The organism is Rhizobium sp. RM (assembly GCF_013390595.1).
Lineage (GTDB): Bacteria > Pseudomonadota > Alphaproteobacteria > Rhizobiales > Rhizobiaceae > Agrobacterium.
Window position 1 is genome coordinate 959476 of sequence record NZ_JACAWV010000022.1, and the last position, 57671, is coordinate 1017146.

The following is a 57671-nucleotide window of genomic DNA, read 5'->3' on the forward strand; positions in this document are numbered from 1 at the left end:
CGCGACCAACAATGCCGATGCAATGAGCGTGATCGTCTCGCGGCTCAAAGCCTCATCGCCGGAGCGTCTGGTTGTCAATGCACAGGACAGCCAGGGCCGTATTCTCGCGAACGGCGTTGCAGATTTCGCCGTAGGAAATGCCGAGACAACGGCAACCGTAGAAGCGCCCTTCGAACTGCGCAATGACTTTGCGCGCCTCTCCCTTGAGGGCGTCTCGACCGCCGGTTCAGCGCATCTTCTCGATGACGGCTTCCGTCGCCGCCGTGTTGCGCTGCTTGCTGGAGAAACCGGCAACGACTTCCAACCGCTCCTGCAGCCACTCTATTATATCAGCCGCGCCCTCCAGCCCTATGCGGATTTGATCCCGCAAAGGCAAGCTGATCTCTCGCAGGCAATTCCGGAAATTCTGCAGTCAAATCCGTCAGTGATCGTTATGGCGGACATCGGTCGTTTACCGCAGGAAACCTACGAGCCGATGCAGAGCTGGCTTGCAGGTGGTGGCACGCTGATCCGGTTCGCGGGACCGCGTCTTGCCGCTGCCCCGGCAGACGATCCTTTGGTTCCCGTTACGCTTCGTCAGGGTGAACGCGCGCTCGGCGGTGCACTTTCCTGGGCCGAGCCGCAGCCGCTGGCCGATTTCCCCAATTTCGGCGCCTTTGCAGGCATGCCGAAAGCCGACGGCATCCTTGTCAAACGGCAGGTTCTTGCAGAGCCGACGCCTGACCTTGCCGAACGCACATGGGCAAGCCTCGCCGACGGCACGCCGCTCGTGACAACGCGCAATATCGAAGCCGGGCGCATCGTTTTGTTCCATGTCAGCGCTGAAGCAAGCTGGTCGGACCTGCCGATCTCCGGTCATTTCGTCGAGATGCTTCGCCGCATCGTCCAGCTATCACAGGCAGGCGGCGCATCGGCCTCCGCCAATGCGCCTGCAGCAGCTTTGCCGCCCTATCGCCTGCTGACGGCAGAGGGCGCATTGTCGGCGGAAATCGGCTCTGCCCGCCCGCTTGAAATCCGCGCTGGACAGCAACCGCGTACAGGTTTCGACAACCCACCTGGCCTTTATGGTACGGAGGACGGCTTCGTGGCGCTCAATCTTCTTCCCGCCGGAGCAACGCTTCGTCCAATGAACACGACGCCTGCGGGAGCATCGACGACTGAGGCACTGGTTGGAGAAACGGCAAAATCGCTACGCCCCGCCTTGTTCATCGCCGCCTTTCTCATGCTGGTGGCAGACAGCCTGATCGTGCTTTTCATGAACGGCGCTTTCGCGCGTTTCCCCAAGACACGTGGCTCAGCCGCCGCCGTCGTGCTTCTTGCCTTATCAGGCCTCGCCACCCTTTCGCCGCAACAGGCGCGTGCTGACGATCCCAAATCCGGTGACGAACAGATCTTCGAACGCCTGGACACGACCCATCTCGCTTATGTCCGCACCGGCGAGGATGACGTGGATCGCATCTCGGAACAGGGATTGCAGGGTCTGAGCGAGTTCCTGACCTGGCGCACGACGCTGGAACCCGGCCAACCGGTCGGCCTCGATATCTCAAAGGACGAATTGTCCTTCTATCCGATTATCTATTGGCCTGTGTCCGCGACCGCCCCCATGCCCTCCAGCGCCGCTATTTCACGGATCGACGCTTATATGCGGGCGGGCGGAACCGTCTTGTTCGACACGCGCGACCAGTTCTCGTCGCTCGACAATGGCAATTCGACGCCCAATGGTGAACGCCTGCAGGCCATTCTCGCCAATATCGATATTCCACCGCTGGAACCGGTGCCGGAAGACCATGTTCTGACGCGTTCTTTCTACCTGCTCACCAATTTCCCGGGGCGCTACAATGGCTCACCGCTCTGGGTCGAGTCCCGCCAGGGTGCTGCGAAGACAACCTCTGGCCTGTCTTCATCGGGCGATGGTGTGACGCCGATCATGATCACAGGCAATGATTTCGCCGGCGCATGGGCGATCGATCAGCAAGGTGCTCCCGTTCTGCCGACTGTGCCACCGGACGAACTGCAGCGTGAACACGCCTTCCGTTCCGGCGTCAACATCATGATGTATATGCTGACCGGCAACTACAAGGCTGACCAGGTTCACGTTCCGGCCCTACTCGAACGACTGGGGCAATGAGATGAACCTGACCTTCGCCCCCTTCTTGCCCTGGATCGTAATTGCCGTTCTTGCTGTTGCCGCGCTGGCGCTCGCCGTTATCGGCCTGTGGCGTGGTGTTCGCGGTGCATGGCTGCGCGGGCTGGCGCTCGCCGCTCTTTTGCTTGCCATCGCCAATCCGCTTCTGACCAACGAAGAACGTGAGCCGCTCTCGACCATCGTTCCCGTCATCGTCGATCGTTCGCAAAGCCAGGACGTGCAGGACAGGCCACAGATGACGGATCAGGCTCTTGCGAGCCTGCGTGATCGCCTGTCGCGTTTTCCACGCATTGAACCCCGCATCGTCGAAGTGCGTGACGATGCCGAAAGTGATGCCCCGGCGACGCAGCTCTTCTCGGCTCTTTCTTCTGCCGTCTCGGACGTATCGCCGTCTCGCATCGGCGGCGCAATTTTCCTCAGCGACGGACAGATCCACGATATTCCGAATGCCTCGCCGAACGCGGAGCAGGCACTCGGCTTCCGCGCTCCGATACATGGTCTGATTACCGGTAAGGCCGATGAATTCGATCGCCGTATCGAAATCGTCCGCGCCCCCCGCTTCGGCATCGTCAACGAAGAACAGCAACTGACCTTCCGCGTTTTCGACGACGGCCGTTCGCAAGGCGGCTCCGCCGAGGTGACGGTGAAGATGAACGGTGAGGAAATCGCGACGCTACAGGCCACGCCCGGTCAGCCGACGCCGTTCAGCTTCCGGGTACCGCGCGGCGGCAACAATGTCATGGAGTTCTCGGTCGCAGGCCTTCCCGGCGAGGTGACAACCGCCAACAACCGCGCCGTTCATCTGATCGAAGGCATTCGTCAGAACCTGCGTGTGCTGCTCGTTTCAGGAGAACCTCACGCAGGCGAACGCGCCTGGCGCAATCTTCTCAAATCCGACGCCTCCGTCGATCTCGTGCATTTCACCATTCTCCGCCCACCGGAGAAACAGGATGGTACGCCGATCAACGAACTGTCGCTGATCGCCTTCCCCACTCGCGAACTGTTCGTGGAAAAGATCGAGGACTTCGATCTCATCATCTTCGATCGCTACCAGCATCGTGGCGTGCTGCCGATCCTCTATTATGACTACATCGCCCAATACGTCGAAAAGGGTGGTGCCCTGCTGATCGCGGCGGGTCCGGAACATGCCGGGCAGGATTCGATCGCCATGACGCCGCTTGCTTCCGTACTGCCAGCCCAGCCGACTGGACAAGTGCATCAGTCTGCCTTCTATCCGCGCCTTTCAGAAGCCGGCAAGAAACACCCCGTCACCCGTGGTCTGGATGGTTCCGGTGAAGAGCCACCGCATTGGGGCCGCTGGTTCCGCACCATCAGCGTCGACCCGCCGCAGGGCCAGACCGTGATGCTCGGCGACGGACAAGATCCGCTTCTCGTCCTCAACCGTCAGGGTGAAGGCCGCGTCGCGATGCTGTTGTCAGACCAGGGTTGGCTCTGGGCGCGCGGTTTCGAAGGCGGCGGCCCGCACGTTGCACTGTACCGGCGCATCGCGCACTGGCTCATGAAGGAACCGGAACTCGAGGAAGAGGCGCTGACAGCGCGCGCCAATGGCCGCACGCTGGAAATCACCCGTCAGACGATCGGTGACGATCCAGGCCAGGCCTCGGTTACCTTCCCGTCCGGCAAGACGGAAAACATGACCTTCACCAGCACCGAACCCGGTCTTTACAAGATCGAGCGGCGGATGGACGAAACGGGCCTGTTCGAAATCAAGAACGGTGATTTTACCACCCTCGTCCATGTCGGTGCAGTCGACGCGCCGGAGTTCAAGGCGATGATCTCCACCACCGAAACCCTGCGGCCGCTGGTGGATGCCACCAAGGGCAGCATTCATCGTGTCGCCGATAATTCAGGTCGCGTTGCACTTCCCGATATCCTGCCGGTGCGCGGGGATATCAGGGTCGCTGATGACGATCGCATGCTGATCCGCATGACCGATGAGACGGTCCTGAAGGGCGTGAATACGTTGCCACTCTTTGCAGGGTTTGCGGGCCTTGCTGCCCTCCTCCTTGCCTTCTCGGCGCTCTGGTGGCGCGAAGGCCGGTAAAACCGGCTTTCGCAAACAGCACATGACTCCCTATTCGCAATTGCGCGAGACGCAGGGATGGTTCATTTCCTCTTCCGTGAAGACAATTCCACGGAAGGCCGAAAATGGATTTTATCTTGAGCGACGTCGCGGATGCGGAAGCCGAAAAGGCGATTCGTGACCCGCTGGTGGCATATAATGTCGCCCGTTTTGGCGAGAGTGATCGGCGTGAGCTCCTCATCACCATCCGCAACGATGACGGCACCGTAACCGGCGGCCTCGTTGGGTACACCGGTCGCGGCTGGCTTTATGTGCAGTTGCTGTTCGTGCCCGAAGATATGCGCGGACAGGGAACAGCTCCCAAACTTCTCGCCATGGCCGAGGAAGAGGCAAAAAACCGTGGTTGTATAGGTGCTTACATCGACACGATGAATCCCGACGCTCTCAGGCTCTACGAGCGCTCGGGTTTCACCAGGATCGGTGCGCTCTCACCGCTTTCCAGTGGCCAGTCGATTACCTGGCTTGAAAAGCGGTTCTAGGCGATCTCGCGTAGCGGAGCTTATGCGAGCGCTGTGCGTCGCGTTTCGGCATTGATCCTTGTTGCCGCGATTGCTGCCAAGACCAGAAGCCCCGCAAAAATCCCCACAGCAAAACCGAAGCCCTGTGCAATGGCATAGCCAAGGATCGAAGGCGCCATAAGCCCGCCGAGACGCGCCATGGCTCCAGCAGCCCCCATGCCGGTGGCGCGGGATTCGGTCGGATAGAGCTCCGGCGTATAAGCGTAGAGTGCTCCCCACGTGCCAAGCAGGGCAAAACTCATGATAAGCAGTGAAGCACCGACCATCAGGCTGCTGGGTGCTACCGTAAACAACAGGCAGCCGAGTGCGGAAAGCAGGCAGAAGCCGATGAGAGTCGGCTTGCGTCCCCATTTTTCGACACCGTACGCGGCAAGCGCGTAACCGGGGATCTGCGCCAGAGCCACCAGCACGAGGAACCCATACCCGCGCACGAAACCGAAGCCATCGCCAGCAAGACGTGCCGGCATCCATGTAAAGATGCCGTAATATGAGACGGAGACAAGAAACCAGATCGCCAGGATCATGATGCTGCGTTGCCTCAGCGCGGGCGAAAAGACACCTTGGCCCTTTACCGCCTCCGGTTGGACAAGACGCGTTCCAAAGTCCAGAAGCGGCTTGCCGTTTGCCTCGAGCATCCGGTTCACCACCTCTTTCGCCTCATCCAGGCGGCCGCTTCGCAACAGGTAAAGCGGTGATTCGGGAACCAGAAATCGCAAACCAAAACCCAAAATCGCCGGAACGGCCGTCACCACGAAAATGTAACGCCAGGCATCAAGGACGCCAGCCAGGCTCGCAGCCCAAGCAGCCAGGGCAACGATCAGCGTGCCGATGGCCCAGAACCCTTCGAGCAGAACAAGCCAGCGGCCGCGATTTTTCGCTGGCAGGAATTCGGCCATCATCGCGTAATCCACCGGCAAGGTGCCGCCAACGGCAGCGCCGGTCAAAAAGCGTAGCACCAGCAGAATGGTGAAATCCGGTGAGAAGGCAGACAATAGACCGAACACGGCATCGCATGCCACCGTGACGATCAGAACCCGGCGACGGCCGTAACGATCGGCCAGGCGCCCGAAAACGGCCGCGCCAATCAGCATGCCAAGAAAAAACGCTGTACCGGTCTGCAACGCCTGCGGAACAGTCAAACCAAAAGTTGCTGCAATGGAGGCCGCAGTAAACCCGACCGCCAGAACCTGCATGGCATCCGCCGTCCAGACGAGGCCAAAGATGCCCATCAACCGCCGCTGATACGAACCTGCTCCCGCCCGCTCCAGCGCCTCATTCATTGTGATCGCCGTCATCCTGCTCCCCTCGCCGAAATCGACATCAGATTGCTAGGTTGCGGTTGGTGAACGGTCAAGTACAGGGACTGAGATTTACGTTCAGGCGTAAGCCCGCAGCGGCTCTTCGAAGGCTTCGCTGTCCGTCTCGGACTCTGCCATGACGGCATCACATTTGCGCCAGCCAATCTTGCCCTTCAGCCGCTGATGCACATCCGTGCCAAGCGGCACGACCAGCACCCTGTTGGGATCGACAGGTCCGGGGAAATCCAAGGCGGCGTAAGCGACCTTTTCGAAACCGAGCGGCATGTAATACGGCGGGTCACCAATCAGGATAACCGCTTCAGAACCCTTGCGTTTCGCCGCAGCAATGGCAATCCGCACCAGCTCCCGTCCAATACCCATGTTCTTGTGCGACGGCCGTACGGCAAGAGGCCCAAGCATGTGGCCTTTCACGTCGCCGGCAAGAACAGGTGTCATCCGCACTGAAGCGATCGTTTCACCATCATCGGCGCAGATGAAAGACAGCAGCCGGTCATGTGGACCCTGCTCACGAATACGCGCAGCAGCCCGTGTGTGACGGCCCGGGCCAAAGGCTTCTTCGTTGATGATTTCGATGATGGCGTCGTGCGACGCGTCCTCTGTGAGGTAGACCAGTTCGTGTTTGGACATGAAGAGACCGAAACTTCCAGAATGCTGATATGACAATAGATGACGGCTGCGCCGGTTAAGGCGTTCAGGAGCGTCAGCGTCGTCGGAGCATCCGTGTTTCGATCATGGTCGATAATTTCCTCAGAATTATGAAAATCGCAATTATCAGGAAAATTTCCGATCGTCCAGAACAAATATGACAAGTGATCCATTCTCCGACAATGATGCGGAAACGCATTGTTCACCGTGGCACGGATGCACATTCTGGTTGAAACGGCTAAGATTGGCGTGAGGAAACGTACAAGGAGACAATCATGGGCATGTTGGTGGAAGGCGTATGGCAGGACGTCTGGTACGACACCAAGGAAACCAAGGGGCACTTCAAGCGCAGCGCTTCGCAGTTCCGCAACTGGATCACGGCGAACGGTGCTCCAGGTCCCTCCGGCCACGGCGGCTTCAAGGCTGAGGCCGGCCGCTATCACCTCTACGTTTCTTTCGCATGCCCGTGGGCACACCGTACCCTGATCTTCCGCAAATTGAAGTCGCTTGAAGATCTCATTTCTGTTTCAGTCGTCGACCCGCTGATGCTGGAAAAAGGTTGGGAATTCAAACCCGAGAGCACTCGCACACCCGGCGCCACGCCAGACCATCTCTTTGGTTTTTCAGCGCTCTCGCAACTCTACACCAAGGCCGATCCCAAATATTCCGGTCGCGTCACCGTTCCCGTACTGTGGGATAAACAGACTGAAACGATCGTTTCCAATGAATCCGCAGAGATCATCCGCATGTTCAACAGTGCCTTCGACGGGCTGACGGGCAATACTGCGGATTTTTACCCCGAGGCACAGCGCGAAGACATCGATGCGCTGAACGCCCTGATCTACGACACCGTCAATAACGGCGTCTACAAGGCCGGCTTCGCCACTACGCAGGAGGCTTATCAGGAAAGCGTTGTGAAGGTGTTCGAGACACTCGATCTGCTGGAGGAGCGCCTGAGAGACCGTCGCTTCCTGTTCGGCTCAAGCCAGACCGAAGCGGACTGGCGGCTGTTCACTACACTCGTCCGTTTCGATCCTGTCTATGTCGGCCACTTCAAGTGCAACATACACCGCATCCACGACTATCCGAACCTGACGGGCTATCTGCGTGACCTCTACCGCACGCCGGGCGTGCCAGAGACGGTTGAGATGCGCCACATCAAGGAGCATTATTACCGCAGCCACCGCACCATCAATCCGACAGGGATCGTTCCCGTCGGACCGGAACTGGATCTGAATACGCCGCGTGAGCGGCACAGTCTTGGCTGATTACCAGTAATCGCTGAACGCCGCCTCGCCTGCGAGCTCCGCAAGGCGACGGCGAGTGGCGGGCGTTACACCGTCAGGCAATTCCGACAGTGCGAAAAAACCGCTTTCGACGATCTCGTGATCCGGTTTCTTCGGCGCGGTCTGCTCGACCTGCAAACGATAGAGAACCACATGGTCGCGGTTACTCCCTTCCGTGTTGAGGTAGAGATGCACCAGCTCGGGGCTTGAGACAGCCTTGAGATTTCCCTCTTCACGGATTTCCTTGTGAAGCGCCATCGCCACTGTCTCACCGCGTTCAACGCCGCCGCCCGGCAGGTACCAACCAGGCAGATAAGAGTGCCTGACGAGAAAAATCCGCCCCTCCTCATCGTAGCACGCGGCCCTGACACCAACGGTTGCACCGCGGGTGAACAGAAAAATGAAATGAAGCAGGCGTATCAACACCCGTGAATGGAACGGCCGCGTATCACGGGGCATTGTTTCTTGGTTCACTCGCGCTCTTCTCCGGCGTCAGGCTTTCATTGGACGCGCTGCATATCATAGGGTATCTCTGCCGCCATGTTCAAACTCGCGCATATTTCAGACATACATCTCGGCCCGTTGCCGAAGCTTACTTTCCGGGAACTGGCATCAAAACGCATCACCGGTTTTGTCAACTGGCATCGCAATCGCCGCAAGCATCTTTTCACCGATACGTTGGAAAAACTGCTTGATGATCTCGAGACGAAAGCGCCTGATCATTTGGCGATTACCGGTGATCTCGTCAATCTCGCCACCGGCATCGAAATCCGCGCCGCCGCCGACTGGCTCGAAGAGGTTGGCACGCCAGAAACAACCTCGGTCGTTCCCGGCAACCACGACGCCTATGTCTCAGGTGCACACGACAAGGCCATGCATGCCTGGTACCCCTATGTGCGCGGTGATGGCGATCCCGACGAATGGGACGAGGATCGCAAGATTTTCCCCTATATGCGCGTCCGCGGACCTGTCGCACTCATCGGCTGCTCTACCTCGATTGCAACACCACCATTTTCCGCGACGGGATATTTCGGCAACAGGCAGGCCCGTGCCACGGCAGACCTTCTGAAAAAGGCCGGCGAGATGGGCTTGTTTCGCGTCGTGATGATCCATCATCCACCGATCCGCGGAGCTGCGGCAACCCACAAGCGCATGATCGGCATTCGCCGGTTTGCAGGCGCGCTCGGTGTCGGCGGCGCAGAACTCGTGCTTCACGGTCATACCCATCTCAACACGGTCTACTGGCTGAACACCCACCATGGCCGCGACCATATTCCCGTTGTCGGGATCGCGTCTGCAAGCCAGGGCCCAGGTGGCGAAAAACCGCGTGCAGCCTACAATCTCTTTAACATTACGGGTGAAGCCGGGGCGTGGAACGTAACCTGTGAGCGCCACAGTCTCAACGAAGCCGCAACCGGAGTTGAGCTGGAAGATGTTCGCGTTTTTTACGAAAACGGTCGTCCACTGGGCTTTACCCGGCTGGATCGCGACTGACATCAGCCAGGGCCGCCACGCGGCTCTGACAGTGCCACATTTGTCATCCTCGCCTCAGCGGCGAGGATGAAGTTTAAGCCGCGTAAAAGGACTGGATCGGCTGTTACTTCGCCCGCTCTTCCAGAACGCGGTTGGCAGCGGATACGATGGCCTCCAGCGAAGCGCCAACGATGTTGGTGTTAACACCAGCACCGAACAGTTTTCCGCCAGGGTGCTCCATTTCGACATAGGCGATTGCCGACGCGTTGGAACCGTGCTGCAGGGAATGTTCGGAGTAGTCATTTACCGACAGATCGATGCCGAGGTAGACCGACAGCGCGTTGATGAAGCCATCAATCGGACCAGTACCCTTGCCCTCGATACGCTTGACCTCGCCATTGTCGGTAATTTCTGCTGCGACGACGCGTACACCCTTGAAATCACCTGCCGGGTAAGTGTGGTGATCCACGAATTTCAGACGTGCATTGGGCTGCGTGACGTAACGTTCCATGAAACGCTCATGGATACGCTTGGCGGGCAGCTCCACACCTTCTTCGTCGGTAATGCGCTGGATGTCTTCGCGGAACTCGACCTGCAGGTTGCGCGGCAGGTTCAAGCCGTAGTCCTGCTGGAGAATATAGGCGATGCCACCCTTGCCGGACTGCGAGTTGATGCGGATGATCGCCTCGTAGGAACGACCGACATCCTTGGGGTCGATCGGCAGGTAGGGCACTTCCCATACCGGATGATTGGCAACCTTGATGGCCTTCATGCCCTTGTTGATCGCGTCCTGGTGCGAACCGGAAAACGCCGTATAGACCAACTCGCCGACGTAAGGGTGACGTTCCGGGATCGTCATTTCGTTGGAATATTCATAGACGGACTTGATACGCTCGATATCGCGGCAATCCAGACCCGGATCGATGCCCTGCGTGTACATGTTCAATGCCAGTGTCACCACATCCACATTGCCGGTACGCTCGCCGTTGCCGAACAGCGTGCCTTCCACACGGTCAGCACCCGCCATCAGAGCCAATTCTGTTGCAGCGATGCCCGTGCCGCGGTCGTTGTGCGGATGCAGGGAGATGATGACATTTTCGCGGTTGTCGATGTTGCGGCACATCCACTCGATCTGGTCGGCATAGATGTTCGGTGTCGCCATCTCCACGGTGGACGGCAGGTTCAGGATGAGTTTGTTGTCGGCCGTCGGCTTTATCTCGGCGATCACGGCGTTGCAGATCTCCAGAGCCACGTCCAGCTCCGTGCCGGTGAAGCTTTCCGGCGAATATTCGAAGCGATAACCACCGCCGGCCTTGGCCGCCATATCGGTAATCATCTTGGCGGCATCGACGGCGATCTGCTTGATACCGGCAACATCCTTGCCGAACACGACACGGCGCTGCAACTCACTGGTGGAGTTGTAGAAGTGGATGATCGGGTTTTTCGCGCCTTCCAGCGCCTCGAAGGTGCGGGTGATCAGTTCAGGACGGCACTGCACCAGAACCTGCAGGGACACGTCATCCGGAACATTGCCTTCTTCCACGCACCAGCGGGCAAAATCGAAGTCAGTCTGCGAGGCAGACGGAAATCCGATCTCGATTTCTTTAAAGCCCATATCCAGCAGCAGCTTGAACATGCGCGCCTTGCGATCATGTCCCATTGGATTGACGAGTGACTGGTTGCCGTCGCGCAAGTCAACCGAACACCAGACAGGCGCCTTGGTGATGGTGTTGGAAGGCCAGGTACGGTCGGGAATGTTGATGGTCGGATAAGGGCGATACTTTACGTTCGCGTCCGGCATACCCTTGGAAACGGTGTTGGTCTTGGCGTCCATTGTCTTTGCTCCTTCCGCGTCCACGATGCTCGTCGGCTATCGGCGGATGCGTACCCCTTACGGGCCTAAATCATATCAAATGAGATTTCGAGTTGAGGAGCGTTCGCACCAGCGGGCTTTCGGCCGCCGGGCGCTCCTCACTGGACCCGGCAACCGCGTGTAAGGTCGAGGCTAAGAAGCGAGAGTGCACCGCACGGCGAAGCGTTCGCAGAAATCTGCGCCTTCATGCCGAAAAAGGTTGCGATGCAATTGGTCATTCCTGAGCTTATAAGCGGCGAAATATTCTGTTGCAAGAACAAGTTTAATTTTTCATTCGTTTCACGAAGCCGGTCAGAGCCATCATCAGCCCGCCCCCGAGAAGGCCCCAGAAAGCACCAGAGATCCCCGCGAAAGACAGGCCGGAAGCGGTAATCAGGAAGGTGATGGCAGCCGCCTCACGCGTCTCGGCATCCTTGAAAGCGGCAACCGCCGAACCGGAAAAAGCACCAACCAGCGCAAGGCCGGCAACGGCTTGAATGAGAATAGGCGGCGCAAGCGCCACGAATGCCGTCACCACACCAGCCAAGAGGCCAAGGATGATGTAACCGATGCCCGCGATAATCGCCGCCCAGTACCGTCGCTTCGGATCGGCATGGGCATCCTCGCCCGCGCACATGGCGGCGGTAATGGCCGCAAGATTGACAGCGTGGCCACCGAAAGGCGCCGATAGCAGAGAAAACAGGCCGGTGGTCGCAAACAACGGTCCAGGTTGCGGATCATAGTGATTGACTTTCAGGACGGCGATACCGGGAATGTTCTGCGATGCCATAGTGACGATGAACAACGGCAGCGCAATCGAAATGACCGCCTGCAGATTGAAGGTCGGCGTCACCCACTCTATCGGCGGCGCCAGCGACTGTGCCAGGCTGTCGAGTGCGCCTGCCGGGATCTCCACACCGAAAACCATCACCAGAACGAATGCGGCGAGTGCAGCCGGGACGGCATAAAGCCGCTTGAAAGCCCCAACCACGATCCAGGCAAGAATGATCGGCAGACCGAGCGCCGGGTTGAAACCAATGGCTTTGACAGGAGCAAAACACAGGCCGATGATCACGCCAGAAAGCATGGCGTTGGCAAGCGGCGCCGGGATCGAGGCCACCGCCCGACCAAGCGGCTTGAAAAGTCCAGCGATGATGATGAGCACTGCACAAATGATGAAAGCGCCCACGGCGGCGGGAAAGCCGCCATCGATCACACCGGTGGTGGCCAGAAGTGCGGCCCCCGGTGTCGACCACGCTATGCTGATTGGCAGTCTCGTCGAGACTGACAGAACGATGGCACAAAGACCCATGGCCACAGAAAGCGCCATCAGTGCGGATGCTGCCTCATAGTCCGTTGCACCGACACCTTTCAGCCCCTGCAGCACCACGGCGAAGGAACTGGCGAAACCGACAAAAGCGGTCAGGCAGCCCATGAACAGGCTCTGGACGGAGAGATCTTTCAGCATGGCGGGACTCGGATTTTTCGTCTGACCTGCAGATCAAAAAAAGCGGGCACTGGCAAGCCGCACTGAAAATGAAAGGGTACGCATCCTACCAGCGCAGCAAGCGGCGGCCGGCAAAAGCTCCAATCAGGCCCGTCAGTAAAATACCAAGAGAATACCAGATCAACACAAAAGGCATGCCATTTTCCGTGCAGAACCATGAATAGACCCAGGCACCCGATGCGCCGGCGGCAATACCGCCGACAAAACCGGCGAGGCAGGGACTGGCCGGGGCGGCAACCCGCCTGAGCGCCGAAAGGTTCGCGAGGAAAACAGGCAAAGCAAAAGCCACGATCAAGATCGGGCAATGCAGTGCCGACGAGCCGATAATCAGCGTCCGATAAGCATCCGGGACGGCAAACCCCAATTGCACGAGCGCGATGGCGGCCATTGCGGCAAGAACCAGCGATACCCAGACAAAAAAGTAGCCCCGGTCTCCGTCCGGGCGGGACAGGCGTATAAACGCAACAAAAGCGATGGCGGCCAGCAGGGCGTTGTAAGCAGACTTGATCCAGAACGCCAACTCGGTCCGGGCTTCAATCATATCGCTTCGAAGACCGAAAAAAACGAGCAACAGCAGCAACGAGACACATAGGGCGGGAAAGACGGCGAACACCAGCCGCCGCTCCAGGGCATGCGCCGGCACAGGCTGAAGATCGCGCGTCAGGCTCTCGATGATGTCATCCGTCTTTTTCACGTTTCTCCTCGCAGTTTCTGCGCCAACGCCTTCAGTGTTCTGTGAATACCCACCCGCGCCGCCAACTCTGTCTGACCCGATTTGATGGCAGCATCGGCAATCGATTGCCCCTCAAGTTTTACATTGCGGATCAACTCTCGTTGTTGCGGCGGCAGGCTTTCCAGCAACCTTTCCACATCCATGCGAGCCGTCACCGCATCCACAGACGAATCCGCCGCCAGCGTCTCATCGAGTTCAACTTCGGCCAACATCCGCCCGCCCCTGCCCCGATAATGATCGATAAGCTTGTAGCGGGCGATCGAGAAGAACCAGGCGGTAAATGGCCGCGTCCGATCATAGGTCTCACGACGGGCATGCAGCGACAAAAGCGTTTCCTGCACGAGATCTTCAAGATCGGCCTTGATGCCGGGGATCATGCGTCGCCCATAATAGGCCACCAGCAATGTCCGAAGGGCATGGAGCAAATGCCTGTAAGCGCCCTCGTCCCCATCAAGGGAACGCAGCATCAGCATCTTCAAGGTCTCTTCCGTAACGGTGCTTGTCATCTTTTCTGCAGGTTCATTCGAAAGCAGAACGACATTGTTACACGCAAATACAAAAATTTTTCGACCGAAAAACGATGACACCACCGTGAGGCGTTACGTCGAGACCAAAACCACGCACATGAATGATGGAAATCTTCGTGTACAGAAGCCATAGCGGCACGATGAAGTCTGTCTCGGCCGCCAGCAAAAAGAAAAGCCCGCACTGCAGTGCAGTGCGGGCTTGTATTCAACCGAAAAGCGGGTGCTTTCAGAGTTCTGACTGGTTCTCGACGATCTTGCCGACGAGGCCGTAATCCTTGGCTTCCTCAGCGGACAGCCAGTAGTCACGGTCGGTATCCTTGGCAATTTTCTCGACCGGCTGGCCGGTTGCCTTGGAGAAAATCTTGTTCAGGCGCTCGTTCATCTTGATGATTTCGCGGGCCTGAATTTCGATGTCGGACGCCATGCCGCGCGTGCCACCAGAGGGTTGGTGCAACAGGAAGCGGGTGTTCGGCAGGCAAAGGCGGCGCTCTTTCGGAACCGATACGTAAATCAGCGCACCGGCGGAAGCGACCCAACCAGTTCCGATGATGTATACCTTCGGCTTGATGAACTTGATCATATCGTGGATGGAGTCACCCGATTCGACATGGCCACCCGGCGAATTCACGTAAACGCGAATGTCTTCGTCGCTGGCTGCAGCCAAAGCCACGAGCTGCGTGCAGACTTTCTGCGCCAGTTCCTGAGTGATACCGCCATAGATGAAGATCGAACGCGATTTGAAAAGATTCGCTTCCGTTTCCTTCCCGATCGGCAGTTCCTTGCTCTTGTCGTCTTCGTCTTCGTTCATCAACGGCTCTCCAGCGTAATTCTATGCATGCCCTTCGGACATAGTGCGACTTGTTACGTAAGGCAATGAGCGAAAAAGGCAAGGTTTCGGACCACATAATAAACAACGGCACCGGCAGATGACGCATGGACAATTTCTTCACAGTTACGATATCGTTGCCAATGTTGCATTGCCTGCCGGTTCAAAGATGCCCCAAGCTCCTTGGCCGGCGATAAAGATCAAAGAGGGAACCATGCTCAAAAAACTGAGCTTTACCGCAGCCGCACTTGGCTTGACCACCCTGCCCGCTTTCGCGCACCTCAACCCGGAAGAGCATGGCTCTTTCATGGCCGGTGTGTCGCATCCGTTCTTCGGCGCTGACCATATTCTGGCAATGGTCGCGGTCGGCATCTGGGCGTCACAGATAGCGTTTGCCCAAAACGACCGCAAAGCACTCTGGATTGTTCCCTCCGCTTTCGTCGGCACAATGGCGATCGGCTTCCTGTTGGCCGTGTCCGGCCTCGATCTGCCATTCGTAGAACCTGCCATTCTGGCATCCGTCATCGGCCTTGGTCTGCTCGTTGCCATGGCAGCCAAGCTTCCTACCGCTGCAGCGGCGGCGGTCGTTGGCATTTTTGCCCTCTTTCACGGCCACGCACACGGCGGAGAACTTGGCAGCGCGGGCGCGTTGCAGTTTGGTATCGGCTTCATGATCGCAACCGCAATCCTGCATGCCGCCGGTATCGCCCTTGGTCTTGGCATTGGCCGTTTCGGTAACATCGCTGCCCGTGCCGCCGGCGCCCTGACAGCACTTGCCGGCCTTTCGCTCGTCTTCGGCGGCTAAGGTCATTCCAGAAAAGACGTCGTATTGACGATCAAAGCCTGATCCTGGGATGCTCCAGACCATTACCGAAATTTAAAGTTCCGGATGCTTTGAAAAGCCGGAATTGCAGCATACCTCCTTATCGTGGATTTTCGCTTCACGGTAAGGAGGCACAAGATGTCACCGGAAGAAACCCAACTTCTCAAGGCCCTTTTCGACAGGACCAAAGCCGCCTCGGCAACACCGCGCGACCGCGAAGCGGAAACGTGGATCGCCGATCAAGTGCGTGATCAACCAGACGCGCCCTATTATCTCGCCCAAGCCGTCATCGTGCAGGAAAAAGGGCTGGAAGCGGCAGCGGCCCATATCCGCCAACTTGAAGAACGCATTCGCGACCTGGAAACGGGAAGCGCCGACCAGCATCGGGGAACGCAAGGCGGTTTCCTGAGCTCGATCTTCGGCACCAGTCAACAGCAAACGCCGCCGCCGGCTCCACAACCGGCAGCAGCCTATCGCAACGATACGGCTGGTCAGACGGCGGGGCCGTGGGGGCGTGCCAATGAACAGCCGCAAGCGGGTGGACCATGGAGCGGACAGACGTCTGGTTTCGGACGGTCCTCCGGCGGCAGCTTCCTGCAAGGGGCGCTTGGTACCGCAGCGGGTGTTGCGGGTGGCATGTTACTCGCAAATTCGCTCAGCGGACTTTTCAGTAACCATATGTCGTCGCTTGGCCTGGGATCACCTTTCGGAGGCAATCCGGCAGGCAATGCGCCTGTCGAAGAAACCGTCATCAACAACTACTACGGTAGCGACGCTGACCAGCAGAACGACAATGACGATCTGCAACAAGCCGACTACGACGACGATAACGACGCGGATTTTGATTCAGGCGACGACAGTTCCGTCGCCTGATCATGCACCGCTGCCTCAGCACGAGAGGCAGCGACCGTCGAATTTTCAACGTCTGTACGGCGTCGGATCAGCCACGACCGCGATACGTCGCCACGCCCTGATCCGGCAACCAGACGCCTTCCGGGGCCGCGCCGGTCTGCCAGAATACGTCGATCGGAATTCCGCCGCGCGGATACCAGTAAGCACCGATGCGAAGCCATTTCGGCTGCAGCAGGTCAACAAGACGCTTGGCGATGTAGACTGAGCAATCCTCGTGGAACGCACCATGGTTGCGGAACGATTGCAGGAAGAGCTTCAGGGACTTCGATTCCACCAGAAAATCGCCCGGAATATAATCGATGACAATGTGGGCGAAATCCGGCTGGCCCGTCATCGGGCAAAGCGAGGTGAATTCCGGCGCGGTAAAACGCACGACGTAATCGGTACCTGCATTGCCGTTCGGTACTTTTTCGAGAACGGCCTTTTCCGGGCTTTCTGGCGTGTCAACTTTCGCGCCCAGCTGCGAAAGACTGGAAACATCCGTCACGGACATAAAAAACTCCTGTGGTTCATAAGACGACTTTGACGCCGTGGGCCTTTTCGCCTTCCGGCTCAACGTGAATGGCAAGGCTGGCGCCCGATATGACGTCCCTTATGGCATCTTCAAGGCGGTCGCAAATATCATGCGCTTCCCGCACCGTCATGGTTGCCGGCACGACGACATGAAAATCGATAAAGGCGGCCGCGCCCGCACGACGGGTTCTGAGGTCGTGCACCCCAATGATACCATCGCAATTGTCGGCAATCGCCTTCTTGATGGCTTCGTCTTCTTCCGGCTCGACCGCCCGGTCCATCAGACCGCCGAGCGAATGCAGGATAACTTTCGATCCTTGAAACAGAATGTTGATTGCGACAACGACAGCAAGCAACGGATCAAGGATAGCATAACCGGTCAGCAAGGCCAGAACGAGACCAATCAGAACGCCAGCCGATGTGACGACGTCCGACATGATGTGATGCCCATCCGCCTTCAATGCGGGAGACGCGTATTTTTTGCCGACGCGGATCAGGATAGTCGCCCAGGCGGCATTGATCCCCCCGGCAAAAGCATTGATGGCAAGACCAAGGACAGGTGCTTCGGGCAAGCGCGGATTGAAAAGCGCACCCCACGCCTCCTGCACGATCAAAAGGGCGGCAACAACGATGAGTACCCCCTCTAGGACGGCAGACATGTACTCCGCCTTGTGATGGCCGAACTGATGATCGTCATCGGCAGGTTTTTGCGCATAGCGGATGACGAAGTAGGCAACAAATGCCGCAACCACGTTCACCGTCGATTCCAGACCATCCGAAAGCAGCGCCACCGACCCCGTGACCCACCACGCCAGAAGCTTCAGGCCCAATACACCGATTGAAAGCGGAATACCCCAGAATGCGAGCTTCCTGACGAGTACGTTACCTTCGCTGTTCATAATGTCCCCGTGCGGATGCGAATGAATTGCAGGACTGGCTGCCAAAACGAAACGAACCGCGCACACGGGTTGGCCCCGTGTGCGCGGTTCGATATCGGCTTTCTATCGTTCAAACCGCTTCAAAGGTCAAGACCTGGCGGAAATCAGCCATTTTCAGTCGCGTTGCTCACAAAAACGAATGCGATTGCTGAAAGGGTCGGTGACCTGCATCACGTCACCCCAGGGTTCGCTCTCTACACCCGGCTTCATGAAGGTGTATTGCTTCGCTGCCAGTTCCTTTTGAAAGGCGTGTACACCCTTCATCGTGACAAACACATTTGAGCCTGGCGTTGCATCGCCGTGATGGCCACTCAGATGCAGGCTCAGGCCCGCACGCGAAACCTGCATATAGAGGGGGAAGTTTTCACCAAAGCGATGCTCCCAGTCGATCGTGAAGCCGAGGAACCCGACATAGAACTCCCGTGCCTTGTCTTCATCGAAAATGCGGATGATCGGCGATACGCGGTCGAAACCGATCCCCGCCCCTCGCTCCGACTCTTCGATTTTTGCTGCAAGCACATTCCAGTTGTCGCAATCGAATTGCCGAGCGACGATTTCCAGTGCCTGCGAATGGGAAATGGTTGTGCCGCCCTGTTCCAGCGACGACTTCAGTGCACGCGCCATCAGCTTGGCGTCGAGATAGTTGCGCATCTCTGCCTTGTCCTTTCGTATCGAGCGAAAGCCTTGTCAGTGCTCGCCTTGCCGACACGTTCGCTCATCAACGATGGACGTCAAGAAAGCGCAACTGAATACATTCACCATACCCAAAGGGCGCGAGCGGCAGGTTATATTCGACCTGCCGCTTTTCTAACCTATTTCAGCGATCGGGGAAAGCCGTATCAAGCGCGGCTGAGCAACAGCCGGATACCTGCAAATCCGAAAAACATCGCCAGAGCGCCTTCGATATACCGTCGGCTGCGCTGATAGACGCGGATGGCCGGAGCGGTTGAAAACAACAGGGCATAGCCGCAAAAGATGGTAATGCCGAGAACACCGCAGCCGACAAGGATAGCGGCGAGGGTCGATGCATCCGCTCCAGGCTGAAGGCCGATCGACATGATGGCAATCCAGCCGAGCACGGCTTTCGGATTGGCGATGTGCAATAGCAATCCGCGACGGTAAAGGGCCTGATAGTCCGGCACCGTAACCTCCGTTGCCACCATCGCCTTGGCTGACTGATGAGCCATGGCCGATCGAGCGGACTTGAATGCCAGATAAAGGAGATAAAGACCACCGGCGATCTTGATGACGAATAGTGCATGCGCGTAAGTCGCAAGCACGGCGGAAAGACCTGTCGCCGCAAGCGCTGCCCAGGACAGCGAGCCGGTAATCACGCCAAGTGCAAGCATCAAGCCCGGTTTACGCCCCTGGCTCATGGCAACGCCCATGATCGCCATGTTGCTCGGACCAGGGCTGGCAACAGCAATGATATAGGCTGCATAAACAAGAAGAAGGTGGTCGAGATGCTGCATGGCTGCGCGCTCTTTCGTGCGATTGGAGCTTTACCGAAATACATGCATTCTGATTGATCGGCGACATCTGTGCGAGGCCGCCGATCTGAGACGATCAAGCCGCCTTCGTTTTCGCCTTGCGCGCCAGATGCGCCACAACGTTTTCGATCATCCGCATTCCCGCGTCCTGACCAAGCGTCATGATCGATTCCGGATGAAACTGGACCGCTGCGACAGGCTCCTTGGCATGTTCGATACCCATGATCGTGCCGTCTTCGCTTTCCGCCGTGATAATGAAATCACGGTGCAAGGTCGCAGGGTCAGCGAAGATCGAGTGATAGCGGCCGACAGTTACCTCTTTGCCAAGACCGGAGAACACCAGACCAGGCTCCAGAACGCGAATACGGGACGGCTTGCCGTGCATTGGCACAGCAAGCTGACGAAGTTCACCACCATAGGCTTCTGCCAGGGCCTGCAGGCCAAGGCAAACACCGAAGATCGGCAGATCGCGGGCACGCGCGGCCTTGATCGTCGCTTTACAATCGAAGTCGGTCGGGTTGCCTGGTCCGGGCGAAAGCACCACGAGATCGGGCTGGAAGCGGTCGAACACCTCGGCTGGAACCGGCGTGCGCACGGTCGAAACCGTCGCCCCGGTCTGGCGGAAATAGTTGGCGAGCGTGTGGACGAAGCTGTCTTCGTGGTCGACCAGCAGGATCTTCACACCGTGACCAACCTTGGCGGCATCGCGTTTGCTGGACGCCGAATTCGTTGCTTTCGCATCGCGAATGGCGGCGATCATGGCCGATGCCTTCAACTCCGTTTCGGCTTCCTCTTCCTGCGGATTGGAATCGTTGAGAAGCGTCGCACCGGCGCGAACCTCGGCAATACCGTCCTTGATACGAATGGTGCGCAACGTCAGGCCGGTGTTCATATCGCCGTTGAAGCCAACCATGCCGATCGCCCCGCCATACCAGGCACGCGGACTCTTTTCGTGGCTTTCGATAAAGCGCATCGCCCAGAGCTTCGGTGCGCCTGTCACTGTGACCGCCCAGGCGTGGCTGAGGAAGCCGTCGAAAGCATCCATGTCGTCGCGAAGGCGACCTTCAATGTGGTCGACGGTATGGATCAGACGCGAATACATCTCGATCTGGCGGCGGCCGATAACCTTGACCGACCCCGGCTCGCAAACGCGGCTCTTGTCGTTGCGGTCTACGTCCGAGCACATCGTCAGCTCAGACTCATCCTTCTTCGAATTCAATAGCTTGAGAATCTGCTCGCTATCGGCAATCGGATCGTCACCACGCTTGATGGTGCCCGAGATCGGGCAGGTCTCAATGCGGCGGCCAGAGACACGGACGAACATCTCCGGCGACGCGCCGACCAGATATTCCTGATGTCCAAGGTTGATGAAGAAGGAATAAGGCGACGGATTGATGGCCTTGAGGCGGCGAGAAATATCGGATGGCTTGCTCTCGCAACGCTCCATGAACTTCTGACCGGGCACGACCTCGAACAGATCGCCGCGACGAAAGCTCTCCTTGGCCTTGACCACGAGTTCTGCATATTCGCCGGGACGATGGTCTCCCTTCGGAGGAATGGTATCGGTGGTCTTGAACGGTTCCGGCGCAATGTCTGAAGACTTGCCGTCCGTCGTTACCCCGCCCTTTTCGAAATCATAGCGATCAATCCAGGCTTTGGCGGAATAGTGATCGACAACGAGAATTTCGTCCGGGAGAAACAGCACCATATCGCGCTGGTCTTCCGGGCGCGCAAGCGACAGCTTGATCGCGTCGAACTGGAACGCCAGATCGTAACCGAAGGCCCCGAACAGGCCAATGGCCGAGTCGGCACTGGAATAGAACAGATCGACGATGGCCCGCAACGCGGTGAAGACGGTCGGGATTTTCGAACGTTCTTCTTCCGTAAAGACACGGTCCGGTTCGTTGATCGTCAGATCAAGCCGGCTCGTCGTGGAGGCACCAAGCGTCAGATCAGGGGTCGCCTTCAGCTTCTCGGTGATGAAGGACAGCAGAACCTCGCCGCGGCCGTTATAGGCCTCGATCCACATCTTGCGACCAAAGCAGGAAATACCGAGCGGCGGATCGATGATCGCCGTGTCCCAACGGGTGTAACGACCCGGATATTCGTAGTTGGACGAGAAAACCGCGCCACGCTGGGTATCAAGCTTTTCGACATAGTTGTCGATCGCATTGGCGTAGTCGGCTGCACGGCGCTGACGGCTGACTTTGATGCCGCCTTTCGTCTCGTAAACTTCGCCACCGTCATCCTGAATGATCGTTACCATTTTCTCTCGTACTTCCCGTTGTTCAGACCCGATGACAGGCGGCAGAATAACAAAAAAGCCGCCTGAAATTTCGGGCGGCTTGGACTTGTCTTGTGAACATGACTGGTCAAGGCCGCGTAAAGCTGCTCCACCACCAGTTAGCAATGTTCTTGGACACGATGTTCATGGCGAAAATTGTTAGCGCGACGAAAGGCCGTTGGCAAGCAAAGATTCCCTTGAGTTTGCATGGCATGCATGACCGCGAACGAGAAGCCGCTGAACCATACCCACCGCCGATGCGTTCATCCCGGACCTGACCGTAAGGAGGCTACGGCTAAATGCTGCATCGCGTGTTTTTTCTTCTGGCAAGTTTTCTGATGATTTCCGCTGCTGAACCGCCGCCCGATGTGCCCGTTCCGCAGCCCAAGCCGGACCAGCAAACCGTACCCGGCGAGACGCAGAAACCGTCGGAAACCCAAAAGCCAACACCCAAACCTGCGCCTCCCCAAAGCGAGAAATCTTCAGAGCCCGTTCACGGCGAGGACGAAAAGAAGTCCAGTGAGCCGTCAAAGCCAGTAGAGGAAACGGCGAAGCCTGAAGAGGAGCAGCCAGAACCGGTCAAAGAAGAAGATCCCGCGGCCCTTCAGGCCTGCCTGGGCGCATTGAAGGAGATAGGCGCCGGGTTCAAGACACTCGCACCCATCCGCGATGAGGACGCAGGCTGCGGCATCGCATCACCCATCGAACTGTCGGAAATATTGCCTGGGATCAAGCTTGAGCCAGCGGGAACGATGCGTTGCGAGGCAGCGCTGGCACTTTCTCGCTGGACAAAGGACATGATGCTGCCAGCCGCGAACCTCGCCTTTCCCGACCGCAAGGTGGCAGCAATCGCCAACGCGTCCACCTATGTTTGCCGCAATCGCAACAGCGCCGAAAATGGCAAGATTTCCGAACATGCCAAAGGTAACGCCGTCGATATTTCCACCATCGCCTTCGACAAGGGCGAACCGCTGGTAATGAAGCCGCGCACGGAGGACGGAACACCCGAAGGCGCCTTCCAGAGAACGATTACCGCCGCAGCCTGCCTGTTTTTCCGAACGGTCCTCTCCCCAGGCAGCGACGCCACCCATCAGGATCATTTGCACCTGGACGTTCTGGAACGAAAAGGCGACTTTCTCTACTGCCGATAATAAAAAAGGGGCGACCAAAGGCCGCCCCCGACTGGAGATGAAGTTCAGCTCCCTTAGAACCGCTGTGTCAGAGAGATTTTGAACGAACGGCCAGGTTCGGAATAGAACTCGTTGGCCTGAGAACCCGCAGTGCGAGCCGTGGCATAATCGTAATATGTCTTGTCGAAGACGTTATAGATGCCGGCATTGATCCGTAGACCCTTAACCTGCTCAGGCTCGTACCAAGCAGTCAAGTCAACGATACCATAACCCGGCGTCGAGAAATAACTTCTCTGACCGTTGGTGATGATGTCTTTGCCCCGTCCACCGTTTGCAGCAATCCAGTCGATCCCGACACCCCATGTCTCAGTATCATAAGCAGCACTTATAACGCCCTTGAGAGGTGAAACCGACTGAAGGAAGCTGCCATTATCGAGATTTTTGCCGTTCGCGTAGGCCAGACCAGCACGTAGGCTGAAACCATTGTCGAAGCGGGTATGAGCAGAGAGTTCCGCACCATAAATACGCGCCCGGTCAAGATTCACACCTCGCGTAATACCACCCTGTCGATAGTTATTGAGATCATATCCGAGAGCTGCCGCCTCGCTGGCTGTCAGACTCGCCGTTTCAATGAAGTTTTTGTAGCGATTGTAGAAGAGATTGATACGTCCACCGAGATCGTCGTCGCCAAAGTTGGCCCCAATTTCAAATCCGTTGCTCGTCTCGGACTCAAGATTAGGGTTGCCAAGACGTAGATAGGTTCCTGGACCACCGAATACGCTATACAGTTCACCCGCATTCGGAGCGCGGAAACCCATGGCCCACTGCGCGTACAGCTCCACTTTCTCAGAAACGTCGTACGCAGCGCGCACCTTAGGTGAAATTCCCACATCGTCAAACTCGCCGGGCAGTGCGGGGCGATTGGTATTGCGGGCGTACTCTGGCGTCATCTTCGGTGTATGTTCGACCCAGTCGAAACGGATGCCTGGGGTCAAAGAAAAGCCACTGGAACCAAATCCGATTTCGTCATCAAGGAAGAAACCAATCCGGTTGCTATCGACCTTGGGCGTATCAGCCTGATTGGTGTGCAGGTTTGCGCAAGCAGCGAACGCACCAGTATAAGGCAAGCGGCAATTATCAACACCGGATGAGTATTGTTCAGAGGTGCTTCTCGAAAGATCAAAACCAAATGTGACGTCGTGATTGAGTTGTCCGGTTGAGAAATCTTTCTGCAACGCGCCAATCAGGCCGAAGCTGTTTTCATCGTAGTCATTGAGACGGCTGATATTACCAACCACGCTTGTGGAACGATATCCAGTATATCCGGTTTCGCGAGACTGTCTTTGCCAATATAGCGACGCCCAGGCGTTGTCGATCGGGCCGTCCTCACCAATTGCCTCATAGTTATAGTCAAGAGAAATGCGATCGCGAGCGGATGCGTTATTCGTAGAATAATTTCCGGGAAGGTAGTTGTCGCGCGGACCCAGCACAGTCACCTGATTGATCTTGGAGTCCGTATCACGATCGATGCGGAAACTTTCTGCCGTCAATCCTATGCGATGCCCCCCTTCCAAGTCTTGTCGTAACTTAAAGAGTAAGTTGTGCTGATCGTAATCAGAAGGATTGGCCTTAGTGCGGGTTGTGCCGTAGCTGTCGACACCTCCGTTGGTCTTACGCTCCTTGCCTTTCTTGTATCCGCCCTGAAACATGATCGAGGTATTTTCGATCTTCTTTGCCACTGCAATTGAAGGATCGTAACTCGTATCAGCGCTGTCAAAGGTGAACTTTGCGACGCCACCCCAATCGCGGCCATCTTGAATGAGGTCTTCAGGTTCAAGTGTGCGCAGACCAAGGACGCCCCCAAGAGCCCCTGATCCGGCACGGCTCGAATCTGCACCACGAACGACATCAACGGCAGAGAGAGAGGAGAAATTGAAAGTATCTAGACCACCAGTAGCACCTCGAGTGGCATCTGAAAGATACCTTACTGGAATTCCGTCGATTGTGGTCAGCACGCGGTCGCCTTCAAGGCCTCGAATGTTGACGGAACCATTGCTCCGGTTGAATGACACTCCAGGCTGAGCGACACGTCCCAAATCCTCAATGCTCGTAATCTGCTTATTCTGGATTGTTGCTGCAGTCGTTTCGGTCGCAAGAGGCGTATCGGCAACTGTGCTACCAGCCTTAACGCGCTTGCCCTTCACCACAATCTGGTCAAGCGATGTTGTGCCGTTGGTCTGTGAGGTGTTTTCCTGAGATTGCGCTGCCGCTGCAATCGGAAGGAAGACCATGGCTGTGCAAAGAAGCAGCGCGGAATGTGAGCGCAGAATGGACATGAATTATACTACCCCCGGTACGCCGCGCGCACGAAAACACCGGCGCGCGAAAAAGCGCCCCGAGCTGTGAACACGGCGGAAACTGTTATGATTTGTTACGGCTTTGCCGTTATTTGAGGACTAAAAAACATGACATTAACTGTCAACATATTAAACATGACTCGAAGCATCATATTTTAAAGTAGTTTGCTGCGTTGCAAAAATGTAACAAAATGTTGCTGCGGGTGAAAAAACGGAAATATCTGTAAAAATGCAGCGGCAAATTCAAAGTCCGCATATTCGTACTTGATACAATATTGCCTGCCAGATTAGATGGCACCTTCGTTTTGCCAATAACAAACATAACAGATAATCAAACGGATACGGACAATGAAGTCTCTTGAACTGCTCGTTGAGCGGATCATTCTCTCCAGCCGCTGGCTACTCGTCGCTTTTTATCTCGGCCTTGTTGCCGCACTTGCTGTCTATGCGTTTTCGTTCGCGCTCAAATTTTTCAAGGTCGCGAAGAACGTTTTCAACTACGACGAAGCCGATATGATCCTTGCGATGCTGGGTCTGATCGATGCCGCGCTGGTTGCCAGCCTCATCGTGATGGTGATGATTTCGGGTTACGAAAACTTCGTCAGCCGTTTTGATGAAGCCGACGGTGAGGTTTCCTTCCTCGGAAAGCTCGATGCTGGCAGCCTGAAGATCAAGGTCGCATCGTCGATCGTGGCAATCTCGTCCATCCATCTGCTGCAGATCTTCCTGAACGCCAACCAATACACAGACAGCAAGCTGATGTGGTTCACCATCATGCATCTGGCCTTCGTCGTGTCGGCGGTCATGCTTGGCTACCTCGAAAAACTGATGGCGAAGTCGAAGGACAAACCCGAGAACCCGGCCATATAAATCAGAATCCAATTGTTACGAGGTCTGGATACCGTGTCCGCTTTTTCCGCATATTCTTCGTTGCCGAAAGCGGCACCCTACCGGACAGCGTTGCCTGAATGCTAACGCTTGGCCGCCAATCGAACCTCAGCCAACAATTCTCAGCTTCCGCCAACACGGGAGACTGGCTGGCGGCCTTGACGAATCTGGCCTGCGAATTTGGCTACGCCCATGTCACGCTACTAAAAATCCCTTCGACGGCTGGCTCCGGCGTGTCCGCCGTCATTCTGGAAACCACACTGCCGCAATGGATCATCCGTGAAGTGGGCCATCACGGCCCTCCGAACGACTGTGCAGCCATCCGTTGCGGCATGTCATCGCTTGTCCCTCAATATTGGTCCATGGATGAAGACGATGCCTTGCCGGGCACGATCGCGCTGACAACGGATTCCTTCCGTGGCATCGGCATCACATGCGGACTGACCATTCCACTGAATGGTCTGAACGGAGGTAAACATCTCCTGACCTTTGGCGGGGATCGCACACATCTGCCGCAGGCTGCGCTCAACGAACTGGGCATGATCTGTCTTCACGCTTTCGAGATTTACGATCGCCTCTGCCGGACAGGGATCAAGAGTCCGTCGCCACTGACAAAACGAGAATTGGACGTTGTGCGCTGGACAGCGCAAGGCAAGACATCGGTTGAAATCGCCGAGATCCTGTCGATCTCGGAACATACGGTCAACGCCTATATGAACAACGCAATGCGCAAGCTGGATTGTGTCAATCGCACCCAACTCGTCGCAAAAACCATTCGCCTGAAACTCATCAACTGAACGCGGCTTATCGATCCAGTACGGAGCGCAGCTCCACCAGGTTCGAACGCACCCGCAGGACATAAAAGCCCATGGTTGCGAGGTGCGATGGCATGATCCAGCCGCTTTCCTCGCCGTTCGAAATGATGGCTGGCTGAATGCGCAGTGCAGCGCGCGTCTGCGCCAAAGTGTCGTTCCAGAGATTGGTCAGGTTACGTTCACGAATGACCTGCGCGAAGTCCGAACCTGCTGCAGAGAGCACCCCGTAATATCCGTAGAGCTGACCGTAAGCGAACCAGAAGCGATCATCAGCGCGTGTATCGAACCAGCCACCATTATAGTTCTCGGAACGCTCGCGCAGGATCGCCGAGGTCGCCCCGATATCGCCGGCGATACGGTCGATAAACTGGATCAGGTTGTCGGCGCGGGTGTCGAACACCGCCTTGCAGGCAACAAGCTCGCCGTTGAATGCCTGGAAGCTGCGGATGGCGGCACGGTAATAGCTTGGCGTCGGCGTTTTCGGACCGAAGGGGTCGAGGCCGAAATACCAGGAATACTCGCTGAACTGCATGTTGCCACGCGCTTCCTGAAGATTGTTATTGATGCCGGAGGTTCCACGGACGCGACCAAGCGTATCCACCAGTTCGATCGACGTACGACGTACCGCCTGATTGATACCACGCTGAAACGACGCCTTGTTGTCGAGGAAAGGGGTGCTGTCCCAATCGATCCCGAACAGCCCCAACCTGTAAAGCAGCATGGAGGAAATCCAGGCGTTCTGGTTAACGTTGAAATCGGTCAGATCGGCAGCCACGTCGACAATAGCGGATCTCTGGCAGACGGGCGCTGCAGTGCTGGCGGCGCTGGACGTTGTCTGTGTGGAAGCACCGGCCACAGCATCAGGCAATTCCTGGCCTGCCGGAACGGCGCGCTCGGACAGTTTGTAACGGCTTACATAGTCAGGGTCGAAATTCGTCCAGACCTGTGTCTGCCAGACGAAATAGCCGTAAAATCCCACAAGTCCGATGAGAACGAGAGCAACCGGCCCCTTCACCGTCCAGTGCCGACCCCGGTACCAACCGTGTGCGGCGAGAAACGGCCAAAGCAGCCACGCCACGAAAACACTGACAGCCTTGCCAATGGCACTGAATACGGCCTGAACCAAAGCGGTAATCCGGTCGATCATGTCGTCATGTTCTCCTCTGTCCGGTGGGACGAAAGGACAAGAGGCGTCACATTAAGGACGCCGCCCATCCCTAGGCCGACATTGTGGCCGGTTTCGCTCTTCCAGATATGTGCCGGTCGATGTGGATGCAACACGATTGCGAAACTTTTCTCAACCCGTGGTCCGTACAATCGAAGCGAAATGACAGAGGCACCCGTCAGAGACCGAGCTTTGCAATCTCCGCTTCAAGACGCTCTTTGGCCTTCTTGGGCAACTTGCCGTTTTTCACCGCATCCAGATTGGCGGGCGCCGCATCACCAACGACCACCAAAGCGACCATGCCCATGCCCACATGCGGCGTGCATTTGACGACATAGGCCCCTTCCTTGTCGACCGTGACCTTCAGCGTCTCGTTCATCTTGCCTTTAAAATCCGCAACGCCTTCGGGGAGCATGTCTTTCACCGCTGCAGCATCATGACCCTTGTCAACCGGAACGAAGACGATCACGTCGCCCACGGCCGCTTTGACGGCAGCCGGTTCGAATACCATCGCCTGACCGTCGCTGCCCTTATTCAGCATCTTGATTTCGATCTCGGCCGACGCCGCGGGAAATGCGAACAGCCCTGTCATGGCTGCAAGCGTGATGAATTGGGCGATCTTATTCTGCATGTCTTCTGCTCCTGAGGGACACCACATTGGCGCAAATGCGCAAGCATGGTGTTAGCCTCAGGCAGAGTCGACCTCTTTGAGAAAAATCAAATGCGGCAAGGCGACGCGGAGCATCAGCCTTCCTTAACGGTCTCCACCCAGTGGCGACGGCAGAACGACACATATTTCTCGTTACCACCGACATCGATCTGAGCACCGTCCTTGACGACTTTTCCTTGCTGATCGAAACGCGCCACCATCGTCGCCTTGCGGCCGCAATGGCAGATGGTGCGGATTTCCCGCAGTTCATCGGCAATGGCGAGCAACTCCCTCGACGCCGGAAACAGTTTGCCCTGGAAATCCGTACGCAGGCCATAGGCCATCACCGGGATATTCAGCTTGTCGGCAATATGCGCCAATTGCCAGACATGATGTTCGGAAAGGAAATGAGCCTCATCGATGAAGAGACAGGCGATTGCCGCCTGCTCGTGCAACACTTGCACTTCGGCGAAGATGTCAGTGCTTTCGTCAAAAGTCAGGGCATCCGAGGAAAGGCCGATGCGCGAGGCAACCTTGCCAACACCCGCCCTGTCATCAAAGGCAGCCGTAAAAATCAGGGTGCGCATGCCGCGCTCCTGATAGTTGTAGGATGCTTGCAACAGCATGGTCGACTTGCCGGCGTTCATCGCAGCATAATTGAAATAGAGCTTGGCCATCATCCACTCCTTGTGCGGCGTCTTTTGCCGGGGATGGCCCGCGATGAAAAGTGGCACAGCATAAAAACCACAGATTTCCACGAAGGAAGAAACCTTGATTCGACGAAGGACAAGGCGGTTTTCATCCGCGGTGTCGCAAACGGTGCGCCAAAACACGCAAATGCACATGAGTTGATTGTGCGGTGCAGATATTGATAATGGCAAGGGAACTAAAAAGGGAGCAAGCAATGTTTGCAAATAGAAATCGCTGTCTGGCGCTGGCCGCAGCAATCTCCACGCTGGCCCTCGGTGCAGCCAGCGCGCAGGCGGCAGAGCCCGCGAGTTGTGGTACGGTGCGCTTCTCCGACGTCGGCTGGACCGACATCACCGCCACAACCGCCACGGCAACCGTAATTTTGAAAAGCCTTGGCTACGAAACCGACGTCAAGCTTCTCTCCGTCCCCGTCACCTACACCTCACTCAAGAACAAGGACATCGACGTCTTCCTCGGCAACTGGATGCCGACCATGGAAGGCGACATTGCCCCCTATCGCGAAGACAAGTCCGTCGAAACTGTCCGTGAAAACCTCACAGGTGCCAAATACACGCTGGCGACAAACGCCAAGGGCGCCGAACTCGGCATCAAGGATTTCAAGGATATCGCCACCCACAGCGATGCTCTCAGCGGCAAGATCTACGGCATTGAACCGGGAAATGACGGAAACCGCCTGATCCTCGATATGGTTGCCAAGGACACATTTGGCCTCAAGAGCTTCGAGGTCGTCGAATCGTCCGAACAGGGCATGCTGGCGCAGGTCGCCCGTGCTGAAAAATCCGGTGAGCCGATCGTCTTCCTCGGCTGGGAACCGCACCCGATGAACGCGAATTTCAAGCTGGCCTATCTGACCGGCGGTGACGACGTTTTCGGCCCGAATCTCGGCGGCGCGACGATCTACACCAACGTTCGCAAGGGCTACACGGAAGAATGCCCGAACGTCGGCACATTGCTCAAGAACCTGCAGTTCTCGCTGCCCATGGAAAACGAGATCATGGGCAAGATTCTGAATGACGGCCTTGAGGGCGAAGCCGCAGCGACAGCCTGGTTGAAAGCCAATCCTTCGGCAATCGAGCCATGGCTTGCCAACGTCAAGACCAAGGATGGCAGCGCGGATGCCCTGCCAGCCGTGAAGAAGGCATTGGGCCTCTAAAGCGAAGACATGCGATGCTGATCCGGGGTGTCTTTTGACATACCCGGACGAGCGGGGCATGACATGATATCCGTGCATGGCGTTGGCCGCGAAATTCTGTCGCGTCGAGCGCCAAGCGCTCGCCCGGCGTCTGGCAAGGCAATGTCAGAATCTATGAAACGGATCGAAATGGCGAGGACTGCGACAAAAGCCGAAGGGTGAGGTCAGTGGCTCCGCCAAAGGCTGCAACAAGTAGACTTATGCAATACCCGTCATCATTTCGATCCATTTCACAGGTTCCAAGCCCGAACTGCCCGCCGTCGTCCCTGAATCTGTTCGCGAAAGGTCTCGTCTTACCGTGGAATGGCTCAGCGCCCCTGAAAACCGTTTGCCCGTCGGCCGATACGCCAAGGAAGCCATCGACTGGCTGACTGGAAATCTCGCATTTTTCTTCGACTGGCTGTCGTTCATTTTCCAAAGCGTCATCGATGCTTTGCTATATGTCCTCCAGACACCACACCCGCTTGTGATTGTCGCAATTCTGACCGCACTGTCCGCATGGACACGCCGCTCGGTCGGCATGCCGATTTTCACCATCGTCGGGCTGCTTCTCATCATCAATCTCGGCTACTGGAAAGCGACGACGGAAACCCTTGCGCTCGTGATAGCCGCAAGCGCAGTGTGCATGATTATCGGCATACCGCTTGGAATCCTGGCTGCACGCCGCAAATGGATTTACGCGGCCATGCGTCCGGTTCTCGATCTGATGCAGACGATCCCGACCTTCGTTTATCTCATCCCCGCGCTGGTTCTTTTCGGGCTCGGCATGGTTCCCGGCCTGATCGCCACGGTAATCTTTGCCATTCCGGCACCGATTCGCTTGACCCGCCTCGGCATCATTTCAACACCGCCGGCGCTTGTTGAAGCCGCCGTTGCGTTCGGTGCAACACCGGGACAGGTACTTCGCAAGGTCGAACTGCCATTTGCAGCCCCTCAGATCATGGCTGGGCTGACCCAGACCATCATGCTGTCGCTATCGATGGTGGTGATTTCCGCCCTTGTCGGTGCAAACGGCCTCGGCGTGCCAGTGGTACGTGCGCTCAACACCGTCAACATCGCGATGGGCTTCGAAGCCGGCCTGTGCATCGTCATATTGGCGATCGTTCTGGACCGACTGTTCCGCCTTCCCGGCTCGGAGGACGACCTGTGACGGACGCAATCATTTTCGGAAATGTCGACATTGTCTTCGGCAACAGGCCAGAACCCGCTCTGTCGCTGATCGACATGGGCAGATCTCGCGAGGAAATCAACGCGAAAACGGGACTGGTGCTTGGCGTCGCCAACGCATCGCTCGCGGTGAAGGAAGGAGAAATCCTCGTTCTCATGGGGCTTTCCGGCTCCGGGAAATCCACTCTTGTTCGCGCTGTAAACGGACTTGCGCCGGTCGTGCGCGGCAATGTCTCCATCAAGACCAAATCCGGTTACGTCGATCCTTATCGCACGACGGCGAAGTCGCTGCGCGATCTGCGCATGCACACGGTGTCGATGGTGTTTCAGCAATTCGGCCTTTTGCCCTGGCGCAATGTTGCAGAGAACGTAGGATTCGGCCTTGAACTTGCCGGTGTGCCCGAGGCGGAACGCAAGCGCCTTGTCGATGAACAACTGGAACTCGTCAATCTTTCTCAGTGGGCGAACAAAAAGGTCGGAGAACTATCCGGAGGCATGCAACAGCGCGTCGGACTGGCCCGGGCCTTTGCAACGGGCGCACCGATCTTGCTGATGGATGAACCGTTTTCAGCGCTCGACCCGCTCATTCGAAGCCGCCTTCAGGACGAACTTCTGGAGTTTCAAAGCCGCCTGAAGAAAACCATCCTGTTTGTCAGTCACGACCTGGATGAGGCATTCCGCATCGGTAACCGGATCGCGATGATGGAGGGCGGGCGTATTATCCAGTGCGGCACACCGCAACAAATCGTCAAACATCCGGCCACACAATATGTCGCGGACTTCGTCCAGAACATGAACCCGATTTCCATGCTGACTGCAGCGGATGTCATGACGCGCGGCATTGGCGAAAAGAACGGGCATCTGGCGGTTGCCGCAACGGCCCGCCCCACGTCGCCGCTCATCGATATTCTCGACGCTTTGTCGAAACATTCCGGCGCAATCGGCGTCGTCGACAACGGCTCAATCGTCGGCACGATTTCGGCGGATGACATCGTCAGCGGCCTGACTCGACACCGCAAAAAGTGACATTGCGCCACGTTCTAAGAAGGCTTTCGCAACCGCGAAAGCCTTCTTTTTTGTTCTTGGAACACGAAAACTGTATCTGGAATGCAAGTTTCAAAAAAAAGATTGTATGGAACAACCATTTTAACAAGAATGCGATTGCAAACTAAAAAAAAACGCACAAGCTCAAGCATAGCTTTTGAAGCGATTGCTAAATTTAAGGGGACAGCGATCATCGAAGCCGAGATCGCGCTGCATTAACCGAAAGTACGACGCTTATTTTTTAGCCAGTGAAGTGTCGCAAATGTTATGCCGACAACATGAATACTCATGATTTCAGACAAAAAACAGGCATAAGGTAAGCAAATTAGTCATGAAGTCCCAAGTAGAGCATCATCTAACAATACTCAGAAAAAGGAACACGACATAAGCTAAATTTAAGTATATACAACGCGATCGTAGAACATTAAAACGCCCCATCGAACACCGGTTAATAGCCACCATGACCGTCGTTTCGACTGTCATTAGGAGACTTGAGCGCATGGACAACGAATCTCTGTCGGATCATAGTATCGCCGCTGCGGATCTGCTTTCGGCAATGGCGAATCCAAAACGTCTGCTGATTCTTTGTACGCTCGTGGACACCGAAGTTCCTGTCGGAGTGCTTGCCTCCCAGGTCGGCCTGAGCCAATCCGCTCTTTCGCAGCATCTTTCCAAGTTGCGTGCACAGCGACTGGTCAAGACACGCCGCGACGCTCAGACGATTTATTATTCCAGCAATTCTGAATCGGTGAAGAAGATCCTCGCATCGCTTGAAGAAATCTATTGTCAGTCGCAGAAGAGCAGCCGCACTGCCGCCTGATATTCAGGCTGGCGCTGGCGCTCGCACTTTTGAAAGATGATACCCGAAACCGGCTTCAGGCCGGTTTTTTGTTTTGAGGCTCAGGCTGCGGAAACGATCGAAGCCTGCTGTTTCAGCTTGTTGGCCGCAGCCGCATATCCACCCGATGCACCGTCAACGAAATGCATGTGGTCTCTCGACAACGGCGACGGTACGATGCAGGTCATCAGCGCAGCATCCTGCTCATGCAGGCCATAATAACAGGCACCCGTAACACGGCCTCTTTCCAGTCGTGTCCGCAGGCTTTCAAGTCGCGCCGCGTCCATATCGACTGTCATCTTCAATCCGTCATCGAACTTTCTGAAATCTGTGTTGCTGGCAACGGACCGGCGGTAACGCGCCGCATTGAACCGCCCGAGCGAAAGCCCTGTGATTTGAAGTATATTGATCAAAAAACTCTCTGCCAGGATACGCAGAGAACTGCGGATCGCCCCGACACGATCATGGTAGCCTGAGCGCGCATGCGCTTCCAGGCCGAGCCCTTCGCGCACGAAACCGAGCTTTGGCCCATCTTCCGGCACGGGATGCCCCTGCCGGGCATCATCGCCGGCAAGCTCAACAATATCCGCCACCAGCGCCCGAAACGCCTGCATATCCTGTGACGGGCCCGGCACCGCAATGATGGAAACGATCTTGCCATGTGTCGCCTCGATCGGATTCCAGCGACAGGAAAGCCCCGTCAGATCGGGCCGCGCACCCGTTTCCGCTTCTGGAACACCATAACGCCCCTCTTTCATGCGCGCTTCCGCCCAGCTGTTACCGCCGCCCGAAAACATCGCATAGGAAACATCCTCGCTCGCCTGAAAACGCGCAACCCGCACGTCGAAACCGTTTTCCCGTATCTCGGCAACGGGAACCAGCGCCACACGCATGGTCAGGTCGAGTTCGTCCTTCACCCAGCGCTGCACATTTGAAAGCGCGGCACTGGCAATCTCCAGCGTATGCGGCGGCACAGCCACTGCCGCCCCATCGCCACCGAAAACGAAAGGCAGATCATGCCGCTTGAGGCTGTTTGAAACCCCTGAGATGACGGCGGCCCCCGCCATGTTGACGGTCTTGTATCGACCAGCACCAATAGCTGCGGTCGAATCGACAATATCGGCAATCGCCAAAGCCCAGCCTTGCGGCAGGGCGCGATAAAGGGCCGGATCGGCAACATCCTCAAAGTGCTGGAAGACAGGAAGTGCTGCCAGGAATTCGTCGTCGACTGTTCTCATGCCGCCATTATCCTCCAACGCACACCAAACGCCAAGCATTCGCAATGCCACAGGTGTATATTCACACCATGCGTTCAGGGTCTGATCGCAATCGATTTACCATCTATGAACCGTATAGCTTCAAAGGCCGCTTGCCTAAACCATCAAACCTTTCCTATGAACTGGTTTGAACACTCGGAATTCAAATATGAAACGGGTTTTCGCGTCGCGACGTCTGCAAAACGAAAAACAGGCTGCGGACGAGGCGCATACCGGGTCCAGGACCCATTCCAAGGAGATACCAGGATGAAACTGAAGACTTTGACCAGCGTGACGCTCGCAGCGTCCTTCGCCTTCGCACCGCTCGCCCATGCCGAAATCGTCATCGGCCTGATTGCACCTCTGACAGGCCCGGTCGCCGCTTATGGTGACCAGGTCAAGAACGGCGCCCAGACCGCCGTCAACGAAATCAACAAGAAGGGCGGCATCCTCGGCGAACAGGTCGTGCTGAAGCTCGCCGATGACGGTGGTGAACCCAAGCAGGGCGTTTCTGCCGCCAACCAGCTCGTTGCTGACGGCATCCGTTTTGTTGTCGGCCCGGTGACCTCCGGCGTCGCCATTCCGGCCTCCGACGTTTTTGCTGAAAACGGCATCCTTATGGTAACGCCGACGGCAACCGCTCCCGACCTGACGAACCGTGGTCTTTCCAACGTTCTGCGCACCTGCGGCCGTGATGACCAGCAGGCCGAAGTCGCCGCGAAGTATGTGCTGGCAAACCTGAAGGACAAGAAGGTCGCCATCATTCATGACAAGGGCGCCTACGGCAAGGGTCTCGCCGACTCCTTCAAGGCAACGCTGAACGCTGGTGGCGTCACCGAAGTTTTCTATGACGCCTTGACCCCAGGTGAAAAGGATCTGGGTGCTTTGACGGCTCGCCTGAAGTCGGAAAACACCGACGTCATCTATTTCGGTGGTTACCACCCCGAAGCGGGTCTGCTCGTCCGCCAGCTCAATGACGCCGGCTCCAAGGCTGTCGTTATCGGTGGCGACGGCCTTTCCAACAGCGAATTCTGGAACATCGGCACCAAGGCCGCCGAGGGCACGTTGTTCACCAACGCCTCCGACGCCCTGAAGAATGCAGATTCCAAGGCTGCGGCAGACGCGCTGGCAGCTGCCAACATTCCGGCAGAAGCATTCACGCTCAATGCCTATGCGGCAGTTGAAGTGTTGAAAGCCGGTATCGAAAAGGCGGGAAGCGCTGAAGATTCCGAAGCTGTTGCCACCGCCCTGAAGAGCGGCGACGCCTTTGCAACGTCGATCGGCAAGGTCACCTACGGCGAGACCGGCGATCTGACCTCGCAGGCCTTCACACTCTACAAATGGCAGGACGGCAAGATCGTCGCTGCTGAATAAGCTTCAACATATCGTCGGCCCGGAGGCAATCTTCGGGCCGATGTACGATCAGACAGTTGAGCGCGAAGCGCCAGTTGTTGCGCTCTGTCACTTCCATCTTTAGGGTCGGATAAAGATGAATCGAAGAAAGTCCGACATGGTTTCCACACTTGAAGCGCGCATTGACCAGGGTACCGGCCGTGAACCGGCGGATATCGTTCTCAAGGGAGGCCGTTTCTTCGATCTGGTGACGGGCGAACTTGTCGCGTCGGATATTGCCATCTGCGGCGACACCATTGTCGGCACGACGGAAACCTACACAGGTCGTCAGGAGATCGACATTACCGGCAAGATCGTCGTGCCGGGTTTCATCGATACCCATCTTCACATCGAATCGTCGCTGGTCACGCCGCATGAATTCGACCGATGCGTCCTACCCTACGGTGTCACGACCGCAATCTGTGATCCCCACGAAATCGCCAACGTTCTTGGCGAGGAAGGCATCCGTTTCTTCCTGGATTCCGCCCTGGAAACCATCATGGACATCCGGGTGCAATTGTCCTCTTGCGTGCCGGCGACACATCTGGAAACGGCAGGTGCCGATCTGCCAATCGAAAAGCTTCTGCCATTCCGGAACCATCCGAAAGTTATCGGCCTTGCCGAGTTCATGAACTTTCCGGGTGTGGTCCACAAGGACCCCGTATGCATGGCAAAACTGGAGGCATTTCAGGGCCAGCACATTGATGGCCATGCGCCTCTTCTCTCCGGGACGGCACTGAACGGCTATCTCTCCGCGGGCATCCGCACCGAACACGAATGCACGACTGCCACAGAGGCGCTGGAGAAGATCCGCAAGGGTATGCACATTCTTGTGCGCGAAGGTTCTGTATCGAAAGATCTGCACGCCCTGATGTCCATCATAACCGAACGCTTGTCGCCGTTTCTGGCGCTCTGCACGGATGATCGTAATCCACTCGACATCGCCGAACAGGGCCATCTCGATTACATGATCCGGACCGCCATCGCCAACGGCGTCGAACCACTTGCCATCTATCGCGCCGCCTCCATTTCGGCTGCGAAGGCTTTCGGCCTTCGCGATCGCGGCCTCGTTGCTCCGGGCTGGCGCGCCGATCTGGTGGTGATCGACACGCTGCAGAACTGCAAGGCAGGCCTGGTACTGTCGGCCGGCAGGATCGTCAACGACGACTTGTTTGCCACGCGCAAACCTGTCGCCCCGGTTGGCCTCGACAGCGTCAAGGCACGACACGTGCTCGCAGCACATTTCGGCGTTCCGGCGACGGACAGCGAAAGCCCGGTGATTGGGGTGTTGCCCGGCAAGATCATTACCGAACATCGCCGCTACAAGCTGCCGACAGATGGCAACCAGACCAGCGTCGATCTCACCAATGACATCATAAAGGTCGCGGTGATTGAGCGGCACGGCAAAAACGGCAATCATGCCAACGGGTTTGTGCAAGGTTTCGGCCTGAAGAAGGGTGCTATCGCATCCACCGTTGGACATGACAGCCACAATATCTGCGTCGTCGGCGTCAATGAGGACGATATGGCGCTTGCCGCCAATCGCCTCGGCGAAATCAATGGCGGTTTCGTTGTCGTTGAGGATGGCAAGGTAATGGGTGAAATCGCACTGCCGATTGCTGGCCTGATGAGCCTCGAGCCTTACGAGACGGTTCGCGACACATTGCACGATCTGCGCAAGACGGCTTACGCGCTCGGAACGACACTGGAAGAGCCCTTCCTTCAGGTCGCCTTCCTGCCGCTCCCCGTCATTCCGCACCTGAAGATTTCCGATAAGGGCATGGTGGACGTAGATCGCTTTGCGCTGATCTGATCAAAGCCGAACCAGACGCTGCCAGCCGAAGGTTCGCTGCTAACTCTTTGGTGCCGGCGGCAGGATCTTGCGGAAGTAGACGACGCGTTGCGTTTCCTCAAAACCCAGAGCCGCGTGCATGCAATGAGAAGCGATGTTGGCAATATCCGCATCGGAGGCGAGTTCGGTCACGCCTTTGCTGGCGGCCCATTGTGTGACCTCCGCGATCAACGCAGCGGCAACACCCTGCTTTCGAAACGCCTCTTCAACATAAACCCCTTCAAGGAACGCCACGGGCGACGTCTGACAACCATTGACGTAATCATGCCGCAGGCTTGCTTCGGCGAAGCCGACAGCAACTCCCTCCGCACTGTAGGCGACCAAGCCGGTCTGATTGTCCGAAAACGTCTGCAGTTCGGCTTTATGCTCGGCAAGCGAGCTTGTGGGCCATAAAAGAGAACGCAGTCGTGACCAGTCATCCAGACAGGCGATGCCGGCCTTGATGACGACCGGCCCCGTCACGCAATGATCCCGCAAAAAACATCCAGCCCTTCAAGGGTCACTACACCTGCACCGAACAGCGGCGTGAAGCCCGGCATCGGCGCGATGTCCTTGATCACAGTGCCCTTCGGAACAGGGAACTCCACGGGATCGCGGGTGAGATTGAAGACGAAGAGCAACGTCTCCTCTCCCTTGGTGCGGGTGAAGGCCAGGACATCGAGATTGGTCTTGAGAAAATGCATATCGCCATCGCGCAATGCACCATGACCTTTGCGAAATGCCAGCACCGCGCGATAGTGGTTCAGAACCGACTCCGCTTTGCGCTGCTGCCCATCCGCTGCCAGCATCGCATGAGCGTAGGGCACCGGAAGCCATGGTTTCTCCGCAGTCGAAAACCCGGCATTCGGCATACCCGTTTCCCAGGGCATGGGCGTGCGGCACCCATCCCGTCCTTTGAAAGCCGGCCAGAAGCGGATGCCGTAGGGATCGCGAAGATCCTCAAAAGCAAGCTCAGCCTCGGTCAGAGCCAGCTCCTCGCCCTGATAGAGGCAGATCGAACCCCGAAGGCTCGCCAGCACGCAGATTGCAAGCTTCGCAACACGCGTCTGTTCCTCGACATTTTCCGTAAACCGGCTGAGATGGCGAACCACATCATGATTTGAAAAGGCCCAGCAGACCCAGCCATCCGTGACGGCCTTCTGAAAGCCTTCAACCGAGTTGCGCAGATGCCGTGCCGTAAAATCCGGCCCGAGCAGATCGAAAGTGTAACACATGTTGAGCTTGTCGTTGCCGGACGTGTAGGCGGCAACAGTCTTCAGCGACCTCGCCCCGTCTCCGACTTCACCAACCGTGGCCCGGTCGTCGTACTGATCCAGCAGAGCACGAAACCGTTTGAGAAAATCGATATTTTCCGGCCGCGTCTTGTCGTAGAGATGATCCTGCATGCCGTAAGGGTTCACGTCCGATGCATCGAGGCCGAAACTTTCCTCATCGAACAGCGGCGGGTTATCGCGCAGCAGCTTGTCGTGGAAGTAGTGGTTGACGGTGTCCAGCCGGAAGCCATCGACCCCACGCTCCAGCCAGAACTTGACGGTTTCGAGCAGCGCATCCTGAACATCGGGATTGTGAAAATTCAGGTCCGGTTGCGAGCCCAGAAAGCTGTGCATGTAATATTGCTTACGCACGCCGTCCCATTCCCATGCGGGTCCACCGAACACAGACAGCCAATTGGTCGGCGCGGTGCCATCCGGCTTCGGATTGGCCCAGACATACCAGTCGGCTTTCGGATTGATGCGGCTGGCGCGGCTTTCCACAAACCAGGGGTGTTTGTCGGAAGTATGCGAGATCACCTGATCGATGATGACCTTCAAGCCGAGCCGATGCGCCTCCGCGATCAGCGCGTCGAAGTCAGCCAATGTCCCAAACAACGGATCGACATCGCAATAATCGGAAACATCATAGCCCATATCGGCCATCGGCGAGGTGAAGAACGGTGAGAGCCATATGCCGTCCACACCGAGCGAGGCAATATAGGGCAGACGCCTGGTTACGCCGGCAAGATCGCCATATCCGTCCCCGGTCGTGTCCTGAAAAGATCGCGGATAGACCTGATAGATCACCGCTCCCCTCCACCAGTCCGATTGCACAAGAGGTTTCTGAACCGGGGCATGGGTTGGCTGCATGGAGGCTCTCCTGATGGCGGCGAATCCCAGAATATAAAGCTGTCGCCCTGCCGTAAACGGCAACTTCGCAAATGCACACAATCCGTCGCAATGGACTTGTCAGGCAAGGTCAGGCGTCGTAATTCGAACGCAAGAGCGAGTGGAGGATCAAGGCGTGGGTGGACGGTTTCTTTCGATTGGCGAGTGCATGGTGGAACTGTCTCAAGCCGGAGACGGGCTGCTGCGCAAAGGCTTCGCAGGCGACACCTTCAACACGGCCTGGTACGCACGGGCCTGCCTGCCGGACGATTGGTCGGTGGATTACTTCACCGGACTTGGCGACGACAGCCTTTCAGAGGACATGCTGGCTTTCATCGAGGCAGCAGGGATCGGCACGCACAGCATCCGCCGCATCAAAGGTGGTACACCGGGCCTCTACCTCATCAACCTCAAGAACGGCGAACGGACCTTTAGTTACTGGCGCAATGCCTCGGCGGCACGGCAGCTTGCCGATGATGCCGATCACCTGCGCAAGACGATCGAAAACGCCGATCTGATCTATTTCTCCGGCATTACCCTTGCAGTCCTGTCCTCGCCAAACGCGGTGGAGACCTTCCTGTCGGAACTGCGCCGCGCCAAGGCGGCCGGTAAGCGCGTGGTTTTCGATCCAAATATCCGCCCTCGTCTGTGGGCCGACAAGGCGACGATGCTCGACACCGTGTCGCAGGGCGCGCGCGCCGCGACACTGGTGATGCCGAGCTTCGATGACGAAGCGACCCATTTCGGCGACACGTCCGTCGAAGCGACAATCGATCGCTACCGCACACTCGGCGTCGTCGACATCGTCGTCAAGGACGGTGCGAAAGGCGCCACGCTCGACTTCGGCGGTCAGCGCAGCCATGCACCTGCGGTCCAGGCTGTAGACGTGGTGGATACCACCAGCGCAGGCGACAGCTTTAACGGCGCGTTCCTCGCCCGCTACGTGACCGGCAGCGCGCCAGACGAGGCAGCAAGCTTTGCTGCCGAGGCCGCTGCTGTCGTGATCGGCCACCACGGTGCATTGATCAGCCCGGAGCTTCTGCCGCTGGTTGGCTGAAGCGCCGCCCTGCCAACTGACATGATCCTGTAACACGCACGCCGCATATACGGTCCGAAACCGCGCAAATCGGGATTCGGCGACGCGGATGCAAGCAGGATCGGCTGTTCATGACGAGAATCACGATTGTCACAGATGCCTGGCACCCGCAGGTCAACGGCGTGGTTCGCTCGATTGAAAACACCAACCTGGAATTGGCCCGCCTTGGCGTCGACGTCCGCATGGTGACACCACAGAATTTCCACAGCATACCCTGCCCGACCTATCCCGAGATCCGCCTGTCCGTCGCCGGATATCGCCGTGTGGCCGCCGAGATCGAGAAAAGCCAGCCGTCCTTCGTCCATATCGCAACGGAAGGTCCGCTCGGCTTTATGGCACGACGCTGGTGCGTAAAAAACAGGATGCGGTTTTCGACCAGCTACCACACGCGCTTCCCCGAATATGTCGCAGCCCGCTTCCCGGTCCCGGAGCGCTGGCTTTACGCCTTCGTTCGCTGGTTTCACAACGGGGGCAACACATGCATGGTCGCAACCCAGAGCCTTGAAACCGAACTTGAGGCGCGCGGCGTCAGAAACCTCAGACGCTGGAGCCGTGGTATCGACGCGCACCTGTTCCACCCGCGCCCAAAAACGTCCCTCCCCTTCGATCTCCCGCGCCCGATCTTCATGACGGTCGGTCGTGTCGCGATTGAGAAAAACCTGCCCGAATTCCTCGACCTCGATCTGCCGGGTTCGAAGGTCGTGGTCGGAGACGGCCCCGCACGCGCCGAATTGCAGGAAAAATATCCCGACGTGCTGTTTACGGGCGTAAAGACCGGCGAAGCCCTCGCCGACGCTTACGCGCAAGCGGATGTATTTGTCTTCCCATCGAAAACAGACACGTTCGGCAACACCATTCTGGAAGCGCTTGCAAGCGGCGTGCCGGTGGCGGCCTTTCCGGTTACCGGACCGATCGACATTCTCGGCGACAATCCTGAGGCTGGCGCACTGGACAACGACCTCCGAAACGCGTGCCTGGCTGCGCTCTCCTGCTCAGCGGAGGGAGCACTGGCGCTCTCGAAAAACTACAGTTGGGAAAAAGCCTCCCGGCAGTTCCTCGACAACGTCATCCAGGCGGCAGGCAAGAACCTGCCTCGCTTACCGCAATCGCGCCTGGCCTGACAAAACGAAAGCCGGCGCCTCCATATTTCGATGGACGAACGACCGCGACAGTGCCAAAAGGCGATCAGGACGCGACCGCCGTTAACTTTAGAACGGGGTCGGGCTGCTGATTGACGTCAGGCGGCTGCCGCGAGAACACGCTGGCCGTCCTTTTTCCATAATGTCGAGATTACCAGGCGCCGCTGAGACCATTGCCGGTCAGAGGAATGGTTGTGCTTTTACCATTGCTGTCACTGACAGAAATCTCGCTTTGCATCTGCTTTGGCGACTTGCGGAACCACCCGGCTGCGATGGACGCCAGATCGCCGATCATGCCGTGCTTGTGCCAATCCGCAAAACGTTGCCCCATGGCCTCCGGCTCGACCTTGTAGAAGAAGTCGCCAGACTGGCCGAGATCGTTGATGGATGTCGCCATGGACGAAAGCGGACGCTGAAACATCTTGGAAGGCACGGAAAGATGTTTTGCACTTTCAGAAAATGCAGGCGCCATGAAATCGATCGCCCATCCATCCGCTTCAACCCAGCAATGGAAGTTTTCGCCAGCACCGGTCACATAACCGTCCTCACGATGATCCCCGAACAGGATGAGCGTGCCGCCGAGATTATAGGCAGCGAGGCCGCCTTTCGGCACGGCCTTGATCTTGTACTGCTGCTGGAGAATAAACGCGCCAAACGTGCTGAAATACATGCACGCCGTTGCCGGATCAGCGTTTTCGTTGATAAGCAGGCTGTTGATGACGCGGTAAATCCGGTGGTAGTCGCTCTGCTTAATCAACATGGTCTTTCACTCGCAATTCTACGTCGACGATAGGGCCGTCAACCAGGCCCAATGTCCGGTGCGATTGTTCAATCTCGTCTGAGGGCATCCCCGCCTTCAATGCGAGGATGCATCAATCTTCGATCCGATCAGCGCTTCTTCTTCGCCTTGCCTTCGAACGGATTGTCAGAGCCGCGGTAATGCACGCGGATCGGGACGCCCGGCATGTCGAAATCCTTACGCAGGCCGTTCACCAGATAACGCGTATAGCTTTCCGGAATAGCTTCCGGACGTGTGCATGAAATCATGAAAGCCGGCGGACGCGCCTTCACCTGCGTCATGTATTTCAGTCTCAGGCGGCGACCGGAAACGGCTGGCGGCGGATGCTGCGTCGTCTGCGCATCCAGCCAGCGATTGAGCCTTGCCGTCGAGATACGACGGTTCCAGACCTTATCCGTATCGATGATGTTCTGCATCAGCCGGTCGAGACCATACCCGGTCTGGCCGGAGATCGGCACGGCGCGAATACCACGCGCCTGCGGCAGAAGCCGCTCGGTCTTTTCACGCAGATCGGCGAGATAGGCCTGCGGATCTTCGACGAGATCCCACTTGTTGAAAGCAAGAACTGCGGCGCGTCCCTCGCGGATCACGAGATCGACGAGCTGCAAGTCCTGCTTTTCAAAAGGAATGGTGGAATCGAAAACGATAACAACCGTTTCGGCAAAGCGGATCGAGCGCAGGGAATCGGCGACCGAAAGCTTCTCCAGCTTCTCCGTCACCTTCGCCTTGCGGCGCATACCAGCCGTGTCGAACATCTTGATGGTGCGGCCGCGCCAGTCCCACTCGACCGAGATACTGTCGCGGGTAATACCCGCTTCCGGACCCGTCAGCAGACGGTCTTCGCCGAGGAAACGATTGATGAGCGTGGACTTGCCCGCATTCGGACGACCGATGATGGCGACGCGAAGCGGCTTCGTGTCGTCGTAAACCGGCTCTTCGTCCTCATCGTCTTCGTCACCAAATTCGTTGTGCGAAAGAACGATGTTGGTTTCCGCCTCATCCACCTCTGGCGGGAACGCCACATCTTCGCCGATCGCGGCGACGATGGCGTCGCGCAGGTCGATCATGCCCTGGCCATGCTCGGCAGAGATCGGGCAAGGATCGCCGAGACCCAATGTGAAGGCATCGTAAAAGCCGCCGTCAGAACCGCGTGCTTCCGACTTGTTCGCCACGAGAACAACAGGCTTGCCGCGACGACGCAGCATTTCCGCAAGCGTTTCATCAGCCGGCGTCAAACCCGCCTTGGCATCGACAACAAAAAGCGAAACATCCGCTTCCTCGATGGCCGCTTCGGTCTGCGCCCACATGCGGCCTTGCAGCGTCTCGGGACCGGATTGCTCCAGACCAGCGGTATCGATGATGGTGAAACGCAGATCGACGAGCTTCGCCTCGCCGGGGCGGCGGTCACGGGTCACGCCTGGCGTGTCGTCCACAAGCGCCAGCTTCTTTCCGACCAGACGGTTGAAAAGCGTGGACTTTCCGACATTGGGGCGCCCGACTATGGCGACGGTGAAGTTCATTGATCGTAGTTCCTTGAAGGTGGAAAAGCTCTATTACGAAGCTTTGCCCGAAGCGGTGATATTGTCGAGCATGATCTGCGCACGATTGGTGACGTTACGCGGTGCCTGTGCATCCGTCACGATCTGCTCGAACCATTGTTTTGCCTTGGCGAAGTCGCCCGCCTTGTAAGCGGACAGACCCAGAGCCTCACGTGCGGAAGCGCGCATCGTCTGGGCTTCGCCGCTCAGCGGTTCCGCCAGCGCAGCAACCTGATCATAGGTGCCGTTATCGACCAGCAACCATGCAGCGCGAACCTTTGCCGTATCGCGGAACACCTGCGGTGCAGACGTGTCGTTGCCAATATCGGTAAAAGCGGCGATGGCACCTGCTGCATCGCCCTTTTGCGACAGCAGCGTCGCCGAACGGAATTTCGCCAGAACCGGATAATTGCCGTGGCCGGATGTCTCCAGATCCGTAAATGCCTTCAGCGCCTCGTCCGTCTTGTTTTCGGAAGCAAGCTTCAAGGCTGCAAGGAACTGATCGCCGGAGTTGGATGCACGGCTGGTATTCCAATATTCGTAGATACCTGCACCGGCAGCCCCCAGCACGATCAGGACCGCGCTTCCCACGACCACAATCCCGTAGCGGCCCCAGAAATTGGACAAGCGTTCCGAACGGATCTGCTCGTTCACTTCGCGGATAAAGGTATCATTTTCGTTTGCCATCGAATTCTCCGTTATCCACCCGGAAAGGTCGCTACGACCAACCCGTCGGCGGACATGCCAAGGCGCGCTGCCGGGAGCCAGTAAAAAAGGCCCACCAAGCTATGGTCGGCCTTCTAGAGCGTTTTCGCCTTATATGTAAGGGGGAAACGTCGATTTCCTACATCGCAAGCGGTTGCACGCCGATCAACCATTCGTGCAACTTGAATATGAAAGCTGCCCAGAGTGCAACACCGCCAATAACGGCGATGATATCGTAGCGACCCGACACGAATGGACGCACCACCTTCTCCCCTGCCCGCTCGCGCCGCTTGAGAGAAATTCTGAGCACGACACCGCAGGCAAGAAACGATGCGAAGAGCAGGATGGAAGACGTCTCACCGTTCGCGAGAAGATGTGCCAGCGCCCAGATTTTCACGGCCAGAACCAGCGGATGTTTTGATTTCGTGGCAATGTGCCCGGCTGGAAGAAGGCTCGCCACAAGACAGATCATCGAGAGCAGCATCAGCGTCAGCGCGATATGGCTCATCCAGATTGGCGGGTACCAGAGCATTCCGGTTTCCTGCCGTGCCTCACCAAAGCCGTAGACGAGGAGAACGATGGCAAGAAGACTGACGAGCGAGTAAAGCCCCCTGAACGGGCCCTGACCAAGCCGCGCAATCATGCTGGCCCGGAACCCGGGTGCAATCACGCTGAGCGAATGCGTCAGGAAAAAGAAGATAAGACAGAGTACGAAAAAGAGCATGGAGCAATTTCCCCTGATGTCCGCGAACGCCGGACTGCGACAAGCCGATGAACGGAATTAGGACGAAAGCTGTAAAAAAGCCAGATTATTCAAAGCTTCGCCTTATTCCGGCGGCAAAAGGCCACAGTGTTTGATAGTCCGGATACCCGATGATTTCCCGTTTTGCCGCCATTTCACTGTCGTTCTGCATCGCCGCCCCGGCCTTCGCCCAGGTTGATGAGAAGCCCAAACAGCTCGTCATCGTGTCTTTCGATGGCGCTGGAGACAACACGCTGTGGGACCGGAGCCGGGCGACGGCAAAAGAAACCGGCGCACACTTCACCTATTTTCTTGCCTGTACCCTGGTGATGGATCGAAAGACCAGCGCCAAGACCTATCAGGCGCCCGGCCAGAAGGCGGGTCGGTCGAATGTCGGTTTTGGACAGTCGATCGACGACGTCGAGACACGTCTGAGAAACATCTGGACGGCCTCGCAGGAAGGCCACGAAATCGGCAACCACACCTGCGGCCATTTCGATGGCGGGCAATGGACGACAGAGCAATGGGACGCGGAGTTCACGACCTTCACCAGCACGCTGGAAAACGCCTGGCAGATGATCGGCAAGAAGGGCGAGGAACCCGAGGGATGGCGCGACATGGTGCGCAAGATCAATGGTTTTCGCGCGCCCTATCTTTCACAGGGTGAAGCCTTGACGGCCGCACAGAAAAAACACGGCTTCGTCTATGACGCCACCAGCATTACCAAAGGGCCGGAATGGCCTGTGGAACGCGAAGGCATCGAGCATTTCGGCCTGCCGCTTATTCCAGAGGGCCCAAGCAATCGACCGATCATCGGCATGGACTACAACCTGTTTGTTCGCCACTCCATCGGTGTCGAGACACCCGATCGCTCCAAGGAATTCGAAGAGCGCGCCTACACCGCGTTCCGCAACGCCTTCAACAAGCAATATAACGGTGAGCGTATTCCCCTGCAGCTCGGTTTCCATTTCGTCAAAATGAATGGCGGCGCCTATTGGAACGCCTTTGAGCGATTGCTGCGCGAGGTCTGCAAGAAAGACGATGTCGCCTGTGTCAGCTACGCACAGGCAATGCCGATGATCGAGGCACGCCAGAAACACAAGACGGAAGGGTAAAACCCGACCGGTTACAAAAAGGGCGGCCAATCGGCCGCCCTTCTGTTTTCGTCACGGCCGGTTGGCGGCCATTTCACCCTCTTCAGCCTCACGCTGCAGATAACGCTCGTCGATATCGGGCAGGGGCTGGTCATCGATTGCTGCTTCGAAGGCGACCAGACGTTTGCGGATCGACAGAAGCTCGATGATCGTCGACCAGGAGCTGACGAGATACTGGAAGCTGTCGCTGACCTGACCGAACGCCGTGGCGATCTGCTGCCATACACCCATGGTGATCTTCGCGGCCACGATGGTCGGGATCAACATGAAGGTCAGGATGATCGCATCGAGCTGACCGAACGTGTAGCGAGCGACGTTGAAATAGAGATAGTGCCAGTACATGCGGAAATAGTTCTTGCGCACATTGGCGAACAGCTCACGCATGGTCGGCGGCTGGGCACGGTCGCCATGGTCTTCGCCATAGACAAGCTCCTTGCGGAACGCTGCCTCGACGCGCTGGTTGCGGAACTGCAGGCCTGGAAGCTTGATACCGACAACGGCAAGAAGCACGGTGCCGAAGACGGACCACAACAGGGCAAGCCAGAACAACGAATGCGGGATCGCGCCAAGGAACGGCAATTCGGTGACATGCGCCGACATCTGGAACAGCAGCGGCAGGAAGACGACCAGGGTCATGACCGAGTTGATCAGGACAACGCCAAGGCCTTCAACGATCGATGCAAACCGCATCGTATCTTCCTGCACACGCTGGGAAGCACCCTCGATATGGCGAAGCTTGTCCCATTTAGACAGGTAGAAATCGTTCATCGCGGTACGCCAACGGAAGACATAGTGGCTGGTGAAGAACGCCGTGGTGACGTTCATCGCCACGCCAACCATGCCGATTTCCAGGAAACGCAATTGGAGTGCATAGAACTGGCTTGCCTCGATCCCCGGCTGCCCTTCCAGCGCGCGCTGGAAAAGATCGAAGAACGGGCCGCGCCAGTTGTTGATCGCAACGGAAACCTGAACTGCGAAATAGGCGATGAAGATGATGAAGGCCGAACCCCAGATCGACCAGCTGGTCCAGGGGTGGTCCTTGGCAATGATCTGCCACGTCACGCCGAATATCGCGACGAAAATCGTGAAGTAGAGATAGAACCAGACGTTATCACGGGAAAAGAAATACGCGATGCCAAGAGGTGCCGTTTCGCCCGGAGCCAAGGGCGGCATGCCAAGGGCGGCGCCCAATTGTGGACCGATGCTGTACCACACGGCAATGCACACGACGGTCCACAATGCCGCTGAGGTAAAAAACAGCTTCGGTTTGGGAAAGAAGGAATGAAACACGTTTTTAGTCCACGCGCGTTTGAGATCGGCCATTATTGGCGAAGCACTTGTTGGCGCGAACCTAGGGCAGAAATTTGTGCACAGCAACGCCGAAGCGCTCACCTTAACAATATGTAAGGCATATCAGCCGTGTGAAGGGCTTTCAGCGCCTCGCGTCGGCTGCGAGAACAGGCAACATCAGAAGAATGCTGACACCGAGAATGCAGGTAGCGAGGATCGAGGGGGCCGTGAAATTTGCCGTCGCCTCAGCAATCCATCCGGCGGCAAGCGGGCCAATGATCTGCCCCGTTCCGAAGGCTGCAGTCATGAAGGCGAAGGCGCGTCGGGGGCTACCAGCCGCAAATTCGCGTCCGAGCTGCAGCCCGTAAGCTGTGATGACCATGAAGGTCAGACCAAGCAGCAGGCCACCCGTGAGAACACCTGCAACGGGCGGCAACATCACCGATCCCAGGACGCCGACCGCCTCCACCGCGAGCACGATCACAAATGCCCGCTTCAGCCCTTGAGCCTTCAATACCGGCTTCCACAGGAACAACGAGACCGCCGCAGCGCAGCCGGTCACAAACCAGGCCAGAAACTCCACGAAAGCACCGGCTGACGCCATGCGCGCGATGGCGACGATAAAGGTCGCGGTTATGACGTAGCCAAAGCCGAACAGACCGTAAGCAAGCGTGGTCAAAACCAGCGGCCGTTTCCATTGAAGCGGCGGCTCGGCGGCAGCAGACGCATGCCGGGGCGGTCCTGCAGGCAGAACACGCCAGACGATGACCAGAGTTGCGAACGTAAAGATGGCACCGGCAACCCATTCCTGTCGCCAGGAAGCGACGCTGCCATGAAAAACAACACCAATCAGGTAAACGACAAGCGACGAAATGGCGATGCCTGCACCGACGCCGCCAAAATGCAGTGCCTGAATATGATCTTTGCCGGCCCGCATCGCATGACCGATGACGATCTGCGAGGTGAAGATCATGGTGAAAGCGCTGGCGAGACCGGCAAGGAAACGAATGACTGTGAAAGCTGCAACACTATCGAAAACAGCCATGGCGAACAGCAGGACACCGGTTGCCAGCAGACCGGAAAGAGCGACCAGGCGCTCTCGTCCCTCTACCCATGAATAGGCTGCCAGGATGGCGCCCGCCAGATATCCGGCGAAATTGCCAGCCGCGATCACGCCAGCATCGGAGGCCGACAGCGGAATGTCCGCCATCATGCCCGGGAGAATGGGGGTGAAGGAAAAGCGGCCGAAACCCATGGCCGATGCCATCATCAATGCGCCGCTGAAACCAAGCGCGACAAGCCGCCTGTTCGAAATATGGTCTGAGGATGTCATGGACGGCTTATCGCAGCCGTCCAGCCAACCGACAAACAAGTTATTTTGATTGCGCCGATAACGCGTTCTGATCGATCATTCGACAAGCGTCAGAACAAGCGGACCATTTTTTGTCGCAACGACAGTGTGTTCGTACTGAACCGTCGGGGCGCTCGGATCGCTGAAGAGCGTCCATGGATCATCGTCACCGTCTTCGGCCCAATAGGCGCCCATCGACAGGAACGGCTCCACGGTGAACACCACACCCTCCTGCATGATGCGCCGCTCGGCCTTGTCCGGCCAGGTCGCAAGTTCTTTCGGCTCCTCGTGCAGCGAGCGACCGATGCCGTGGCTGGCAAGATTGGTAATCAACGTATAGCGGTTCTTCTTCGCAAACGAGCCGATTGCATTGCCGATATCGGCGAAAGGACGCCCGGTCTTTACCTGCTGAAGCCCGGTCCACATTGCCCGCTTGCCATCGCGGCAAAGCCGCTCAATCTCTTTCTTGACCGGCGGCACGGCGAACGACGAACCCGTATCGCCGAAAAAGCCGTTTTTCACGGCCGAAACATCGATATTGACGAGATCACCCGCCTTTATGATGCGCGGACCCGGAATGCCATGGGCCACTTCCTCGTTGACGCTGATGCAGGTAGCACCCGGAAACTGATAGCAGAACTCCGGTGCCGATTGTGCACCATTGTCTTCCAGCACCTTGCGACCGATCGCATCCAGCTCCGCGGTGGTGATGCCAGGCTCAAGCGCATCAGCCATCGTCTGCATCGCAAGCGCGCAAACCCGGCCGACATCCTTCAGCATCTCCAGTTCTTCGTCGGTGGATATGACCATTTTTCCGTCCGTATTCTTGTAAGCGATGTCCTCCTGGGGCACCGCCATCATCGTCAATCAGGCTGTGGCTTTCACCGGATCGGCGCTGCCAGTCAATTCTTTTCTGACGATCGGGGCGACTTTCGTGCCGTAAAGCTCGATACCGCGCATGATCTGGTCATGCGGCATGAGCCCGATGGCCATCTGCAAAAGGAAGCGATCATTCTTGAAGACACCATGCGCCTTGATGATCTTTTCCGCCACCTGCTCGGGTTCACCGAGGAAGAGGTTGCCTTCAGCCCCACGCGCAGCGTCGAAATGGGCACGGTTCGTCGGCCCCCACCCCCGCTCGCGACCGAGACGGTTCATAACCTCCGCCTGCGGACCATAAAACTGATCGGCGGCCTTCTCGGTGGTATCGGCAATAAAACCATGGACGTTGATGCTGGTCCGCAATTTCGTCTTGTCCTGCCCTGCGCGGCGAGCCGCCTCGTGATAGAGATCGAATAACGGTGCGAAACGACGATATTCGCCGCCGATGATCGCAAGCGCGACCGGCAATCCCATCGCACCTGCGCGTGCGACCGACTGCGGCGTACCGCCAACGGCGATCCAGACAGGCAGTTTCTCCTGTAACGGACGCGGATAGACACCACGTCCGTTGATCGGCGCGCGCTTGGCACCGCTCCAGGTAACGATCTCCTGCTCGCGCAAAGCCAGCAGCAGGTCGAGCTTTTCGGTGAACAGCTCGTCATAATCTTCCAGATTGTAGCCGAACAGCGGGTAGGATTCGATGAAGGAGCCCCGCCCTGCCATGATCTCGGCGCGACCATTCGAGAGCAGATCGACAGTCGAAAATTGCTGAAAGACCCTGACCGGATCATCAGAACTGAGCACGCTCACGGCACTCGTCAGCCGGATGTTTTTCGTTTTCACCGCAGCAGCCGCAAGCACGGTCGATGGTGAGGAAGCGACGTAATCAGGGCGATGATGCTCTCCCAGCCCGAAAACATCCAAGCCAACCTGGTCGGCAAGCTCGATTTCTTCCAGCAGATTTTTCAATCGCCGCACGCCTTCAGGCCCGCGTCCATCAGCGGGGTTGGGGTCGACATCCGCGAAGGTGTAGAGACCGAGTTCCATGTCCGATACCTCTGTTTTCCGTTTCCCTGAGATAGGCACCCACCCTCCCCAAAACAAACGGGAAAATCTGGAACGGTCTCTTCGAAAAAATGGATGGAAGCGATTTCTCCAGCGTTTCCCCTGTCACCCATCTTCCCGCAGGAGGCGTATACAGCGCATTCTTCAAATGCCGATTGCCAGCCGGGCCGGTTTGGGCATACGCTCGTCAATATATGTGCGAGGTAATGCCGAGAGGGGAATGCATGCATCGGACAGTGATTGTAACAGGCTCTACAAGTGGAATCGGTCTTGCCATCGCCCAGGCGTTTGCCAAGGATGGAGCCAATGTGGTTTTGAATGGCTTCGGCGACGACGATGAAATCGAGGAGCTTCGCCTTCTGCTGGAGGCAGAGAGCGGTGGTCGCGTCCTCTATCATCCAGCGGACATGACACAGCCCGATGAAATTGCCGATCTCGTCAATTCCACGTTCGAGAAACTGGGCTCGATCGACGTGCTCGTCAACAACGCAGGTGTTCAGCACATTGCTCCGGTCGATGAGTTTCCGCCGGAAAAATGGGATGCGATCATCGCCATCAATCTGACGAGTTCCTTTCATACCATGCGTGCTGCGATACCCTTGATGAAAAAGGCTGGCAAAGGCCGCATCATCAACATCGCCTCGGCACATGGGCTTGTCGCCTCGCCGTTCAAATCCGCCTATGTCGCAGCCAAACATGGCATCATGGGGCTGACCAAAACGGCAGCGCTGGAGTTGGCGCAAACAGGCGTGACGGTCAATGCAATCTGCCCCGGCTACGTGCTGACGCCTTTGGTCGAAAAGCAGATACCCGAAATGGCAAAGGCGCGCGGGATCAGCGAAGAGGCCGTCAAAAACGATGTGATGCTGGAACTGCAGGCCATCAAGGAATTCGTCACGGTCGAAGATGTCGCGGCCACAGCGCTGTTTCTGGCAAGCGATGCTGCCAACCACATCACGGGTACACATATTTCTGTCGACGGCGGCTGGACGGCGCAATAATCAGCCGATTTTATTTCCATTTCAGAAATAATGAATTTCCGAAACGGAAATCGATCTCCACCCGCAGGCGTGCATAGATGATGAGACAGGAACCGGCGATTTGCCGGGCAACGAAGCAAGGCAGTGCATGAACGACGCAATCAGTTTCATCCTCAACAACGAAACCGTTTCGTTGAAGGATTTTGGACCAACCGACACGCTTCTTGATTACCTTCGGCTCTCCAGACGGCTGACAGGCAGCAAGGAAGGCTGTGCGGAAGGTGACTGCGGCGCATGTACGGTCTTGGTCGGGCGGTTGCTCGATGGCTCGCTGCGATATGAAAGCGTCAATGCCTGCATTCGCTTTTTGGGCTCGCTGCATGGCACCCATATCGTGACGGTGGAACATCTCGCCGCGCGTGACGGCACGCTGCATCCCGTCCAGCAGGCCATGGTGGATTTCCATGGGTCGCAATGCGGTTTCTGCACGCCGGGCTTTATCATGTCGCTTTATGGCCTGTGGCTTTCGGCTGAAAATCCGTCACGTGCGGATATCGAAAAGGCCCTGCAAGGCAATCTCTGTCGATGCACGGGCTACGAGCCGATCGTCCGCGCCGCGGAAAAGATCGCGGCAGCCCGCCCCAGTGCGCTTTTCGATCCGCTACAGCGCGATCGTACCGACATCATGGCACGTCTTTGGGCCATCCGGACCAATGAAACCATCGTCGTTACCAAGGGCGACGACCGCACCATCGTTCCGGCAACGCTCTCATCGCTGATCGATCTCTATGCCGCCGAACCGAAAGCAACCATCGTTGCCGGCTCTACCGATGTCGGCCTGTGGGTGACGAAGCAGATGCGGGCGCTGAACCCGGTTATTTTCATCAACAATCTGTCCGAATTGCAGACCGTGACGGTCAATGGCGAGAGCATCACGTTGGGCGCTGGCGTCACGTACAGCCAAGCCTTCAAGACCATTGCGGATCATGTTCCGCCGCTTGCCCGACTGTTCGACCGGATCGGCGGTGAGCAGGTGCGCAATATGGGCACGATTGGCGGCAATATCGCCAATGGTTCGCCGATCGGCGATACGCCGCCAGCATTGATCGCGCTCGGCGCCATCCTGACATTGCGCTCCTCATCGGGTGCACGCACCATACCGCTCGAAAGCTACTTCATCGAATACGGCAGGCAGGACAGATTGAGCGGCGAATTCGTCGAAAAACTCCTCATTCCGCTTCCCAAGGCGGAAAGCCGCTATGCTGTCTATAAAATCTCGAAGCGGCGCGACGAAGACATTTCTGCCCTGTGCGCCGCCTTCAATCTCATCCTGGATGCAAACGGCAGCGTCGAAGATATCCGCATCGCCTTTGGTGGCATGGCGGGCACGCCCAAACGAGCGGCCCATCTGGAAGCCGCTTTGCTGGGAAAACCATGGACGCAGGAGACGATCGAGGCTGCCCGCGATACGCTGGACGAGGATTTCCAGCCGTTGACCGACTGGCGCGCGACAGCCGAATACCGGCAACTGACGGCTAAAAACCTGCTGACGCGCTTTTTCCTTGAGACAAGCGGAGCAAAGCAGGAATTGAGCCGTTTTGCGCTGGAAGACGCATAAACGCGAAGGATTGACACAGATGGACACGACCACCTTCGACAAGACCAAAACAAAGATCGATGGCCCGATGCATGCGTCGCTGCGGCACGATTCCGCCCATAAGCATGTCACCGGCACCGCCGAATATATTGATGATATTCCAGAGCCCGCCGGTTTGATCCATGGCGCGCTTGGCATGGCCGACCGCGCCCACGCAGAAATCGTTTCGGTGGATCTTTCCGAGGTCGAAGCAATGCCGGGCGTCATCTGGGTGATGACAGGCAAGGACGTACCGGGCGAAAATGACGTGTCCTCCGGTGGTCGCCACGACGAGCCGTTGCTCGCAGAAAAACTGGTCGAATTTCACGGCCAGCCGATCTTTGCTGTCTTTGCAGAAACCCGCGACATCGCCCGCAAGGCCGCCCGCAAGGCAAAGATTACCTACAAGGATCTGCCGCATTGGAGTGACATCGACGGCGCTTTGGAAAACGGTGAGCCGTTGGTGACACCGGGCATGGTCTTGCAACGTGGCGAAGCGAAAATCGAGATGGATGTTGCGCCACGCCGTCTGACCGGCACGATGCGCATTGGCGGGCAGGAACATTTCTACCTCGAAAGCCATATCGCCATGGCGGTTCCCGGCGAAGATGACGAGGTTACGGTGTGGAGCTCCACCCAGCACCCGAGCGAAATCCAGCATATCGTCAGCCACATTCTCCAGGTGCCATCAAATGCAGTGACCGTGCAGGTGCGTCGCATGGGTGGCGGTTTCGGCGGCAAGGAAACGCAAGGCAACCAGTTTGCGGCCCTTTGCGCCATTGCTGCCAAGAAGCTGAACAGGGCTGTCAAAATTCGTCCCGATCGCGACGAGGACATGACGGCAACCGGCAAACGCCATGACTTCCGGGTCGACTACGAGCTTGGCTTCGACGAGGAAGGCCGTATCCATGCGGTTGACGCCACCTATGCGGCGCGTTGTGGCTTCTCATCCGATCTGTCTGGTCCCGTGACCGACCGCGCCTTGTTCCATGCAGACTCGAGCTACTTCTACCCGCATGTGCATCTCGCGTCGAAGCCTCTGAAAACGCACACGGTTTCCAACACGGCGTTCCGCGGCTTCGGTGGCCCTCAGGGAATGGTCGGCGGCGAACGCTTCATCGAGGAGATCGCCTATGCGGTGGGCAAGGACCCGCTGGAAATCCGCAAGCTGAATTTCTATGGCGAACAGGGTTCCAACCGCACCTTGACCCCCTACCATCAGGAGGTCGAGGACAACGTCATCGCCCGGATCGTCGACGAACTGGAAGCCTCCGCCGATTATCAGGCCCGCCGACAGGCAATCATCGAGTTCAACAAGACAAGCCCGGTCATCCGCAAGGGCATTGCTCTGACGCCGGTTAAATTCGGCATCTCCTTCACCATGACTGCCTTTAACCAGGCTGGCGCGCTGGTTCATATCTACAATGATGGCTCGATCCATCTGAACCACGGCGGCACCGAAATGGGCCAGGGCCTTTATACAAAGGTCGCACAGGTGGTCGCCGATGCATTCCAGGTCGATGTGGGTCGGGTGAAGATCACCGCGACCACCACCGGCAAAGTGCCGAATACTTCGGCAACCGCAGCGTCTTCCGGCTCCGATCTCAACGGCATGGCCGCCTACGACGCCGCGCGGCAGATCCGCGAGCGTTTGATCAAGTTTGCCGCAGAAAACTGGAACGTCTCGGAGGAAGATGTCGTTTTCCTGCCAAACCGGGTGCGGATCGGACAGGAAGAAATCGGCTTCAACGATTTCATCAAGAAGGCCTATTTCGCCCGCGTGCAGCTTTCTGCCGCCGGTTTTTACAAGACGCCGAAAATCCATTGGGATCGCGCTGCTGGACGTGGCACGCCGTTCTATTACTTCGCCTATGGCGCATCCTGTTCCGAAGTCTCGATCGACACGCTGACCGGTGAATACATGATGGAACGCACCGACATACTGCACGATGTCGGCAAGTCGCTGAACCCGGCCATCGATATCGGTCAGGTGGAAGGCGCTTTTGTTCAGGGCATGGGCTGGTTGACGACCGAAGAATTGTGGTGGGACGCCAAGGGACGGCTACGCACCCACGCACCTTCAACCTACAAGATCCCGCTTGCCTCCGACCGGCCGAAAATCTTCAACGTGAAGCTGGCAGAATGGTCGGAAAATGCCGAGCCAACGATTGGCCGCTCCAAGGCTGTCGGCGAACCACCCTTCATGCTGGCGATCTCGGTTCTGGAGGCGCTGTCGATGGCCATTGCCTCCATCGCCGACTATAAGGTCTGCCCGCGTCTTGATGCACCGGCAACACCGGAACGGGTGCTGATGGCGGTGGAACGGCTGAAGAAGGTGTGAGGGCAAGCGCCAATGCCTGAAACGCGCCTTTCCCGTTTCCTTGCCAGTTCCGGTCCAGCCGTCCTCGTCGAAATAGAGGCCGTGAAAGGATCTTCGCCGCGTGCGGCAGGAACCTTCATGCTGGTGGCTGAAAACCTGCTGTGGGAAACCATCGGCGGCGGGCAGTTCGAATATATGGCAATCGACCATGCCCGCGCCATGCTGCGCAGTGGCGCGGTGGAAGACAGCATGGACATCCCGCTAGGCCCGGAAATCGGCCAATGCTGCGGTGGACGGACATTGTTGCGTTTTCAGCGTGTGACCACAGGCATCGCCAATCAGCTCGAACAGAGGCTTATACGGGAAGAACAGGCACAGCCCGCCGTCTTCATTTTTGGCGCCGGCCATGTCGGCAAGGCGCTCGCACAGGCACTTTCACTTTTGCCTTTGGCCATCACGGTCGTGGAAACACGCCAGAACG

General features: G+C 57.3%; 51 protein-coding genes (2 of these 51 only partly in view). 23 read left to right on the forward strand and 28 right to left on the reverse strand.

Annotated features, from left to right (window positions below; all coding sequences use genetic code 11):
• The 3 genes from HWX89_RS21210 to HWX89_RS21220 all read left to right on the forward strand — a co-directional run.
• Positions 1–2128: the 3' portion of a DUF4159 domain-containing protein gene (locus HWX89_RS21210; RefSeq protein WP_138791113.1), read on the forward strand. The gene continues 680 nt to the left of window position 1, outside the view; the window shows 2128 of its 2808 coding nt (coding positions 681–2808); its start codon lies beyond the left edge, outside the window; its stop codon occupies positions 2126–2128.
• Between the two features lies 1 nt (position 2129).
• Positions 2130–4211 (forward strand): hypothetical protein, encoded by a 2082-nt coding sequence (locus HWX89_RS21215; RefSeq protein WP_138791114.1) that lies wholly within the window; start codon positions 2130–2132, stop codon positions 4209–4211.
• Between the two features lie 104 nt (positions 4212–4315).
• Positions 4316–4729 carry a GNAT family N-acetyltransferase gene (locus HWX89_RS21220; RefSeq protein WP_138791115.1) on the forward strand — a complete coding sequence of 138 codons (414 nt, stop codon included), beginning with the start codon at positions 4316–4318 and terminating at the stop codon, positions 4727–4729.
• 20 nt (positions 4730–4749) lie between these two features.
• Here the strand turns inward: HWX89_RS21220 and HWX89_RS21225 are convergent, their stop codons facing one another.
• Both HWX89_RS21225 and HWX89_RS21230 read right to left on the reverse strand, forming a co-directional pair.
• The gene (locus HWX89_RS21225) at positions 4750–6063 is read right to left on the reverse strand and encodes an MFS transporter (RefSeq protein ID WP_138791116.1); all 1314 of its coding nucleotides are present in this window, start codon (positions 6061–6063) and stop codon (positions 4750–4752) included.
• A gap of 81 nt (positions 6064–6144) precedes the next feature.
• On the reverse strand, positions 6145–6714 hold the full coding sequence (locus HWX89_RS21230; protein WP_138791117.1) for a GNAT family N-acetyltransferase: 570 nt from the start codon (positions 6712–6714) through the stop codon (positions 6145–6147).
• Between the two features lie 293 nt (positions 6715–7007).
• On the opposite strand from HWX89_RS21230, the gene HWX89_RS21235 reads away from it, so the two are divergent.
• Positions 7008–8000 carry a glutathione S-transferase family protein gene (locus HWX89_RS21235; protein ID WP_138791118.1) on the forward strand — a complete coding sequence of 331 codons (993 nt, stop codon included), beginning with the start codon at positions 7008–7010 and terminating at the stop codon, positions 7998–8000.
• On the opposite strand, the gene HWX89_RS21240 is transcribed toward HWX89_RS21235, so the two are convergent.
• Positions 8001–8477 (reverse strand): NUDIX domain-containing protein, encoded by a 477-nt coding sequence (locus tag HWX89_RS21240; RefSeq protein ID WP_178340890.1) that lies wholly within the window; start codon positions 8475–8477, stop codon positions 8001–8003.
• Positions 8478–8558: 81 nt separating this feature from the next.
• On the opposite strand from HWX89_RS21240, the gene HWX89_RS21245 reads away from it, so the two are divergent.
• Positions 8559–9512 carry a metallophosphoesterase family protein gene (locus HWX89_RS21245; RefSeq protein WP_138791120.1) on the forward strand — a complete coding sequence of 318 codons (954 nt, stop codon included), beginning with the start codon at positions 8559–8561 and terminating at the stop codon, positions 9510–9512.
• A 103-nt stretch (positions 9513–9615) separates the two neighbouring features.
• Here the strand turns inward: HWX89_RS21245 and leuA are convergent, their stop codons facing one another.
• From leuA to HWX89_RS21270, 5 genes are all read right to left on the reverse strand, one after another.
• Positions 9616–11325 carry a 2-isopropylmalate synthase gene (leuA, locus tag HWX89_RS21250; protein ID WP_138791121.1) on the reverse strand — a complete coding sequence of 570 codons (1710 nt, stop codon included), beginning with the start codon at positions 11323–11325 and terminating at the stop codon, positions 9616–9618.
• 301 nt (positions 11326–11626) lie between these two features.
• Positions 11627–12811 (reverse strand): benzoate/H(+) symporter BenE family transporter, encoded by a 1185-nt coding sequence (locus HWX89_RS21255; protein WP_138791122.1) that lies wholly within the window; start codon positions 12809–12811, stop codon positions 11627–11629.
• A gap of 85 nt (positions 12812–12896) precedes the next feature.
• Positions 12897–13544 (reverse strand): NrsF family protein, encoded by a 648-nt coding sequence (locus HWX89_RS21260; RefSeq protein WP_138791123.1) that lies wholly within the window; start codon positions 13542–13544, stop codon positions 12897–12899.
• The gene (locus HWX89_RS21265; RefSeq protein ID WP_178340891.1) at positions 13541–14056 is read right to left on the reverse strand and encodes a sigma-70 family RNA polymerase sigma factor; all 516 of its coding nucleotides are present in this window, start codon (positions 14054–14056) and stop codon (positions 13541–13543) included. The genes HWX89_RS21260 and HWX89_RS21265 overlap by 4 nt, the downstream gene beginning before the upstream one ends.
• A gap of 280 nt (positions 14057–14336) precedes the next feature.
• Positions 14337–14921, reverse strand: coding sequence for an ATP-dependent Clp protease proteolytic subunit (locus tag HWX89_RS21270; RefSeq protein WP_178340853.1), 585 nt, complete (start codon positions 14919–14921; stop codon positions 14337–14339).
• 229 nt (positions 14922–15150) lie between these two features.
• Here HWX89_RS21270 and HWX89_RS21275 point away from each other — a divergent pair, with 229 nt between their 5' ends.
• Both HWX89_RS21275 and HWX89_RS21280 read left to right on the forward strand, forming a co-directional pair.
• Positions 15151–15741 carry a HupE/UreJ family protein gene (locus HWX89_RS21275; protein ID WP_138791125.1) on the forward strand — a complete coding sequence of 197 codons (591 nt, stop codon included), beginning with the start codon at positions 15151–15153 and terminating at the stop codon, positions 15739–15741.
• Positions 15742–15897: 156 nt separating this feature from the next.
• Positions 15898–16632: a DUF2076 domain-containing protein gene (locus HWX89_RS21280; protein WP_138791126.1), complete on the forward strand. Its 735-nt coding sequence runs from the start codon at positions 15898–15900 to the stop codon at positions 16630–16632.
• A gap of 67 nt (positions 16633–16699) precedes the next feature.
• On the opposite strand, the gene queF is transcribed toward HWX89_RS21280, so the two are convergent.
• The 5 genes from queF to HWX89_RS21305 form a co-directional block, all read right to left on the reverse strand.
• The gene (queF, locus tag HWX89_RS21285; RefSeq protein WP_138791127.1) at positions 16700–17164 is read right to left on the reverse strand and encodes a preQ(1) synthase; all 465 of its coding nucleotides are present in this window, start codon (positions 17162–17164) and stop codon (positions 16700–16702) included.
• A gap of 16 nt (positions 17165–17180) precedes the next feature.
• Entirely contained in the window at positions 17181–18083 is a 903-nt protein-coding gene (locus HWX89_RS21290) for a cation diffusion facilitator family transporter (RefSeq protein WP_138791128.1), read from the reverse strand.
• Between the two features lie 153 nt (positions 18084–18236).
• Positions 18237–18773, reverse strand: a complete 537-nt coding sequence (locus tag HWX89_RS21295) for a glyoxalase superfamily protein (RefSeq protein WP_178340854.1) — start codon at positions 18771–18773, stop codon at positions 18237–18239.
• A gap of 188 nt (positions 18774–18961) precedes the next feature.
• Positions 18962–19594: a LysE family translocator gene (locus HWX89_RS21300; protein WP_138791129.1), complete on the reverse strand. Its 633-nt coding sequence runs from the start codon at positions 19592–19594 to the stop codon at positions 18962–18964.
• A gap of 94 nt (positions 19595–19688) precedes the next feature.
• Positions 19689–21878: an anthranilate synthase gene (locus tag HWX89_RS21305; protein ID WP_138791130.1), complete on the reverse strand. Its 2190-nt coding sequence runs from the start codon at positions 21876–21878 to the stop codon at positions 19689–19691.
• A 317-nt stretch (positions 21879–22195) separates the two neighbouring features.
• Between HWX89_RS21305 and HWX89_RS21310 the strand changes: the two genes are divergently transcribed.
• Positions 22196–23047: an extensin-like domain-containing protein gene (locus HWX89_RS21310; protein WP_138791132.1), complete on the forward strand. Its 852-nt coding sequence runs from the start codon at positions 22196–22198 to the stop codon at positions 23045–23047.
• Between the two features lie 53 nt (positions 23048–23100).
• On the opposite strand, the gene HWX89_RS21315 is transcribed toward HWX89_RS21310, so the two are convergent.
• Positions 23101–25362 (reverse strand): TonB-dependent hemoglobin/transferrin/lactoferrin family receptor, encoded by a 2262-nt coding sequence (locus HWX89_RS21315; protein ID WP_246705224.1) that lies wholly within the window; start codon positions 25360–25362, stop codon positions 23101–23103.
• 369 nt (positions 25363–25731) lie between these two features.
• On the opposite strand from HWX89_RS21315, the gene HWX89_RS21320 reads away from it, so the two are divergent.
• Both HWX89_RS21320 and HWX89_RS21325 read left to right on the forward strand, forming a co-directional pair.
• Positions 25732–26253, forward strand: coding sequence for a TIGR00645 family protein (locus HWX89_RS21320; RefSeq protein WP_138791133.1), 522 nt, complete (start codon positions 25732–25734; stop codon positions 26251–26253).
• 98 nt (positions 26254–26351) lie between these two features.
• Entirely contained in the window at positions 26352–27068 is a 717-nt protein-coding gene (locus tag HWX89_RS21325) for a helix-turn-helix transcriptional regulator (RefSeq protein WP_138791134.1), read from the forward strand.
• A 7-nt stretch (positions 27069–27075) separates the two neighbouring features.
• On the opposite strand, the gene HWX89_RS21330 is transcribed toward HWX89_RS21325, so the two are convergent.
• The 3 genes from HWX89_RS21330 to HWX89_RS21340 form a co-directional block, all read right to left on the reverse strand.
• A complete protein-coding gene (locus HWX89_RS21330) occupies positions 27076–28233 on the reverse strand; it encodes a DUF2333 family protein (protein WP_138791135.1) in 1158 nt (385 codons plus the stop codon).
• Between the two features lie 196 nt (positions 28234–28429).
• Complete coding sequence (locus tag HWX89_RS21335) at positions 28430–28882, reverse strand: pseudoazurin (RefSeq protein WP_138791136.1); 453 nt, start codon at positions 28880–28882, stop codon at positions 28430–28432.
• Between the two features lie 113 nt (positions 28883–28995).
• Positions 28996–29577 carry a thymidine kinase gene (locus tag HWX89_RS21340; protein WP_138791137.1) on the reverse strand — a complete coding sequence of 194 codons (582 nt, stop codon included), beginning with the start codon at positions 29575–29577 and terminating at the stop codon, positions 28996–28998.
• Between the two features lie 227 nt (positions 29578–29804).
• Here HWX89_RS21340 and HWX89_RS21345 point away from each other — a divergent pair, with 227 nt between their 5' ends.
• From HWX89_RS21345 to HWX89_RS21360, 4 genes are all read left to right on the forward strand, one after another.
• Entirely contained in the window at positions 29805–30764 is a 960-nt protein-coding gene (locus HWX89_RS21345) for a choline ABC transporter substrate-binding protein (protein ID WP_138791138.1), read from the forward strand.
• Between the two features lie 337 nt (positions 30765–31101).
• Positions 31102–31953, forward strand: a complete 852-nt coding sequence (gene choW / locus HWX89_RS21350) for a choline ABC transporter permease subunit (protein ID WP_138791139.1) — start codon at positions 31102–31104, stop codon at positions 31951–31953.
• Positions 31950–32996, forward strand: a complete 1047-nt coding sequence (gene choV / locus HWX89_RS21355) for a choline ABC transporter ATP-binding protein (protein ID WP_138791140.1) — start codon at positions 31950–31952, stop codon at positions 32994–32996. The genes choW and choV overlap by 4 nt, the downstream gene beginning before the upstream one ends.
• Before the next feature lie 517 nt (positions 32997–33513).
• Positions 33514–33834, forward strand: a complete 321-nt coding sequence (locus HWX89_RS21360) for an ArsR/SmtB family transcription factor (RefSeq protein WP_138791141.1) — start codon at positions 33514–33516, stop codon at positions 33832–33834.
• Positions 33835–33914: 80 nt separating this feature from the next.
• Here the strand turns inward: HWX89_RS21360 and HWX89_RS21365 are convergent, their stop codons facing one another.
• Positions 33915–35090, reverse strand: coding sequence for a DUF3095 domain-containing protein (locus HWX89_RS21365; RefSeq protein WP_138791142.1), 1176 nt, complete (start codon positions 35088–35090; stop codon positions 33915–33917).
• Between the two features lie 285 nt (positions 35091–35375).
• On the opposite strand from HWX89_RS21365, the gene HWX89_RS21370 reads away from it, so the two are divergent.
• A complete protein-coding gene (locus HWX89_RS21370; RefSeq protein ID WP_138791143.1) occupies positions 35376–36482 on the forward strand; it encodes a branched-chain amino acid ABC transporter substrate-binding protein in 1107 nt (368 codons plus the stop codon).
• 136 nt (positions 36483–36618) lie between these two features.
• Positions 36619–38313, forward strand: a complete 1695-nt coding sequence (gene ade / locus HWX89_RS21375) for an adenine deaminase (RefSeq protein ID WP_138791144.1) — start codon at positions 36619–36621, stop codon at positions 38311–38313.
• Between the two features lie 39 nt (positions 38314–38352).
• Here the strand turns inward: ade and aac(6') are convergent, their stop codons facing one another.
• The gene (aac(6'), locus tag HWX89_RS21380; RefSeq protein ID WP_502707612.1) at positions 38353–38796 is read right to left on the reverse strand and encodes an aminoglycoside 6'-N-acetyltransferase; all 444 of its coding nucleotides are present in this window, start codon (positions 38794–38796) and stop codon (positions 38353–38355) included.
• Between the two features lie 14 nt (positions 38797–38810).
• Entirely contained in the window at positions 38811–40475 is a 1665-nt protein-coding gene (bglA, locus tag HWX89_RS21385; protein ID WP_138791146.1) for a beta-galactosidase BglA, read from the reverse strand.
• A gap of 154 nt (positions 40476–40629) precedes the next feature.
• Between bglA and HWX89_RS21390 the strand changes: the two genes are divergently transcribed.
• Entirely contained in the window at positions 40630–41550 is a 921-nt protein-coding gene (locus HWX89_RS21390; RefSeq protein ID WP_178340855.1) for a sugar kinase, read from the forward strand.
• A 110-nt stretch (positions 41551–41660) separates the two neighbouring features.
• The gene (locus tag HWX89_RS21395) at positions 41661–42710 is read left to right on the forward strand and encodes a bifunctional monoglucosyl/glucuronosyl diacylglycerol synthase (protein WP_138791147.1); all 1050 of its coding nucleotides are present in this window, start codon (positions 41661–41663) and stop codon (positions 42708–42710) included.
• 169 nt (positions 42711–42879) lie between these two features.
• Here HWX89_RS21395 and HWX89_RS21400 read toward each other — a convergent pair whose 3' ends face one another.
• From HWX89_RS21400 to HWX89_RS21415, 4 genes are all read right to left on the reverse strand, one after another.
• The gene (locus HWX89_RS21400) at positions 42880–43488 is read right to left on the reverse strand and encodes a DUF2026 family protein (RefSeq protein WP_138791148.1); all 609 of its coding nucleotides are present in this window, start codon (positions 43486–43488) and stop codon (positions 42880–42882) included.
• 128 nt (positions 43489–43616) lie between these two features.
• A complete protein-coding gene (gene der, locus HWX89_RS21405) occupies positions 43617–45047 on the reverse strand; it encodes a ribosome biogenesis GTPase Der (protein WP_138791149.1) in 1431 nt (476 codons plus the stop codon).
• Between the two features lie 33 nt (positions 45048–45080).
• A complete protein-coding gene (locus HWX89_RS21410) occupies positions 45081–45752 on the reverse strand; it encodes a tetratricopeptide repeat protein (RefSeq protein WP_138791150.1) in 672 nt (223 codons plus the stop codon).
• A 157-nt stretch (positions 45753–45909) separates the two neighbouring features.
• Positions 45910–46494 (reverse strand): NnrU family protein, encoded by a 585-nt coding sequence (locus tag HWX89_RS21415; RefSeq protein ID WP_138791151.1) that lies wholly within the window; start codon positions 46492–46494, stop codon positions 45910–45912.
• Between the two features lie 149 nt (positions 46495–46643).
• Here HWX89_RS21415 and HWX89_RS21420 point away from each other — a divergent pair, with 149 nt between their 5' ends.
• Positions 46644–47627: a polysaccharide deacetylase family protein gene (locus tag HWX89_RS21420; RefSeq protein WP_138791152.1), complete on the forward strand. Its 984-nt coding sequence runs from the start codon at positions 46644–46646 to the stop codon at positions 47625–47627.
• Positions 47628–47678: 51 nt separating this feature from the next.
• Here HWX89_RS21420 and sbmA read toward each other — a convergent pair whose 3' ends face one another.
• From sbmA to HWX89_RS21440, 4 genes are all read right to left on the reverse strand, one after another.
• Complete coding sequence (sbmA, locus tag HWX89_RS21425) at positions 47679–48956, reverse strand: peptide antibiotic transporter SbmA (RefSeq protein WP_138791153.1); 1278 nt, start codon at positions 48954–48956, stop codon at positions 47679–47681.
• 142 nt (positions 48957–49098) lie between these two features.
• Positions 49099–50289, reverse strand: coding sequence for an MFS transporter (locus HWX89_RS21430; RefSeq protein WP_138791154.1), 1191 nt, complete (start codon positions 50287–50289; stop codon positions 49099–49101).
• A gap of 75 nt (positions 50290–50364) precedes the next feature.
• Positions 50365–51117, reverse strand: a complete 753-nt coding sequence (map, locus tag HWX89_RS21435; protein WP_138791155.1) for a type I methionyl aminopeptidase — start codon at positions 51115–51117, stop codon at positions 50365–50367.
• Between the two features lie 57 nt (positions 51118–51174).
• Complete coding sequence (locus tag HWX89_RS21440; RefSeq protein ID WP_138791156.1) at positions 51175–52236, reverse strand: LLM class flavin-dependent oxidoreductase; 1062 nt, start codon at positions 52234–52236, stop codon at positions 51175–51177.
• Positions 52237–52478: 242 nt separating this feature from the next.
• Here HWX89_RS21440 and HWX89_RS21445 point away from each other — a divergent pair, with 242 nt between their 5' ends.
• The 4 genes from HWX89_RS21445 to xdhC form a co-directional block, all read left to right on the forward strand.
• Positions 52479–53255: a 3-hydroxybutyrate dehydrogenase gene (locus HWX89_RS21445; RefSeq protein ID WP_138791157.1), complete on the forward strand. Its 777-nt coding sequence runs from the start codon at positions 52479–52481 to the stop codon at positions 53253–53255.
• A 127-nt stretch (positions 53256–53382) separates the two neighbouring features.
• On the forward strand, positions 53383–54852 hold the full coding sequence (gene xdhA, locus HWX89_RS21450) for a xanthine dehydrogenase small subunit (RefSeq protein WP_138791158.1): 1470 nt from the start codon (positions 53383–53385) through the stop codon (positions 54850–54852).
• Positions 54853–54871: 19 nt separating this feature from the next.
• Positions 54872–57211: a xanthine dehydrogenase molybdopterin binding subunit gene (xdhB, locus tag HWX89_RS21455; protein ID WP_178340856.1), complete on the forward strand. Its 2340-nt coding sequence runs from the start codon at positions 54872–54874 to the stop codon at positions 57209–57211.
• A 12-nt stretch (positions 57212–57223) separates the two neighbouring features.
• Positions 57224–57671 carry the 5' portion of a xanthine dehydrogenase accessory protein XdhC gene (xdhC, locus tag HWX89_RS21460; RefSeq protein WP_138791159.1) on the forward strand. It continues 386 nt past the right edge of the window, so the window shows 448 of its 834 coding nt (coding positions 1–448); its start codon is at positions 57224–57226; the stop codon falls past the right edge of the window.

Bases quoted from the DNA above. Each gene is read 5' to 3' on its own strand.
- HWX89_RS21310 (WP_138791132.1), top strand. From the start codon at position 22,196: ATGCTGCATCGCGTGTTTTTTCTTCTGGCAAGTTTTCTGATGATTTCC.
- HWX89_RS21245 (WP_138791120.1), top strand. From the start codon at position 8,559: ATGTTCAAACTCGCGCATATTTCAGACATACATCTCGGCCCGTTGCCG.
- HWX89_RS21235 (WP_138791118.1), top strand. From the start codon at position 7,008: ATGGGCATGTTGGTGGAAGGCGTATGGCAGGACGTCTGGTACGACACC.
- HWX89_RS21400 (WP_138791148.1), bottom strand. From the start codon at position 43,488: ATGTTGATTAAGCAGAGCGACTACCACCGGATTTACCGCGTCATCAAC.
- HWX89_RS21240 (WP_178340890.1), bottom strand. From the start codon at position 8,477: ATGCCCCGTGATACGCGGCCGTTCCATTCACGGGTGTTGATACGCCTG.
- HWX89_RS21360 (WP_138791141.1), top strand. From the start codon at position 33,514: ATGGACAACGAATCTCTGTCGGATCATAGTATCGCCGCTGCGGATCTG.
- HWX89_RS21370 (WP_138791143.1), top strand. From the start codon at position 35,376: ATGAAACTGAAGACTTTGACCAGCGTGACGCTCGCAGCGTCCTTCGCC.
- map (WP_138791155.1), bottom strand. From the start codon at position 51,117: ATGGTCATATCCACCGACGAAGAACTGGAGATGCTGAAGGATGTCGGC.
- HWX89_RS21290 (WP_138791128.1), bottom strand. From the start codon at position 18,083: ATGAACAGCGAAGGTAACGTACTCGTCAGGAAGCTCGCATTCTGGGGT.
- der (WP_138791149.1), bottom strand. From the start codon at position 45,047: ATGAACTTCACCGTCGCCATAGTCGGGCGCCCCAATGTCGGAAAGTCC.
- HWX89_RS21330 (WP_138791135.1), bottom strand. From the start codon at position 28,233: ATGATCGACCGGATTACCGCTTTGGTTCAGGCCGTATTCAGTGCCATT.
- leuA (WP_138791121.1), bottom strand. From the start codon at position 11,325: ATGGACGCCAAGACCAACACCGTTTCCAAGGGTATGCCGGACGCGAAC.
- HWX89_RS21220 (WP_138791115.1), top strand. From the start codon at position 4,316: ATGGATTTTATCTTGAGCGACGTCGCGGATGCGGAAGCCGAAAAGGCG.
- HWX89_RS21315 (WP_246705224.1), bottom strand. From the start codon at position 25,362: ATGTCCATTCTGCGCTCACATTCCGCGCTGCTTCTTTGCACAGCCATG.
- HWX89_RS21255 (WP_138791122.1), bottom strand. From the start codon at position 12,811: ATGCTGAAAGATCTCTCCGTCCAGAGCCTGTTCATGGGCTGCCTGACC.
- HWX89_RS21325 (WP_138791134.1), top strand. From the start codon at position 26,352: ATGCTAACGCTTGGCCGCCAATCGAACCTCAGCCAACAATTCTCAGCT.
- HWX89_RS21345 (WP_138791138.1), top strand. From the start codon at position 29,805: ATGTTTGCAAATAGAAATCGCTGTCTGGCGCTGGCCGCAGCAATCTCC.
- HWX89_RS21415 (WP_138791151.1), bottom strand. From the start codon at position 46,494: ATGCTCTTTTTCGTACTCTGTCTTATCTTCTTTTTCCTGACGCATTCG.
- HWX89_RS21280 (WP_138791126.1), top strand. From the start codon at position 15,898: ATGTCACCGGAAGAAACCCAACTTCTCAAGGCCCTTTTCGACAGGACC.
- HWX89_RS21430 (WP_138791154.1), bottom strand. From the start codon at position 50,289: ATGACATCCTCAGACCATATTTCGAACAGGCGGCTTGTCGCGCTTGGT.
- HWX89_RS21395 (WP_138791147.1), top strand. From the start codon at position 41,661: ATGACGAGAATCACGATTGTCACAGATGCCTGGCACCCGCAGGTCAAC.
- ade (WP_138791144.1), top strand. From the start codon at position 36,619: ATGGTTTCCACACTTGAAGCGCGCATTGACCAGGGTACCGGCCGTGAA.
- HWX89_RS21230 (WP_138791117.1), bottom strand. From the start codon at position 6,714: ATGTCCAAACACGAACTGGTCTACCTCACAGAGGACGCGTCGCACGAC.
- HWX89_RS21320 (WP_138791133.1), top strand. From the start codon at position 25,732: ATGAAGTCTCTTGAACTGCTCGTTGAGCGGATCATTCTCTCCAGCCGC.
- HWX89_RS21335 (WP_138791136.1), bottom strand. From the start codon at position 28,882: ATGCAGAATAAGATCGCCCAATTCATCACGCTTGCAGCCATGACAGGG.
- xdhA (WP_138791158.1), top strand. From the start codon at position 53,383: ATGAACGACGCAATCAGTTTCATCCTCAACAACGAAACCGTTTCGTTG.
- HWX89_RS21275 (WP_138791125.1), top strand. From the start codon at position 15,151: ATGCTCAAAAAACTGAGCTTTACCGCAGCCGCACTTGGCTTGACCACC.
- HWX89_RS21265 (WP_178340891.1), bottom strand. From the start codon at position 14,056: ATGCTGATGCTGCGTTCCCTTGATGGGGACGAGGGCGCTTACAGGCAT.
- HWX89_RS21300 (WP_138791129.1), bottom strand. From the start codon at position 19,594: ATGCAGCATCTCGACCACCTTCTTCTTGTTTATGCAGCCTATATCATT.
- HWX89_RS21225 (WP_138791116.1), bottom strand. From the start codon at position 6,063: ATGACGGCGATCACAATGAATGAGGCGCTGGAGCGGGCGGGAGCAGGT.
- HWX89_RS21410 (WP_138791150.1), bottom strand. From the start codon at position 45,752: ATGGCAAACGAAAATGATACCTTTATCCGCGAAGTGAACGAGCAGATC.
- queF (WP_138791127.1), bottom strand. From the start codon at position 17,164: ATGTCCGTGACGGATGTTTCCAGTCTTTCGCAGCTGGGCGCGAAAGTT.
- bglA (WP_138791146.1), bottom strand. From the start codon at position 40,475: ATGCAGCCAACCCATGCCCCGGTTCAGAAACCTCTTGTGCAATCGGAC.
- HWX89_RS21445 (WP_138791157.1), top strand. From the start codon at position 52,479: ATGCATCGGACAGTGATTGTAACAGGCTCTACAAGTGGAATCGGTCTT.
- HWX89_RS21340 (WP_138791137.1), bottom strand. From the start codon at position 29,577: ATGGCCAAGCTCTATTTCAATTATGCTGCGATGAACGCCGGCAAGTCG.
- HWX89_RS21440 (WP_138791156.1), bottom strand. From the start codon at position 52,236: ATGGAACTCGGTCTCTACACCTTCGCGGATGTCGACCCCAACCCCGCT.
- HWX89_RS21215 (WP_138791114.1), top strand. From the start codon at position 2,130: ATGAACCTGACCTTCGCCCCCTTCTTGCCCTGGATCGTAATTGCCGTT.
- xdhB (WP_178340856.1), top strand. From the start codon at position 54,872: ATGGACACGACCACCTTCGACAAGACCAAAACAAAGATCGATGGCCCG.
- HWX89_RS21295 (WP_178340854.1), bottom strand. From the start codon at position 18,773: ATGCGCAACTATCTCGACGCCAAGCTGATGGCGCGTGCACTGAAGTCG.
- HWX89_RS21365 (WP_138791142.1), bottom strand. From the start codon at position 35,090: ATGAGAACAGTCGACGACGAATTCCTGGCAGCACTTCCTGTCTTCCAG.
- HWX89_RS21305 (WP_138791130.1), bottom strand. From the start codon at position 21,878: ATGGTAACGATCATTCAGGATGACGGTGGCGAAGTTTACGAGACGAAA.
- HWX89_RS21420 (WP_138791152.1), top strand. From the start codon at position 46,644: ATGATTTCCCGTTTTGCCGCCATTTCACTGTCGTTCTGCATCGCCGCC.